We start from the raw sequence: 45,941 nt of genomic DNA, 5'->3' as shown, positions 1-45,941 counted from the left end.
GGCGTGCGAGCTTGCGAGCCCGCCGCGTATCGAGACCCTCGTCAGTGCTCGGTGGAGAACCCGACCCGGCGCCGATGGCTGTCCAGCGCGAGCGCGACGAGCTGATCGATGAGGTCGGGGTAGCTGATCCCGGTGGCCTCCCACAGCTTCGGATACATCGAGGCCGGCGTGAAGCCCGGGATGGTGTTGACCTCGTTGAGGAGCCAGCCGCGGCCCTCGGCCTCATAGAAGAAGTCGACACGTGCCATCCCCGCGCAGCGTAAGGCGGTGAACGCCTTGGCCGCCAGTTCTCGGACCTCGCGGGTGACGTCGTCGGGCAGGTCGGCGGGGATCACCAGCTGCGCGGCACCTGTGACGTACTTGTCCTCGTAGTCGTAGAACTCACTGCCCGGCACGATCTCTCCGGGCACCGACGCCTCCGGGGCGGCGTTGCCGAGAACCGCCACCTCCACCTCGCGGGCGGTGACCGCCTCCTCGATGATCACCACATCGTCGTAGCGCAGCGCGAGGTCGACGGCCTTGTCGAGTTCGGCCGCGTCGTGGGCCTTGGTGATGCCCACCGACGAGCCGAGGTTGGCGGGTTTGACGAACACCGGCAGCCCGAGCTCGGCCACCGCGCGGGTGACGATCTCGTTCGGGTCGTCGATACCGTCGCGGAATTCGACCCAGCGGCACTGTGGGATTCCGGCCTGCTCGGCGACGATTTTGGCCATCGCCTTGTCCATGCACAGCGCTGACGAGAGCACGCCGGCACCCACGTAGGGGACCTTGAACAGCTCCAACATGCCCTGGATGGTGCCGTCCTCGCCGTGCGGCCCGTGCAGCAGTGGGAGTACCACGGTGATCGCCTGATCGGTGCCCTCGCCGCGGATCGCAGCGAGGGGCTCCACCTCGGTACCGGCCGGTTCGAGTCGTTCGGGTAGGTCGCTGCCCTCGGCGAGTGCCGCTATCGCCTTGTCGTTGCGCAGCCACGTCCCCGACTTGGTGATGCCGATCGGCACCAGGTCGTACTTGCTGCGGTCGGCGGCGGCCAAGACGTGGGCGGCGGTCACACACGAGACGTCGTGTTCGGCGGACACGCCGCCATATAGGACGACCAGACGCAGCAGGGGTGAGGCCATGGCCCACACCATACGTCGACGATGTCGTACGAGTCGTCTGGGTTTGTCCTCCTCGGGTATGTGGCGGTCGGCGGCGAGCCTTGTAGCGTTGCGGTGTGCAATTCAGGGCGAGCGAGATCGCGGCTGCGGTCAATGGGCGGCTGGTCGGCGATGACGTGGAGATCTCCGGGGTCGGCATCGACTCCCGGAGCGTGCAGGCCGGGCAGCTGTTCGTGCCGATCGTGGCCGCCCGCGACGGGCACGAGTTCGTGTCGTCGGCGCAGTCGGCGGGTGCCGCGGCGTACCTGAGCTCCGAGGGCAGCCTGCCGCACGTCTCATTGCCGGCGATCACCGTCACCGACACCGCCGCGGCGTTGGCCGATCTCGGTGCTGCGGCCCGCGATCGCCTGCCCGACCGGGTCGTCGGGGTGACCGGGTCGGTCGGCAAGACCTCCACCAAGGATCTGCTGGCCGGGGCGCTGGCCACCACGTTCCGTGCCACCGCGAGCGAGAAATCGTTCAACAACGAGCTCGGGCTGCCGCTGACCCTGGCCAACGCCCCGGCCGACACCGAGGCTGTTGTGGTCGAGATGGGCGCCCGCGGCATCGGCCACATCGACCTGCTGTGTTCGATCGCGCGGCCCACCGTCGGGGTTGTCACCCGCGTCGAGGGTGTGCACCTGGAACTGTTCGGCGACATCGATGCGGTCGCGCGCGCCAAAGGTGAGCTCGTCGAGGCGTTGCCGGTCGATGGCCTCGCTGTCCTCAACGCCGACGACGAGCGGGTGGCCGCCATGGCCGAGCGCACCGACGCGGGCGTGCTGACCTTCGGACTCGGTTCGACAGCCGATGTCCGCGCCTCGGACGTGGTCCTTGACGACGAGCTGCGCGCGTCCTTCCGGCTGCAGACCCCGTGGGGTGATGCCGACATCGCACTCGGTGCTCGTGGCGAGCATCAGGTGCCCAATGCGCTGGCCGCGGTCGCCGCCGCCGGCTGGCTCGGTGTGCCGGTGGGTCGGATGGCCGACGGCCTGCGCGGTGCGAGTCTGTCCGGACTTCGCATGGACCTCGTCACCTCGGCCGCCGGGGTGCTGGTGCTCAACGATGCCTACAACGCCAACCCCACCTCGATGGCCGCGGCCCTGCGGTCGCTGGCGGTGCTCGATGCCGGGCGCCGGGTGGCCGTGCTCGGCACGATGGGGGAGCTCGGTGCCGGTTCGGCGGCAGCGCATTTGTCGGTCGCCGAGCAGGCGCGTGACCTCGGCGTCGAGGTGATCGCCGTCGACGCCCCCGATTACGGTGAGTCCGCCCGCCACGTCCCCGACATCGACAGTGCCGTCGCCGCCCTCGCCGACCTCGAGGCCGGGGACGCGGTGCTGGTGAAGGCCAGCCGTGCCGCGGCGCTCGAGCGGGTCGCGCAGGCGTTACTGGGCTGAGGAAGCCGCGGTCGGGTGATTTCGATACGGCCTCGCCCAGGGGCTCGGCCTACTCAATCACCAGCATGGGGCGGCTCGCGGAGGGGTGTGCCCTACTCGATCACCAGCATGGGGCGGCTCGCGGAGGGGTGTGCCCTACTCGATCACCAGCGTGAGGCGGCTCGCGGAGGGGTGTGCCCTACTCGATCACCAGCATGGGGCGGCTCGCGGAGGGGTGTGCCCTACTCGATCACCAGCATGGGGCGGCTCGCGGAGGGGTGTGCCCTACTCGATCACCAGCATGGGGCGGCTCGCGGAGGTCGCGCTCCCTCGCTCCGGGGAGCCAAACTGGTGATCGAGTAGCCTGCGAGCCGCCAGGCGAGCACGCGTATCGAGATCACTGCCCGTCGGCGTTGGCGACGATGACATCGTGCACGTACTGCGCCAAACCCTCGGCGCGCTCGTCGTAGTGCGCCGTGAACCGGGGGTCGGCGAGGTACATCTGCGCCAGGTTCACCTGCATCTCATGTCCGCAGTCGTAGAACCGGTTGATCGACGCCCGGTGGGCCTCGGCGAGTGCGTTGGCCTCCGGTGTCCCCGGCATCACGCCGGCACGCATCGCCTCGGCCAACCGCTCCTCGAGGGCGTCGGTCTGCGCCTTCACCGCCTGCCAGTCGCCTTTCGAGAACCCGGCGGTGCGCTCCTGGCTCTGCCGCCACGCGTCGGAGTCACCCCAGCGTTCTTCTGCTTCGGCGGCGTAGTCCTCGCCCGGCCAGTCGTCGCCGAAGATCTCGGCTTGTTCGGCAGCCGTCAATTGGATGCCGTCGCGCTTCGCATTCATCATGTCCTCCACAGCGGCGACCATCCGACGTAACCGATCGATCCGGTCGGTCAGCAATTCGTGCTGATCACGCAGATGCGCCAGCGCATCAACCGACGGATCGTCGAGCAGGGTCGCGATCTGCTCCAGCGAGAACCCGAGCTGACGGTAGGTCAGTACCCGGTGCAGTCGTTCGACATCGGCATCGTCGTAGACCCGGTATCCGGCACCGGTGCGTCCCGATGGCACCACCAGACCGATGTGGTCGTAGTGATGCAAAGTGCGCACGCTGATCCCGACGAGCCGTGCCACCGCGCCGACCGTGTACTCGTGTTCCGCATCGTTCACACCGGACACTGTCGCGCCTTACGGTGCGTCAGGGTCAAGGGCGTCAGGGTCAAGGGCGTCAGGTCATGAGCGCCACAATCCAGGGCGGCCGGCCCCGTTGGATCAGGGCGCGAAGTCGATCTCGTCGTCGTCATCGGTGGTGGCGTCGTTGTCGCGTTCACACTTCGCGAGGACTCCGGCGTCGTCCGACGGGCCGCATTCCCACCCGTCGACCATCTGGTCGCGTCCCGTCGCGATCATCGGTCCGTACTGCGCCGCCAGGGCCATGGCCTCCTCACAGGAGACGGTCCCGTCGGTGATCAGTACGCGCAGTGCGCCATCGGGGCCGGACGTGGTGCCGCATTCGCGATCGTCGGTCGGCTGCGCCTGCGTGGTGTCGCTGGTAGGCCGCGGACTCGGACCTGCCACCACCGGCGCCGACGGGTTCTCGCTGAGGGTGGCGGTGGTCGTCTCGACCGCCTGCTCCTCGGTTCCGCAAGCGGTGGCGAACGCACAGAGGGCCAGAGCGCAGAAACCGAGAGACAACCTTGTGACGATTCGCGACATGGATTCACCGTAACGAATCGCATGCCGCGTATCCGGCCGAGCGACGGCCCACGCGTCGGCGCAACCGGACCCAACACGTGTCCCCCGTCGAACGTCGGGTTTTGTGTGGTGGTGTCCAACTGCGAGAATTCGCCGGTGAGCTCCATGTCTCTGTCCCCCGACCACTCGTTCTCCGTCGGGACCTCTCTGCCCGGGACGATGGGCCGCACCGGCGTCATCGACACCCCCCACGGCCGCATCCGCACGCCGGCCTTCGTGCCGGTCGGCACCAAGGCCACCGTCAAGACGGTGCTGCCCGAGGCCGTCGGCGAACTCGGCGCGCAGGCGGTGCTCGCCAACGCCTATCACCTTTATCTACAGCCCGGGCCGGACATCATCGACGAGGCCGGCGGGCTCGGTGCATTCATGAACTGGCCCGGCCCCACCTACACCGACAGCGGTGGATTCCAGGTGATGTCGCTGGGCGCCGGATTCAAGAAGGTCATCTCGATGGATGTCACCGGGGAGCAGAACGACGAGATCACCGCCGAGGGTCGCGAACGTCTGTCGCTGGTCGACGACGACGGCGTCACCTTCAAATCGCACCTGGACGGGTCCGCGCACCGGTTCACCCCGGAGGTCTCGATGCAGATCCAGCATCAGCTGGGCGCCGACATCATCTTCGCCTTCGACGAACTGACCACTCTGATGAATACGCGCGTTTACCAGGAGAACTCGTTGGAGCGTACCCGGCTGTGGGCGATCCGATGCCTGGCCGAACACAACCGGCTGTCCCGGGAACGCACCCACCGTCCGGCGCAGTCGCTGTGGGGGGTCATTCAGGGTGCGCAGTACGAGGACCTGCGCCGCAAGGCCGCCCGCGACCTGGTCACCATGAGTGCGATGGATCAGGCCGACGGTGGACGCGGCTTCGGCGGCTACGGCATCGGCGGGGCGCTGGAGAAGGACAATCTGGGCACCATCGTCGGCTGGGTCAACCAGGAACTGCCGGAGGACACCGCGAAGCACCTGCTCGGCATCAGCGAACCCGACGACATCTTCACCGCCATCGAGAACGGTGCCGACACCTTCGACTGTGTCTCACCCACCCGGGTGGCGCGCAACGGCGCCATCTACTCCCTCGACGGGCGCTACAACATTACCAATGCCAAGTACCGCAGGGATTTCCGATCCCTCGATCCCGAGATCGACAACTACACCAGCCAGTACAGCCGGGCCTATCTGCATCACCTGTTCAAGGCGAAGGAGGGGTTGGCCGCGACGCTGGCCACGCTGCACAACGTCTCCTTCATCGTGACGATGGTCGACCGCGCGCGCCAGGCCATCGAGGACGGCACCTACCGGGAGTACCGAGACGAGTTCCTGGCGCGCTACTACGCGGGAACCGGCAGCTGACTGCAGCCGCGCGTTTGACCGTTCGCAGCTGCGGGTAGCCGCCAACCAAGCCCGGGCGGGCGCCGCGGAGTTCGCCGAGGGCCAGGTCCCCGGGGTTCGGAATCTGTAGCCCCGGGGACCGCTCTGATGGCGGGCGCCCGCCGCCGCCTGCGGCCTACTACGGTGGACACCGGGCCGCCGTCGACGATCGTGTCGCCCGGGGGCCCGGGGCGTCGTGGGACCGGAGGAGATGACAGATGAGTGTCCATCAGGCGATCGCCGACCTATCACGCACGATGCACGCAATCCCCGAGACCGACCGCGCGGCAAGTGACGAGGTGATCGAGGCCATCACCGCCGGTGCTGTCGAGCACGTGGCGGGCACCGATCACGCAGGCGTCCTGCTCGTCGACCCGAAGGCCCGCGAGTACGAGACCATCGCCCCGACCGACGAGATCATGGTCCACCTCGATCTTCTGCAGAAAGAGACCGGACAGGGCCCCTGTGTGGAAGCCGCATGGCAGCACCACATGGTCCGGGTCGACGACATCGCCGCCGATCCGCGCTGGCCCGAGTTGTCGGCGCGCACCGTGGCCGAGACGCCGGCCCGATCCAGCCTGTCGTTCCAGCTGTTCACCCATCACGCCACCATCGGTGCACTGAACCTGTTCTCCGACCGGGTCAACGCTTTCGACGACGACTCCGTCGAGGTGGGTCTGGTCTACGCCACCCATGCGTCGCTGGCGCTGTATCGGGCCCGTCAGCAGGGCGACTTCCGCAGCGCGTTGGCCAGCCGTGATCTGATCGGTCAGGCCAAGGGGATGTTGATGGAGCGCTTCACCATCGACGCGGTGGCTGCCTTCGAGTTGCTGCGGCGTCTGTCGCAGGATACGAACACACCGCTCGTCGAGGTCGCGCGACAGGTGACCGAAGCCACACCGGACTAGCGGGAACCCGACTGCCGTACCATTCGTTGCGCACTTGTGAGGACAGTGCGTACACCGCACCCTCCCCGCCCCGACCGCCAGTCAGAAAGACCCGATGAGACGCGCCAAGCGCCCCCGTCCGAAACGCAAGAAACCTCGAAGACCCGGCTCGCCGAAGCCTGAACCGACGGCGGTGGCCACATGTTGACCGTCCTCGGAATCATCGTCGGAATCCTGGTCGTCGTCCTCATCACCGCCCTGACCGGCTACTTCGTCGCGCAGGAGTTCGGCTTCATGGCCGTCGACCGGTCGCGGTTGCAGGCTCGCGCCGAGGCCGGCGACGCAGCCGCGGCCCGTGCATTGACCGTCACCCGGCGCACCTCGTTCATGCTCTCCGGAGCCCAACTCGGCATCACCGTCACCGGACTGCTCGTCGGCTACGTGGCCGAACCGCTCATCGGTAGCGGCGTCGGGGAACTACTCGGCGACGTCGGGGTCCCGGTTGCGGTCGGGGTCACCCTCGGCACGGTCATCGCGATCGGCTTCTCCACCGTGGTGCAGATGGTGTTCGGTGAGCTGTTCCCGAAGAACCTCGCGATCGCGCGGCCCGAGCCCGTCGCGCGGTGGTTGGCTCGGTCCACCACCATCTACCTGGCCGTTTTCGGCTGGCTGATCAGCCTATTCGACACCGCGTCGAACCTGCTGCTGCGGGCACTGCGGATCGAACCGGTGCACGACGTCGAGCATTCGGCCACCCCGCGCGACCTCGAACACATCGTCGCCGAATCCCGCGACGCGGGCGAGCTGCCCGCGGAACTGTCGGCGCTGCTCGATCGAGTGCTCGACTTTCCCACCCGAACCGCTGAGCACGCGATGATCCCGCGGACGCGCGTGGATGTGGTGCGCGCGACCGATCCGGCCGCCGAGGTGCTCGCCGCGATGAGCGCCGGGCACACGCGTTACCCCGTCGTCGACGATCGTGCCGACGTGACCGGGGTCGTCCACCTCCACGACCTGCTCGTCTGGTCGGATGGTGACGCGACCCCTGAGGTCGATGCTGCGGACTCCACCGCGGCCGATCTCGCTCGGCCCGCAGTGATCGTGCCGGTATCGCTGCCGCTGCCCGAGGTGCTAGCCCAAATCGACGCCGCTCACGACGAGTTGGCGGTGGTCATCGACGAGTACGGCGGATTCGCCGGTGTGGTGACCGTCGAGGACATCGCCGAGGAATTGGTCGGCGAGATCGACGACGAACACGACTCCGATGTAGCGCGACCGATCGCACGTGTCGACGAGGGCTGGCGGGTTCGCGGCGACGCGCACCTCGACGAGGTGTCCCGCGTGATCGGCCGTGACCTGCCCGAAGGTGACCATGAAACCGTCGCCGGACTGGTCATCGCCGAGTTCGGCGGCCTGCCCGCCATCGGCGACGTGGTCGAGGTGGACCTGGTCGGTGACCCGGTGCCGCTCGACGAGGACGATCTGCGGCCCGCCACCGCCACGATGACCGTGCTGTCGGTGGGACGGCATGTGCCGTCGTCGGTGCTGCTCACCATTCCCGACGCCACCGCCGAGGAGGGTGCACGATGAGCAATCCGTGGGTTGTTCTACTGGTCACCATCGCGTTGATCGCGGCGAGCGCCTTCTTCGTCGCCGTCGAGTTCGCGCTCATCGCCGCCCGCCGGCACCGGTTGGAAGACGCGGCCGCCGACAGCCGCTCGGCCCGCGCCGCGCTGCGCAGCGCCTCGGAACTGTCGGTGCTGCTGGCGGGTTCGCAATTGGGTATCACCGTGTGCACGCTAGCGCTCGGCGCCGTGACCAAGCCGGCCGTGCACCATTGGCTCACGCCGCTGTTCGAGACATGGGGTATGCCGACGTGGTCCGCCGACGTCGCCGGGTTCGTCCTCGCGTTGATCGCGGTCACGTTCCTGCACCTCGTCGTCGGTGAGATGGCGCCGAAGTCGTGGGCGATCGCGCATCCGGAACGGTCGGCGACGTTGCTGGCTCTGCCGATGCGGGCTTTCATGTGGGTCACCCGACCGCTCATCGTGCGGCTGAATGTGCTGGCCAACTGGTGTCTGCACCGGGTGGGTGTGGAGGCCGTCGACGAGGTCGCCGCCGGGCAGGACGCTGATGCCCTGCGTCATCTCGTCGAACACTCCGCCACCGTCGGCACCCTCGACGAGCGCTATCACGCGCACCTGTCCGGGGCGCTGGAACTGCAGCGGCTCACCGTCGCCGACGTGCTGGCCGGCGCCGTGGTGAGCTCAGTGGAGTCGACCGCATCGCCCGCGGCGATCCGCGCGACGTCGAGGTCGACGGGACATCGACGACTACTCGTGCAGGGCGACGCCACCGGCGCCGACCGGTATGTGGGCGTCGTCCACGTCCGGGACTGCCTGTCGGCAGCCCCCGAGGCCACCGCAGCGGATCTGATGCGTCCGGTCCAGACGTTCGCGGCGACCGAGCCCGTGCACCGGGCACTGGCCACGATGCGTGAAACGCGGCAGCATCTGGCCATCGTGGTGGCCGACGACGACGTGGCCGGTGTGCTCACGTTGCACGACGTGCTGGATCGGCTGCTCGCGACCGCCTGACCGGTGGGGAGTCGGCGGGGTCAGCGCCACTCGGCGTCGGTCAGGATCCACGGCTCTTTCGGCAGGGCGTCGGGCTGGAAACGCTCGGCCAGCGCGGCCAGGTCCACCGACTCGCCGTCCTCGGCGAGCCACAGTGACTGCGCGATGTGTGAGAGCACCTGCGCGGCGGACACGCCGTTTTCGGCCAGATCGGTCAGGGTCACCGCGCCGTCGCGTTTGCTGAGGCGAATGCGGTTGTCGTTGAGCACCATCGGAACGTGGGCGTAGGTGGGTTGCCGATGCCCCAGCAGCGCGGCCAGGTAAGCCTGACGCGGTGCCGACGACAGCAGGTCGCCACCGCGTACCACCTGGTCGACGCCCTGCGCAGCGTCGTCGACCACCACCGCGAGATTGTAGGCGGGGGTGCCGTCGTTACGTTGGATCACGAAGTCGTCGACCATCGCCGTGTAGGGCCCGTGCAGGATGTCGTCGACGGTGAAATGGTCGACGTCGGCGCGGATTCGGATGGCCGGCGGACGTGAACGGCGCCGATCGGCGCGTTCGGCCTCGGTGAGGTCGCGGCAGGTGCCCGGGTAGGCGCCTTGTGGGGCATGCGGCGCCGACGGTGCCTCCAGGATCTCGCGCCGCGTGCAGAAGCACTCGAAGGTGCGGCCCTGGTCGCGCAGCCCGTCGATGACCGAACGGTATGACGCCAGTCGATGCGACTGGTAGATCACCGGCGGGTCCCAATCCAGGCCCAGCGCTGCGAGGTCGGCCAGTTGCCCGCGATCGGAGCCCACCGCGGTGCGGTCGAGATCTTCCATCCGGATGAAGAACGCCCGGTCGGTGGTGCGGGCGAACAGCCAGGCCAGCACTGCGGTGCGCAGATTACCCACGTGCAGATCACCCGACGGGGACGGCGCATACCGCCCCGCCGGCATCGCGGTTCCTCCCAGGTCCATCGCCGATCACCCTACCGACCGGCCGGCGACGCCGGATTTCGATACGCCACTCACTCTGTTCGCGGCTACTCAATCCGCGAGTTGTCCAGCGAGCGTTTGTTGGCGTGAGTCCGTCCTCCGAACCGGCGCTGGCCGAGGTGGTGGTGTGTGTCGGTGGTTGAGTAGGTCGGAGGCGCTGGCCGAGACCGTATCGAAACCACGCAACCAACACCGTCTTCCCACACCTTCCCGGCCCGTACCATGTGACCCGTGGACCTCCCGGTTATGCCACCTATCGCGCCGATGCTCGCCAAGGCCGTCACCGCGGTGCCCGACCAGCCCGGCGACGACCCTGTGTGGTCGTATGAACCCAAGTGGGATGGCTTTCGGGCGTTGATCTTTCGCGACGGCGACGAAGTGTCGATCGGATCGCGTGGCGGTAAGGATCTGGCGCGCTACTTTCCCGAGCTCGTCAGTGCGGCCAAGGCCGAACTGCCCGAGAAAGCCGTGGTGGACGGAGAGATCGGCGTCCCGGCGCTGATCGGCGACACCCATCGCCTGGACTGGGACTCCCTGGCCCAACGTATTCATCCCGCCGAGTCGCGGGTCACCATGCTCGCCGAGAAAACGCCCGCGATCTTCATCGGCTTCGATGCGTTGGCGTTGGGGCCGGCGGACGTGATGGGTGAGCCCTTCGGAGTGCGGCGCGAAGCATTGTTGCGGGCCATCGCCCCATCTGGTGGCGCCGACCGTCGACTCCACGTCAGCCGGGTGACCGGCGATCCTGCCGTCGCGACCAACTGGTTCACCGCATTCGAGGGCGCCGGACTCGACGGTGTCGTCGCCAAACGACTCGCCGGCGCCTACGTCGAGAACAAGCGCGAGATGGTGAAGGTCAAGCACAAGCGCACCGCCGACTGTGTCGTGTTCGGCTACCGCGTGCACAAGAGCGGTACCGGTCTGGGGTCCATGTTGTTGGGGCTCTACGCCGGCGGCGAGCTGCGGATGGTCGGTGGGGCCGGCGCCTTCTCCGATGCCAAACGCATCGAGCTACAACAGATGTTCGAACCGATGCGTCTGGACCCCGACAAGCCGTCGGCCGGTGAACCGACCCGCTGGCGTTCGGAGAAATCAGGCGAGTGGATTCCCATCCGGCCCGAGCTGGTGGTCGAGGTGGCCTACGACCAGATGGAGAATCATCGGTTCCGGCACACCGTGAAATTCCTGCGCTGGCGGCCGGATAGAGATCCGGAGAGCTGCACCTACGACCAGCTCGACGTGCCGCTGACCTACGACCTGCACGACGTGCTGGAAGGAACGTCCTAGACATGCCTTCTCGTTCTCCTGCCGAGGAACTCGACGTCGACGGTGTGGCCGTCCGGATGAGCAACCCGGACAAGATCTATTTCCCTGAACTCGGCGAGAACGGCGGCCGCAAAAGGGATCTGGTGGGCTACTATCGCGACATCGCTCTGCAAGGTGCCATCATGACTGCCGTGCACGACCGTCCGACCTTCCTGCAGCGATTTCCCGACGGTGTCGACGGCGACGAGATCTACCAGAAGCACATCGCCAAGAAGAGGCCCGAACACGTCCAGTCGACCCGAATCGTGTTCCCCTCCGGCCGAACCGGTGACGCAATCAAGCCGACCATCCCGGCCGACATCGTGTGGGGCGCCAATCTCGGCACGGTCACCTTCCACACCTGGCCGACCGTCGACCCGGACAACGATCATCCCGACCAGCTCCGGATCGACCTCGACCCACAGCCGGGCACCGACTTCGACGACGTGCGCCGCGTCGCGATCGAAGGTCTGAAACCGCTCCTGGAAGATATGGGCTACACGGGATTTCCGAAGACCTCTGGCGGCCGCGGTATCCACGTGTTCGTTCCCATCGAACCCAAGTGGGATTTCATCGCCACCCGGCGCGCAGTGATCGCGCTGGCCCGCGAGCTCGAGCGGCGCGACCCCGACGCGGTGACCACGTCGTGGTGGAAAGAGGAACGCGGGGAACGCATCTTCATCGACTTCAACCAGAATGCCCGCGATCGCACGATGGCCTCACCCTATTCGGCGCGGCGCAGCCACAACGCCCGGGTGTCCACGCCAGTGACCTGGGACGAACTCGCCGATGTGAACCCGGACGACTGCACTATCGCCACCGTCCCGGATCTGGTTGCGCGCCGTGGAGACCCGATGTCCGACATCGCCGCGCACCGCCGGGGCATCGAGCCGCTGCTGGAGATGGTGCAGCGCGACGACGCCAACGGTCTCGGCGACATGCCTTATCCGCCAAGCTATCCGAAGATGCCGGGGGAACCGCCGCGGGTGCAGCCGAGCAAGAAGGTCGCCGCGCACTGGGACGAGAAAGGCAACCGGGTTGAGGACTGATCTTCCCGCTGCCCGAGTAGGTCGGCTGCCCGAGTGAGCCCTTTCCGCTGGTCGAGTAGGTCGGCTGCCCGAGTGAGCCCTTTCCGCTGCCCGAGTAGGTCGGCTGCCCGAGTGAGCCCTTTCCGCTGGTCGAGTAGGTGCGAGCCGCTAGGCGAGCACTGTATCGAGACCACCTACCGCATGCGGGGTCTCGATACGCGACTCACTTCGTTCGCTGCTACTCGACCAGCGGTGGCCGGGTGTTGATTGTTCCGCTGGCCGCCACATCGAGACCACCTACGGCACAAGGCGTCTCGATACGCGACTCACTCCGTTCGCTGCTACTCGACCAGCGGTGGCCGGGTGTTGATTGTTCCGCTGGACCGCCACATCGAGACCACCTACGGCATGCGGGGTCTCGATACGCGACTCACTTCGTTCGCTGCTACTCGACCAGCGGTGGCCGGGTGTTGATTGTTCCGCTGGCCGCCACATCGAGACCACCTACGGCACAAGGCGTCTCGATACGCGACTCACTCCGTTCGCTGCTACTCGACCAGCGGTGGCCGGGTGTTGATTGTTCCGCTGGACCGCCACGTCGAGACCTCCGTCAGGTGACGTGCACCCCGGTGCCCGCCAACCTCTCCGCCCGATCCCTGATCCCGTGCAGCATCTTGCGTTCCATGATCAACGAACCCGGTTCCATCGGCAGCATGCCGAGACGGTCGACCAGCCGAGGCAGCCGGAAGCGGTTGCGGCTGATCAGCCGGGTGGTGCCGTCGTGCCGATCGGCCAGGGTGAACGCCCACACCCAGTTGCCGTCGGCCGAGCGCGTCGCGAACGCGTGATCTGGCTCGGCGATCTCGATGCGCATCGTGTTGGGGCCCAGTCCGATCTCGTCGCCGATCTGCGGGTGCTGGAAGTCGTCGAGCACGTTGTCGGCGCTGTGCATGTGCAGGCCGAGAAGGTTCTCGATCCAGTCGTAGGTGTAGGCGCCACCTCGGGGGTCCGGGCCCATCTGCGCCAGCCACGGGTACACGTACTCGGGACGGGCCAGGATGGTGATGGCCCTGGTCGACACCCCGTCGGGGTCGGGCAGTAGCTCATCGCCGGGCAACGCGGCGTTGACCTCGTCGTCGGTGGCGCCCCAGTTCAGGATCGGCTGCCTCAGCACACGTTGATAGCCCACCGCGGCGGCAGCCAGCGCACCAGCGGCGAACATCCATGCGGTGTTCATATCTTCAGCGTGCGCCGACGACCAGGGCGGTGTCGTGGGCCAAAAGGCACCACTTCCGGAGTGTCGAATCGGCGTGTTCTGGGTAAGCCTGCTGTGGAGTCATACCCCAATGAGACGGCCGAACAAGACCGCCCAGTCGTGTCGGAGGAGCACATCATGCCCGAGAACGTCGCCCGTAAGCTCATCGCAGCACATCTGGAAGCCGGCGAGATGACTCCCGGCGAGGAGATCGCGCTGCGCATCGACCAGACGCTGACCCAGGACGCCACCGGCACGCTGGTGATGCAGGAACTCGAGGCGCTCGGGCTGGACCGGGCCCGGACCGAGGCAAGCGTCCAGTATGTCGATCACAACCTGTTGCAGACCGACGAGAAGAACGCCGAAGACCACGAGTATCTGCGGACGGCATGCGCCCGCTTCGGGCTCTGGTTCTCCAAACCCGGCAACGGTGTCTCCCACCCCACCCACATGCAGCGCTTCGGGATACCCGGGAAGACCATGGTCGGCTCCGACTCGCATACCCCCGCTGCCGGATCGCTGGGGATGCTCGCGATCGGCGTCGGTGGGTTGGAGGTTGCCCTCGCGATCGCCGGTCGCCCGCTTAACATCCGGATGCCGGAGATCTGGGGTATCCGCCTGGAAGGTGAACTACCCGAGTGGTGTTCGGCCAAGGACGTCATCCTGGAGATGCTGCGACGCCACGACGTCAAAGGTGGCGTGAACCGGATCATCGAGTACCACGGACCGGGCCTCGACGGGCTCACCGCGATGGATCGGCACGTCATCGCGAACATGGGCGCCGAATTAGGCGCCACCACAACGGTGTTCCCGAGTGACGCCGCAGTGCGGGAGTTCCTGGCGGCCGAGGGCCGCGAAGACGACTGGTCCGAACTCGTCGCCGATCCGGGCTCGACCTACGACATCGAGGAGACCATCGACCTCGGCGACATCGAACCGCTGATCGCCAAGCCGTCGTCGCCGGGCAACGTGGTGCAGGTCCGCGAGGTGGCCGGCGAGGAGATCTCTCAGGTCGTCATCGGGTCCAGCGCCAACCCCGGGCTGCGGGACTTTGCGATCGCCGCCGCGATGGTGGCCGGGCGGCAGACTGCGCCCGAGGTCAGTTTCGACGTCAACCCCACGTCGCGGGAGATCCTCACCGACCTCACACAGATGGGCGCCACCGCCGAACTCGTCATCGGTGGTGCCCGCATCCATCAGGCCGGCTGTATGGGCTGTATCGGGATGGGGCAGGCCCCCGCGACGGGACGGAGCTCGTTGCGCACCATGCCACGCAACTTCCCGGGGCGTTCAGGTACCAAGGAGGACGCGGTGTGGCTGTGTTCCCCCGAGACGGCGGCGGCCTCCGCGCTGACCGGGGCGATCACCGACCCACGGGACTGGGCGGCCGACGTGAAGATGGCCTATCCGAAGCTCGATCTGCCGAAGCAGCATTCGATCAACACGGCAATGCTGGTGGCGCCCCCGCCGCCCGACGAAGCGGAGAAGATCCAACCGGTCAAGGGCCCCAACATCTCCAGCCTGCCCGAACTGGACCCCCTGCCCGACGACGTCGAGGCACCGGTACTGCTCAAGGTGGGTGACAACATCTCCACCGACGAGATCTCCCCGGCTGGCGCGCGTGCATTGCCGTTGCGGTCCAACATCCCCAAGCTCGCCGAGTTCAGCTTCACCCAGGTCGATGAGACCTATCCCGAGCGTGCCCGTCAGGCCGATGGCGGTCACGTCATCATCGGTGGGGAGAACTACGGTCAGGGATCCTCGCGGGAACATGCGGCCATCGCGCCGCGACATCTCGGTCTGCGCGTGGTGATCGCCAAGTCGTTCGCACGCATCCACTGGCAGAACCTGGCGAACTTCGGGGTCTTGGCCTTGGAGTTCGACAACCCGGCCGACTACGACGACATCGACCGGGACGATGTGCTGCGTCTGGACGGCCTGCGCGAAGCGATCGATTCCGCCGACACGCTCACCGTACGCAACTCCACCAAGGATCAGACGTTCACCGTCCGGCATCGTCTCTCGCGTCGCCAGGTGTCCGATGTCCTTGCGGGTGGACTGATCCCGCGGCTGGCGGCCGAAGAGCATCCCGACGACCATCGGGCCGAAGAGACCGTCCTGCAGGACAGTGGCGAGATCAGCTGACCCGCCATGCTTCGTCAGGGAAGCAAAGCGATCTTGCCGCCGGGATGGCCACCCGCGACCACTTCGAGCGCGGTCGGGGCGTCGGCGAGTGGATAGGTTCGTGCCATCGGCACCACCAGTTCGCCGCGGGCCGCGAGGCGGATCAGCTCGGGCCGCACCGTGTTCCGAAACGCGAGGCTCTCCGGCTGCGTCCCACCCAGGGCGATGAATCCGTCGGCCCGGGCGCGTTGTGGTGCCGCGATGGTGATCACTCGCGATCGGTCGTCGACGAGCTCCAGTGAGGAATCGACGGCCTCGTCGGTACCCGCCGCGTCGAGGGCGGCGACCACGGGCTGTGGGGTGATGGCGCGTACCCGATCGGCCAACCCGGGGCCGTAGCGGACCGGTATCCCGCCGAACGCCCGTACGCGCTCGGCGCTCGCTGGGGAGACAGTGCCGATCACCGTGACTCCGCGGAGTCGGGCGAATTGGAGGACGGTGACGCCGACGGCGCCCGACGCCGCGTGCAGCAAGACGGTGTCGTCGCGCTCGATGCGTGCCGCGCGAAGCATGTCTGCGGCGGTGCACCCGGCGAGCAACAGGTTGGCGGCCTCCGGGAAGTCGAGGGTCTCCGGTTTCGCGAACACCGTCGACGCGGGCACGGTCAGTGCCGTCGCGTAGCCACCGCGCACCCGGAAGGCAAGCACTTCGTCGCCGACGGCGCCACCGCCGGAGGCGATCTCGGTGTCCGGGCCGATCGCGGCGATGGTGCCGGCGACCTCGTAACCGATCGGCAGCGGTAGATCCGCTGGATCTACGACCCGCTGCGCGTGCTTCAGGTCGGCCGGGTTCACCCCGGCCGCCCGCACCTCGATGGTGACCTCACCGACGCTCGGTGGCGCAAGTTCGTCGGCGATGAACTCGAAGTCGTCGAGCCCACCGAAGCCGTTCGCCACCCATCGATGTGTGCGCATGTCGTCAGGCTAGTGGCTGTTCCGGCCGCACCCGCGGGTTCCGGCTTGGAGGCGAAACTGCGGCCAGAACCTGCAGCTGCGGCCAGAACCGTCCGGCGCGGCCAGAACCGCCCGGCGCGCGTTTCAGACGGCGAGTTGGGCAGGTTGGACCCAGCCGTCAGCCATGAACTGCAGCAGGAGCTGCGCCTTGTTGCCGACCGGACGGCCGGCCTCGGTGTAGCGCTGCGAGACGCGGCGATAGTGCGCGCGTACCGTGCTCTCGGCGACATAGTGGGTATGCGACGTCTCGCGCAACGTCGCACCCAGGGCGTAGGTGGTGAGGATCTCCAGCTCGCGGTCGGTGACGTTGACGCGACTGCGCAGGCTCGGTGTGCGGCGCGCGGTCTGCTCGAGGAGGTTTTCGAGCTGACGGGCTGCCAACGGCGTGTTGGCGATGGTGATCCCGGGCGCATCTCGGATGTCGGTGCCGATCGCGGCGATCAGGCAGTTGCGCATTCCGCGTCGCGCGCGGAATCGGGCCAGCTTGTCGGCGGACCGGACAATGGCGATCGTCGGCGGCAGCAGATCGGCGGCGACGTCGACGTCGATGATGACCGCGTGGTAGCCGAGACCTTCCACGAGCGCGGCGAGCGCCGCATCGGTGAGGTCACGCTCGGCGACGATCGCGACGGTGGCCGGACTGGGCAACGGGTAGAGCGGCACGCGTAGGTCGCGGTCCATCTGTGCGGTCATGTGTTCCCCTGCGGTGGAGGTGGATCAGATGAATCCACTGTCACCGACCACACCGACAGAATCAGCTGTTGTTGTGACCAGTTCCGCGGAGTTCGGGTGCTCTTGTCACCCAAACGGTTGCTCTTGATGCCAGATCGCGCATGACTTGCTGATCGAAGGCTAAATTACGCACGTGGGTAGTCAAATGCGCATTCTCATCGCGTCGCCGCTGGGGCATGTCGTCGCCAAGCCGTTGGAATCGTCGTTCGATGATGTGGCGGTGACGGTGGCCGCCGACCAAGACGAGTTCGTGCACGGCGTCGCCGGGCGAGTCCGGTTCGACGTGGTGGCCGCCGACCTCATCTGGAATCGGCCGACGATGGAATGGATGTTCGACGGGCTCGACGCCATCGACGCGCTACGTCACGCCGATCGCCTGGCGCCGGTGCTGCTGGCCACCCAGGGGCACAGTATGGAACGCGATCACCTCGAAGAGGCGCGGCTGCGTCCGGAGGTGTCAGGGGTGATCGCCAAGTCCGACGGGCTGATGCCGTTGATGAACGCGATCCGCACCGTCGCCCTCGGGCAGCGGTTGCCCACGGCACAGCCGATGGGCCGTCGCATGCCGCCGCTGTACGAGTTGTTCGTCGGGCGCCGTGGGCACACCGCCGGCAGACTCGCGGGCGCCATCGCTTCCGGCAGCGCCACCGACACGGCGAGCCTCGCGGCCGCGGCCAAGGTGTCGCCCAACACGGCCAACAAGCTGACCAGTCACTATCTCGGCCCGATCATCACCCAGCGTGGCGAACACGACGAGCGCCTGCCGCTGTCGCAGGCGGCGGTGTATCGCTGGTGCGGACTACACGCCCGCTACATCGTGAGTTGGTGCCGCCGGCACGGGCATTCGGACGTTCTCGGCGAGCTCCGGCGCTGATCAGCTGCCGGCGTCGTCGCGGGCCACGGGTCCGTCGCCGATCGTCACCCGCTGCAGCGTCCACCAGAAGATCAGTGCGGTTGCGATCGATCCGGCCGCGGAACCGACGAGCGCGCCGAGGAAATACCGGTACTCAGCCGCGGCATCGATCGATCCGGCGAGCCAGGTGACCACCCAGAGCCCGGCGCCGGCGGCCGTGGCCACCACGAACAGCACCGACCAGAAGACAACGACCGCGCGCTGGCCGATCGGACGCCCAGGTGAGTCGGCGGGGGTGATCCGCAGATATCCCAGCCGCACACCGATCACACATACGAGGCAGGCGATCGCGAGGGCCACTGCGTCGGCGGCGAGGGTGTCGGAGAAGCGATGCCATTTCGCGGTGATCGTGTAGGCGCCGACGCCGATCGCCCACGGCATCACCACCAACGCCACGAGTGCCCGTAGCCGGAACGGCGTCACCAGCAGCACGCCGAAGAGGATGGTCATCGCCGCGGTGGTATGCCCACTGGGCAGGCTGTTCTGCAGGTATTGCGGGTAGGCGTCGATGAGTTCGGGCCGTGACAGGACATAGCTCTTGAGGATCTGCGTCACGACCTGCCCGGCGACGATGATGACCAGTGCGGCCAGACCGACCCAGGACCGGCGGCGGATCACGGCGAACACCAGCAGCGCGAGCATGGCGATCACCATCGAGGTGATGGTGATGGTGCCCAGTACCGAGTCGGCCTGCACCGTCATGGCCCGCCCGGCCTGATCCGCACCGCGCAGGGCGGCGTTCTCGATGGTCTGGCCGGTCACCGTCCGTACGGCGAGTACATACGTCGCGATGCCGGCCGCGATGGCGAGGACACCGACCGCGACCCAGCGAAGAACCGTGTGCGGAGGCCGTGTCGGGGCCACGTCGGTGGCGATGGCGATTTCGTCCGTTGAGTCCTCCGCCGAGTTATCCGCCGAGTCCTCAGTCGAGCCGTCCAGCAAGTCCGTGCCTCCCAGGGTGCGGTCTTCAGTTTCGCACGGGACGATGACGCAGAACGTCCCCGGCAGCAGTGTTCGACGGGATGTAGCCGTCGAACCCGCTGCCGGGGACGTCTCGGTCGGTGAACCGGGCGAGTGCCGGTCAGCCCTGGATGAACTCCTCGAGCTGTGCGCGCGCGACGTCGTCGGCGAGCTGCTGCGGCGGGGACTTCATCAGGTAGGACGAGGCGGGCAGGATCGGGCCGCCGATACCGCGGTCCTTGGCGATCTTGGCGGCCCGAACGGCGTCGATGATGATGCCGGCCGAGTTGGGGGAGTCCCACACCTCGAGCTTGTACTCCAGGTTCAGCGGCACGTCACCGAAGGCGCGGCCTTCGAGGCGGACATAGGCCCACTTGCGGTCGTCGAGCCACTCGACGTGGTCGGACGGGCCGATGTGGACGTTCTTGTCCTCGACCTTGCCGGCCAGCGCGCCGGTCAGGTTGGAGGTCACGGCCTGCGTCTTCGACACCTTCTTGGACTCCAGACGCTCGCGCTCGAGCATGTTCTTGAAGTCCATGTTGCCGCCGACATTGAGCTGATAGGTGCGGTCGAGCGTGACACCGCGATCCTCGAACAGCTTGGCCATCACGCGGTGGGTGATGGTGGCGCCGACCTGGCTCTTGATGTCGTCGCCGACGATCGGGACACCGGCGTCGGTGAACTTCTGCGCCCACTCGGGGTCCGACGCGATGAACACCGGCAGGGCGTTGACGAACGCGACGTTCGCGTCGATGGCGCACTGGGCGTAGAACTTGTCGGCCTGATCCGAGCCGACCGGTAGGTAGGACACCAGGACGTCGACCTCGGCGTCCTTCAGGGCCTGCACCACGTCGACACCGTCGCCGTCGGCCTCGGTGATGGTCTCGCGGTAGTACTTGCCCAGACCGTCGAGGGTCTGGCCGCGCTGCACGGTGACGCCGGTGGGCGGCACGTCGGCGATCTTGATGGTGTTGTTCTCGCTCGCGAAGATCGCGTCGGACAGGTCGAAGCCGACCTTCTTGGCGTCGACATCGAACGCGGCGACGAACTCGACGTCGCGCACGTGGTAGCCACCGAACTTCACGTGCATCAGGCCGGGGACGGTGGAGTTCTCGTCGGCGTCCTTGTAGTACTGCACGCCTTGAACCAAGGATGAAGCGCAGTTTCCTACGCCCACAATGGCCACGCGCACCTTATTGGGCTCACCCATGGTCGGGTTCTCCTTCTGATCGCGGCGTCGCAGCTCGCTGCGTCACCGGTGTTTTCTCTTCGTGGGTTTCTTTTCGCCCCCTGCCGCGGGACGGCTCTGAGCCCGCGACATGGAAGTCGGTGTCGGCGGTGTCGACCAGCGGATCCCGGCCGGGATCGGTCAGATCGTCGCCGTCGTGATCGCCGGAGGCCTCGGCGGCGATCAGTTCGTTGAGCCAGCGCACCTCGCGTTCGCTGGATTCGAGGCTGAGTTGATGCAGCTGACGGGTATAGCGGTCGACGGCGCGATTGGATCGCCCGACGATCTCGCGCAAACCTTCACGGCGTTCCTCCACCTGACGGCGACGGCCCTCCAGGATGCGCATTCTCGCGACCGCCGGTGTCCGGCTGAAGAACGCGAGGTGCACCCCGAACCCGTCGTCGGTGTAGTTCTGTGGACCGGTGTCGGCGACGAGTTCGCTGAAGCGTTCGCGGCCCTTGTCGGTGAGCTGGTACACCCGCCGACCGCGTCGCACCTTGACGGCCGTCGGCGCGGTGGCCTCGTCGATCAGCCCATCGGCCTGCATCCGACGCAGCGTCGGATACAGCGAACCGTAGGAGAACGCCCGAAAGGCGCCGAGCAGCCCGGTCAGTCGTTTGCGCAGCTCATAGCCATGCATCGGGGCTTCGAGCAGCAATCCGAGAACTGCGAGCTCCAACATCGGTGCCCACTCCCTCCTCGTTTGATCGTCTGCCCTGGCCGACCGTCTGATCACGGTGCACCGACCGGCGAGGCGATGTGTTCGACAACTCTGACGCCACAACACCTCGCCGCGATGTGATTGACAATGTATCGCACCGATATATTCGTCGTCTACAGCGGGTCCTTCGTGACGCCCGCTCGTTCCTCGCGGGCTCCTGAAGGATCGGGGCAGGCGTGCGGCGGGTTGTTGCTCTGTTTCCTGAGGAATCCCGGAGCTTGCGGAGGGATGTCACGAAGGGCGCCCAACCACCGCCGACACCACGACACGGTCGGATCGGGATGACGGTCACACCGACAGCCGTCGGAGCGACCACGTACCCTTGAACCCGTGCAACGCCAGATCGTCGACTACGCCCTGCAGCGCAGGTCGCGGCTGTCCGACGTCCATTCCGGACGGACCGCCGTGGCCGATGTCTGCGATGCGAGTCCGTATCTGCTCCGGGCCGCCAAATTCCACGGCCGCCCGTCGTCGACGCTGTGCCCGATCTGCCGAAAAGAGCAAGTCACCCTGGTGTCCTGGGTGTTCGGTGAGAAGTTGGGGCAGGTATCGGGGTCGGCGCGCACCAACGACGAGATCGCCCGACTCGACACCACCGCCGAGGAGTTCTCGGTGCATGTGGTCGAGGTGTGCCGCACCTGTAGCTGGAACCATTTGGTGCAGTCCTACGTTGCAGGCTTGCCGCCGCGTTCGTCGCGTTCGCGTCGGGTCGCCAAGTAGCTCGGGCGCAGCGCGCTGCAGGTGTGCGCAGCTGTCGGCGCCGGTCTCGCAGCCCAGCCGCGGGAGATGGAACTTTGCCCGAACGCCGATCGTAGGTCACAGTGGGACAACGAGCGGGGGCATCGGGCCGGTGGACATCGGGGCTGGGATGACGGACTGGGTGACCAGTTGAATGACGGAGACAGATAGTGAGTAGCGCTGACACGGTCGTGCGCGCGGATCGGATGGTTGGACAATGAGTACTCGCGGTACATCGCCCGCCGGCGGTGGACGTACGTCTCGTCCCTCAGCCGACGACACACGCCGCAAACGGCAGAAATGGCTGGCCATCGGCCTCGGGGCGTTCGGCGCACTCGTGCCGGCGGTCGCCCTGATCGGCATCGTGGCGTTCATGCTCACCTACGTCGGCGCGTCGGTGCCGGCACCTGGCGACATCAAGCAGAACCAGGTCGCCACCATCCTCACCTCCAACGGCAAGACCATTGCGCGCGTCGTCCCGGAGGAGGGCAACCGTACCGACGTCAAGATCGAGGACATCCCCAAATCGGTGCAGGACGCCGTGATCGCAGCCGAGGACCGCGAATTCGCGAGCAACTCCGGCTTCTCCATCCGGGGTCTGTCGCGAGCCGCGATCGGCCAGGTCACCGGGAACGGCGGACAGGCCGGCGGTGGGTCGACGATCACCCAGCAGTACGTCAAGAACGCGCTCGTCGGCGACGAGCACAGCTATGAGCGCAAGTTCAAGGAACTCGCGATCGCCACCAAGATGTCGAACGAGTGGTCCAAGGACGACATCATGGCCGCCTACCTCAACACCATCTATTTCGGCCGGGGCGCCTACGGTGTGGCCGCCGCTTCGCAGGCCTACTTCCACAAGGACCTGAGCAAGATCACGACCGAAGAGGCCGCGGTGCTCGCGGCCGCGATCCGGTCGCCCTCCTACTACGATCCGGAGATCAACCCGGAGGCCGCGCAAGCGCGGTGGAACTACGTGCTCGACGGCATGGTCAGCACCGGCGCACTCACGCCCACCGATCGCGCGGGAATGCAGTACCCGAAGGTGCCGGCGGCACGCGCCCAGAGCGACGACACCCCGGGCGCCAACGGGCTGATCAAGCGCCGGGTGCTTGCCGAACTCGGTGAACTCAACATCTCTGAGCAGCAGGTCCGCACCGAAGGCCTCAAGATCACCACCACCATCGACCCGCAGGTGCAGCGTTCGGTGGTGTCGGCGGCCAACGGCAAACTCGAGGGCGAGCCGAACAAGTTGCGTACCTCGGTGGTGTCGATCGATCCGCGCACCGGCGGCGTCAAGGGCTACTTCGGCGGCAACGACGCCACCGGCTGGGATTACGCACAGGCGGGACTGCAGACCGGGTCGTCGTTCAAGGTGTTCGCCCTGGTGGCGGCCCTCGAACAGGACATCCCGCTGTCCAAGACGTACAGTTCGGCGCCCTACTCTGCGCCGGGTGGGTTGACCGTGGAGAACTCCGACGGGGAGAGCTGCGGATCCTGCAACCTCGCGACCGCGATGAAAATGTCGCTGAACACGGTCTACTACCGACTGATGATGGATCTCGACGGTCAGGCCCGGGCGGTCGCCGACGCCGCGCACAAGGCAGGCGTCGCCGAGAGCTTCGGCACCATCGAACACACGCTGCAGGAAGCCAACGGTGGCGTCGAGGGTGGCGTGGTGTTGGGTCAGTACCCGTCGCGTGTGCTCGACATGGCCTCGGCGTACGCCACGCTCGCCGCGTCGGGTGTGTACCGCGAGCCGTACTTCGTTCAGAAGGTGGAGACCTCCGATGGGGAGGTGCTCTTCGATCGCCAGCCCAACAAGGGTGAGCGCGTCTTCGATGCGAAGGTGGCCGACAATGTGAGCGCGGCACTCGAGCCGATCGCCTCCTACTCCAACGGGCACGCGTTGTCGGACCCGAGCCTGGGGTCGCGGCCGTCGGCAGCCAAGACCGGTACCGCGCAGCTCGGCGACACCGGACAGAACAAGGACGCCTGGATGGTCGGCTACACGCCGCAGCTGTCCACCGCGGTGTGGGTCGGTACCGACGAGGGCACTGCGATCACCAACTACGCCGGCTCGTCGATCTACGGCAGCATGCTGCCCTCGGACATCTGGCAGGCCGCGATGAACGGCGCCCTGGAGGGCAAACCCATCCAGGATTTCCCGGAGCCCGAGGCGGTCGGCGGTCAGGCAGGTGTGCCCTACGAGCCGCCGCCGGTGACCTACGACCAGGATGCGCCGCAAACCCAGTCGCCCGGCGACCAGGGTCCGTCCCGCCGGTTCCCCGGCAACGGCGACGGCAACCTGACTCTGGCGCCCGGTGTCACGATCCCGTTGCCGGGCAACGCGGAACGCGGAGGGGGCAACTCGGGCAACTCGGGTGGCGGCAATTCGGGTGGCAACTCCGGCGGTGACTCAGGCGGCAACTCGGGCGGCGGTGACGACTACACCGGTGGTGGAAACGGTGGTGGGGGTACCACCGGAGGAGGCTACGAGGACGGCTTCGGCGGTGACATCCCGGAACCCCCGCCGCTGAACTGAGTCGACACTGACCGTGGCAGAGGAGAACTCGACCGAACCGGGCTCCCCCGGTGATCTGTCGGCGATGACCGACGACCGCGGGCCGGGCTCGGACTGGGAGTCCGCGGCGGCACTTGCCGCCGACACACGCGTCGATCGCACGCGGGTGCTGCCGAGTCGCACCGACGTCGTCGTGCATGAGGCGTCGAACGTGGTGGGCGGTCCGGTCGGTCGACACGCGGCGGTCGGTCGCAGTCGGGCGTGGACACCGATCCGGGTGCTGTTCCTGCTGGCGCTGTGCGCGTTGGCGGTGAGCTGGTTCGGCAAGGCCAGTTGCCTCCAGCAGGCACCGGCCGACGAGAACTCTCCGGCCGGCACCGAACTGCGACTCGACTGGGACGATCAGCGCCAGTACACCAACCTCTGCTACTCGGATGTGATCGGGCTGTTCGGAGCCGAACGCCTCAATGAAGGCGCCTTTCCGTACCGCACCTTCTGGTACGAGCAAGGCCCCGACGGCCAGCAGATCAAGCGGTACATGGAGTACCCGGTCATCACCGGCATGTACATGTACGGCATGGCGACGGTCGCGCGCGCCTGGCTGTCGGCGCACGAGAAATGGGGTGTGCCTGCCGCTCTCGACGTCGTGCTGTTCTTCGACCTCGCGGCACTCGGACTCGCCCTGTTCTGGCTGGTCACCATCTGGGCCACCGCGCTCACCGCACGCCGCCGTATCTGGGCGGCCTGGATCGCGGCACTCTCACCCCTGGTGGTGGTGCACGCATTCACCAACTTCGACGCCATCGCCACCGCCATGGTTGCGCTCGCAATTCTGTGTTGGGCTCGCCGAAAGCCTTGGCTGGCTGGTCTTTTCATAGGGTTGGGCACGGCCGCGAAACTGTATCCGGTGTTGTTGCTGGGTGTGCTGCTCGTATTGTGTCTGCGCTCGGGGCGGTTACGGGAGTTCGCGCAAGCTGCGGCCACCGCCGTGCTGGTGTGGGTGGGCGTCAATCTGCCGATCCTGATCCTCTACCCGCAGGGCTGGTGGGAGTTCTTCCGCTACAACTCCGATCGCGCTGCCGAGAGCGACAGTCTCTATCGCGTGATCAGCTCCGCAGTCGGATTCCAGTGGAACGTCACGGTGCTCAACGTGGTCTCGCTGGGCCTGCTCGTGCTCGTCGCGCTCGGCGTCGGGGCCGTGGCGCTCGGTGCGCCACAACGACCTCGGTTGGCGCAGTTGGCGTTCCTTTTGGTGGCCGGATTCCTGCTCGTGAACAAGGTGTGGAGTCCGCAGTACTCGCTGTGGCTGGTGCCGTTGGCGGTGCTCGCGATTCCGCACACTCGCTTGTTGTTCGCCTGGATGTTCGTGGACGCACTGGTGTGGGTGCCGCGGATGTCGTTGTATCTCGACGCCGACCGCCGCTGGCTACCCGACGAGTGGTTCACCGCGGTGATCGTGTTGCGCGCGCTGATGGTGATCGGGCTGTGCGCGGTGGTTTTGTGGCAGATCTGGCACCCGGCCGACGATCTTGTGCGCAATCCGCGTCGCGACGACCGCGACCCCGGGCCCGAGCATCTGCTGGATGACCCCGCCGGCGGTGTCCTCGACGGTGCCCCGGATCGATTCAGTGTGCGCGGCGGACGTCGCCGCGCCGCCGTCGAGCCAACGCACAGCCCCGGTCCCCCGGCCCCGCCGGGCCCGGCGCCCGACCTCACGCCGACGGCACCCTAGAACTCTGCCGACGGAACCCGCAATCCCGCCGACGGAACCCGGTGTCGCGTCGACAGCATCCCCGCGTGCCTGCGTCGTCGTCGGTCCGGCCGACATTAGGCTCGGCGCTATGGCACGTGGCGGCTCCCGGCGAGCGCGAGCGGGACGTAAACGGCAGCGCCGAATGCGCCTCGCCGACAACGACCTGAGCCCGTCGCAGTGGCAGGAGATCAAGACCGCCTGGGGCGGATGCGCCTACTGTGGCCGCACCGACACCGTCCTCCAGCGTGACTGCATCCAGCCGCTGTCGGTGGGCGGCCGTTACACCGAACTCAATGTGGTGCCTGCCTGCCGCTCCTGCAATGCCAGCAAGTGCAACACCGAGGTGACGTCCTGGATGCGTCGCAAAGGGCTCGACGAAGAGCTCTTCCTGCGGCGGCTGGTGAGCATCCGCGCCTCCCGGGTCGTCGTGCCGGACCCACCGGCCGATGCGCTTCAGTAGGGTGCGATACATGGGTGACGTACAAGCGCTGGTGGCACATCAGGACGACGACGGCAACATCGACCTCGTTCATGAAACCGTCGAGGAGAGCTTCCTGCCCGACGGCGACGTCGAGATCGCCGTCGAGTACTCGGGCGTGAACTTCAAGGATGCGCTCGCGGTGTCCCCGAAAGGCGGTGTGGCCCGGTCATACCCGTTGATTCCCGGCATCGACCTCGCCGGCACCGTCCGCTCGAGCAGCTCGCCGCAGTTCTCCCAGGGTGATGTGGTGGTGGCCCACGGCTACGACATCGGTACCGGCCGCCACGGCGGCTACGCCGACACCGCACGACTGCCCGCTGACATGGTGGTCAAACTGTCCGGGTTGTCGGCGAAGGATGCTGCGGCCATCGGCACCGCGGGCTTCACCGCCGCGATGAGCGTGGAGGCGTTGACCGCGCACGGCATCACCCCGTCCGACGGTCCGGTCCTGGTCACCGGGGCGACCGGCGGGGTCGGCAGTGTCAGTGTCGACCTGTTGGCCGCGGCCGGGTTCGAGGTGATCGCCTCCACCGGCAAGGCCGATGCCGCCGACCTGCTGCACACCCTCGGTGCCACCGAGATCATCGGCCGACTTCCCGAGGAGGGCGAGAAGGTCCGTGCGCTGGGCAAGACGCGGTGGGCGGCCGTCGTCGACTGTGTTGGCGGCGCCACCCTCGCCTACGCCCTGAGCACGCTGAAGTACGGCGGTGTGGTGGCCGCCTCCGGTCTGGCGGGCAGCGCCGACCTCCCGACGACGGTCCACCCGTTCATCCTGCGTGGCGTCACCCTCGCCGGCATCGACTCGGTACAGCTGCCGATCGTCAACCGCCGCGCGTTGTGGGCCAAACTCGAGGGCGAACTGCGGCCGCGTCACCTCGACGACGTGACCACCGACGTCGCGGTCACCGACCTACCCAAGTCGATCAAGACCATCCTCGCCGGTGGTGTCACGGGCCGTACCCGGGTCCTCGTCGCCGGCGAATTCTGATCACGGGTTGGCGATGAACCCGCTCGGGTATCACTGAAGGCATGCCAGATCGTGCCGAACAAGTCTCCGATACCACCGCCGAAGCGGCCGGGAAGGTCTCCGAAGCCCTGGAGTACGTCGAACGGGCCCGTGGTCACCTGTACAGCTTCCATCAGCTGATCGGACACGCCGATCTGGTGCTGGGCGAGGCGGTGGATGCCCTGCGTGCCGACGGCCACACCGACCTCGCGGACGCGCTCGAGACCGAGATGGTCGGGCGCAACGTGCTCAACGGACGGTGGACCTTTCAGGTCGTCGAAGAGTTCGACGACACCTACTGGTTGCCGTTCCGAGCGGCCGACCAGCGCGTGCGCGATGAGTTGATGGACGGTGTGCGGCACCTGCACGAAGCGCGGATGAAAGAACAACGCCGCACTCACGGCCACCCCGATCACACCGAGAATCCGTAGGGATTCGTCTACCCGGAAATCCGCTCCATCAGGCCTGCCCTCGCCGTCGGCCAATCGTCGTCGGTCATCGCGTACTGCGCGGTCGTGCGCCACCCGTCCCCGAAGCGTCGGTGTTTGCGGAGCAGCCCTTCGAAGGTCGCACCCAGCTTGGCGATCGCGGCCCGCGACTGGGCGTTGTGCTCATGTGTGTGCCACACCAGCCGCACCGCGCCGCAGTCCTCGAAGGCGTGCCGCATCAGCAGGAACTTGGCCGTCGGGTTGATCGTCGTGCCCTGTACATCTTCGGCATAGAAGGTGTAGCCGATCGTGGCCGCCAGGTTGTACGGGTCGATCTCGTAGTAGCTCGTCGAACCGACCAGACGCCCGTCGGTGTTGTCGATGACGGCGTAGGCCACCCGATACGACGGGTCGGCGCGTGCGGTGTCGAGCCATCGCCTACTCGACTCGAGATCCGACGGCACGCCCGCCCAGCGGAACCGGCCCGGGTCGCCGACAACCCGGGCCAGTGCGTCAGCATCGTCGGACACCAACGGGCGCAGCGTGACCCGACCCAGCGACAGCGGTTCCGTGCCCAGCCAGGCGCTCACGATGTCGTGACCAGGTCGGGTTCGGTCGGCCGGACCCGGCGACCGAAGGACGCCAGCGGTTCACGTAGCGGCGCCCGGACAAACGCGACGATCAGGTAGGCCAGCACCACCGCGTGCACCCACACTCCCACGTTGACGCCGGTGATCACCCACCACTTCATCGGCGAACCGGACGTGTAGATCCCGAACAGCCGGAAGATGGTGGTGTCGAGGATGAAGTCGGCGATCAGATACGCGGCGATCACCGGCCACCGCACCTGAAGCAACACGAAGAACGGCAGAATCCACAACGTGTACTGGGGCGAGTGCACCTTGTGGAACAGCATGAATCCGGCCAGCATCGATGCCGACACCCCGATCCAGGGGTAGACGCCGTCGCGCTGATACACCCGCCAGCCCAGGAACACCGCCAGCGCGAAGGCGGCGACGATCAGCATCGGCGACAAGAGTCCGACCAGTGTGTTGTAGGTGTCGTTCTGGCCGCCGGTGAAGTGACGCAGACCCCAGTACCAGATGGAGTTGGTGTCGACGTCGGCCTTGCGTTGGCCCTGGAACGACAGGGCCGCCCGCCAGCCCTCGAAACCGAGGACCATGAACGGCAACTGGATCGCGATCACGGTCAGGGTCGCGGCCACCGCCACCCAGGCCGCTCCCGCCCAATCGAGTGTCCGGCGCAGCGGGGCCGCGCCGTCGGGTCCGGCCGCGGTGCCGTAGGTGAGGACATAGATGGCCAGCGGCAGCACGAAGAAGCCGGGATAGAGCTTCAGACAGAAGCCGATGCCCAGCAGGATCGCCGCCAGGATCGCCGCGGTTCGCACCGACAGGCGACGTTCCCCGGTCCGCGGACTGATCGTCGATCCCCACGCCATCACCGCCACCGCGCCGACCGCGGTCGCGACCACCGGCAGCTCCCAGTTGTGGAAGGCGTAGAGCACCAGGGGCGGGGTGGCCGCCCACAGCAGCACCCACCAGCGGGTCATCAACGCCAACATCACGGTGATCGCCAGCCCGAACGGCACCAGTAGCCACACCGAATGCTGGAAGAACTCGGTGTCGGTGTGCGCGCCGATCGCGCCCAGCCACATCAGCATCCCCGACAGCACCGGGTATTCGACGACGCCGCCGAACAGCTTGCCGTCCGGGGTGATGCCACCGTGGATGAACGGGAACACATGATTGTTGATGTCTCGGCCGATCCACAGGTACATCAGGTCGGAGTAGCAGGGGATCACCGCATCCGGGTCACCGACCGGCCAGTGCGAGCTGCGGCCCTCGTCGAGGAACGGGGCGCCGCCGCATTTGATCTTGACCTGATAGCTCCACCACATCGTCAGACAGGTGGCCAACAGGGAGACGACGAGGATGAGCGCCATCCGGCCGCGCCCGGCCAGCAACGCGTGACCGAAGCGCGCCGGCGCGGCGGGGGATGCGGACATGGCCTACAGGCTAAGTGGCACCCGGCGCCCGACACCGGTCGGGCCTGGACACACGTGGCGCTCGTCGCCATCCGGCGGCCGGCGGTGCCGCATGACGCTGACTGAAATCAGCTCCCTGAGACTCGTCCGAGGGGATATCCCCTCGGACGACGCTCACGGAGCTGATTTCAGGAGGCCTTGGCGTCCGTTGGGGTTTCCCGTGCTCATGACGACCCGGTGAGCACCACGGAACCCAGGATTTCGGCGACGTGCAGCGCCAGCTCGGTGTCCAGGCGGTGTTCGGACAGCGGCCGGCCCAATTCGTCGGTGGCACGCCCGAGGCGATACTTCACCGTGTTGCGGTGCATATTCAGTTTCTCGGCGGTGGTCACGTAGCTGTTGCCAGAAGCCAGGAACGTGCGCACGGTCTCCCGCAGACGCGCGGCCGCGTCGGTATCGAGCGACAGCGGGCCGAGGACGTCGTGCACCCACCGTCGGGTGGCGTCGAGGTCTCGGGCCAGAACCGCCACCACCGCCATCCCTTCCACGTTGTGCCCGACGACGCTCATCGCCGGGTTGGTGGACACGATGGCCACATGTTTGATGGCCTCGGCCTGATCGTGGCTGCTACGGAACCCGTCGGTGCCCGACGCGGGGGCGCCGAAAGCCACCCGCAGACCGGGCACTGCGGCGGTGACGGAGCGCAGCACCGCGTCATTCGTCGGGTCCACATCTGCGGGGGAACCGAACCAGACCCACGCCGTGCTGCGGTCCACGACGGTGAACAACGGCGGTCGCACACACCCCAGACGGCCGGCCATCTCTCGTGCCGTCGTCTCCAGCAATCCGGTGTCGTCGCTACCCGGGTTGGCGCGATCGATCCACAATGTCGCCGCAAGATGAAGTGGTTGCAGCGAGTAACCCGTTCGCAGTGCGAACTCGCCGGCCGTCAGGTCCTCGCCGCGCAGCACCTTGCCCACCATCGCCGACACCACGGTGGCGTTCTGCTCGACCGAGAACCGTCGGCCCTCTTCGTGGATCTCCAGCACCACCCCGGTGATCCAGTCCACGTACTTGTGCATCCACCCCGACAGGTGATGCAACACATGCAGTTGCATCTCCGGCGGACAGTCGAGTCCGCGGACCTCCTCGAACATGAACGCGAGCAGATCGTCGGACCCGAAGTGGTAGGCGCGCCGCAACGACGACGCCGGGATGCCGCGCTGCCCCAGCCGGTCGGCGTACTCGGTGGCCGCGGTGATGGGCTGCACGTGGTCGAGCGGGATGTCGTTGCGGATCATCTGCAGGATCGTGGTGATGTTGCCTTCTACGCTGGCGTGCAGCATGTCGAGCAGATCCGGTTCGGTGAGTTCGTCCATGCCGGCCTCGATGGCCGCATTCATCGACGCGTTGATCTCGGCGAAGCGCGCCTGCAAACGGTCGCCCACCACGGCGACCAGACGATGCACTTCGGCCGCCTCCGGTGCATTCGGCGAGACAAGACGACGCTGAAGCGACCCGCTGCTCATCGCGGCCGCTTCAGGTCGGCGGCCATCGGCTCGCTCGGCCGGTCCAGTGCGTCGAGCAAACCTCGATGTCGCAGCGCGGATCGGGCCGCATGCCATCCGCACATCCCATGGGCGCCCGCACCGGGCGGGGTGGCGGCCGAGCACAGATATACGCCTTCCACGCCCGTCGCGTACGGGTTCGCCGCGACCCGCGGCCGGAAGATCAGCTGTGTGGGGGTGTTCGCGCCGGTGATGATGTCGCCGGCGACGTAGTTCGCGTTGTCGGCGGTGATGTCGGCGGTCGCGCGGATATGGGTGGCCACGATCCGCTCGCGAAAGCCAGGTGCGAACCGTTCGATCTGGTCGATGATCTGATGCCGCGCATCACCGCGGAACCCGGCGGGTACATGGGCGTATACGTCGACCGGATGGATGTCGCCCACCGACCGGTCGCGATCGGCGAGATACTGCTGGCCGACGAGGAGGAACGGCTCGTCCGGCATGCGCCCATGCCACACCTCGCGTTCGGCGGTCACCACGGCGGCGGCGTCGCCGACCGCATGTACGGTGCCGGCCTGCCGCGCCGGCGCGAACGACCACGGCACGCCGTCGCGCACCGCGAATGCCACCTGGAAGGCCGCCGGGCCATGCCGATACCGGCGGTAGGCCCGGGCGATGCGCGGTGGTTGCCGCGCCCCGAGGATCGCCGCGGCGGCACGGGGAGCGGTGTCGAGCAGGACGATGTCGGGATCGCCGAGGTCGTCGAGGCTCGAGACCGTCACCCCGGTCTCGACCCGCCCGCCCAGCGATGTCAACAGCGACATCATCGAAGCCCCGATGGCCTGTGACCCACCCACCGCGACGGGCCAGCCGAAGCGATGCGCGGCGGTGCCCAACGCGGCCCCGATCGCCGACGACAGCGGCGTCGACAAGGGATGAAACGCGTGCGCTGCCACCCCCGCCCACAATGCGGCCGCTTCATCGGTGGAGAACAGGCGGCCCACCCAGGTCGCTGGGGGAGCGGCGAGGACACCGAACCGACCCAGCGCGATGGGATGGCGCGGCAGATGCAGCATCGGCTGCAGGAATTCGGTGGCGATCGCGTCGAACCGATCGGTGAGCGGGCCGAACACGCGCGCGTATCGGTCGCCGTCGACGCCGAGGCCCTGCGCCGTCGTCGTCACCGATCGGTGGACGGCAGCCCCGCGCCCGCCATCGAGCGGATGCGCGTACTGCACCGGCGGTAGTGCCCAACGTAATCCGTGAGCAGCGAGATCGAATCGCCGGGTGAACGGGTTGTCGGTGGCCAGCGGATGAAAGCCCGAACACTCGTCGTGCAGCAGTCCAGGCACCGTGACCTGACCGGATCGGGTGCCACCGCCGGGCGTCTGCGCCGCCTCGAGGACGGTGACCGAGACGCCGGCGGCGGCCAGCGTGATGGCGGCAGCGAGCCCGTTCGGCCCGCTACCGACCACGACGCCCTGTGTCATGCACCCACCTTAGGCTCGGCGGAGACCTCGATGTCGGCGGTCGTGGCAGCCCCGGCGGTCACATATGCGGAGCCGTCCGACGGTGCCACATAGCCGGGCCGGGTCCAGGTGATCGTGTGCTTGATCGGACCGTTCGGCAGCCACGGCAGTTCCTCGGTGGCGTCCTTGACCACATACGTGCCGCGTTCCACCACGCCGAGCGCTGCGTCGATGACCTTGTATGCCACGTAGTTCTTGTGGATCGGCTGCGATTCGGTCCAGGTGACGATCAGCTCGCCGGGAGCGAAGTTGCAGCGGCGCTGGACCGCGGCGATGGTGCGCTCATTGTGCAGATGGGCGTCGCCGAACTGCCAGCCGATCAGCGTGGTGCACACGAACTCACCCTCGCGGACGACGTAATTGTCGAGGTCGTCGGTGTGGCGCATCAGCAGCGAGATCAATGCACGACCCATCGAGTGCATCGTCCGCCACGCGACGGCCTTCTGCATGAAGATCTCGCCGACCTCCGAGCCGTAGGCCGCGGTGAGTTGATCGATCTGGTTGGCGTTGGACTTGGTCAGATAGGTGTTCAGCTTCTCCTCTGCGTGGCGGCCGCGGAACGCCCAGACCGCCGAGGCCCAGTTGCCGGCGTACTGCCGCATCGACGGCAGGAACGACACCAGGTCGGGTCGGAGGTTGCCCAGGACCGGGAACGTCGCCGCCGCGACGATGGCGAAGATCAACCAGCCGGTGCTCATGTCGGTCACCGCCCAGCCCTCACCGGCCGGGTGCAGCCAGAACAGGAACCAGGCCGAGAACATGAAGAACACATTCCATTCCAGCGGCACCGCGAGCGGGAACGTCGAGATGATGAAGAAGTGGAAACCGAGCATGCCGATCAGCGCGGCCAGGGTCAGCCACTTGTTCGTCGAGAACAGCAGGATCAACGGTAACGCCAGTTCGACGACGGTGCCCAAGCCGTGCCCGATCGAGCCACTCAGGTGTGAGGGCCGCAGATCGCGCGGGAAGTCGCGGTAGAGCTTGCGCTTGAGGCGGGTCGAGGTGATCCACGGCGTGTTGGACACCATCGCGGCGATGACGGGGCTGAAGTGGCGGCCCAGTTTCGAGATGCCGGCGCCGAACCAGCTGGCGAACATGAAGATCTTGGCTGCGACGATCATGTCGACCACCGAGCCGGCCGCGGCGAAGACGAACAGTGCCGCCAGATACTGCTCGGAACGGGCGGCGAGGAAGACCGTCTTGTCGCGCAAGCCCATCGCGACGATGAGGCCGATGTAACTGAACATCGCCCACTGCGGTGGCAGGCCGGCCTCACTGCCCGGGACCCGCGCGGTTTCGGTGCCGGGGAAGACCACCAGGAACACCAGATTCGCCAGGATCAGCGCGTAGATCGCGATATCCCAGTACTGCCGGGTGTCGCCGCGTGTGAAAGGCACCTTGCCCGGCCAGGCCGGCACCCGGATCGTGCCCGGTTTGAGCCAGTACAGGCAACCGCCGATGAACGGCGAGAACTTGAACGCCAGCGGACCCGACGAAGAGGCCAGACCGAGTACCTCGAACAGCACCGTCCAGGCCATCAGCTTGATGTAGACGATCGGCTCGGTCCACCAGGACGTGAACTCGGCGAACCCGCCCAACCCGGGTGTCGTCAGCCCCACCAGCGCGACGCCGACGATGGCGTAGAAGGCCATCTTGTAGATATAGAGCATGTTGAGCTGTTTCGGGCCGCCGAAGCCGTGTTCGGCCCAGTGCACGGCTAACAGCTTCATCCGCGCCATGAACGGCATCGAGCCGAACTCGGCCGGGTCCACCGGCGGCATCTCGGCTGTCTTGAATCCCATGGGGAGTCCTTTCCTGTCAGGTGTTTTCGGGTAGGGGGTATCGCCGCACGACGAGGTGTTCGTGTGTGCGGTCTTCGGTGGTTGAGGCCGGCGGCCGTGGGTGACGACCGTCGACCGGGCTCAGACGGCCATGAGTCGTGCTCGCAGCGTGGGTTTGTCGATCTTGCCCACCGGGTTCTTGGGCAAGGCCGGCAGCACGGTGATCTCGGCGGGCACTTTCACGCGCGTCAGATGATCGGCGCAGTGCGCGCGCAGCTCGTCGGCCGAGACGTCGGCGTCCGGATAGCCCACCACGTAGGCGACCGGAACCTCGCCGAGCAGGGTGTCGGGTCGGCCGACGACGGCCACCTCGAGTACGCCTGGTGCGCTGGCGAGGGCCGACTCGATCTCTTTGGGATAGAGGTTCTCCCCGCCCCGGATGATCATGTCCTTGATGCGGTCCACGACCTGTAGGTAGCCGTCGGCGTCGAGGATGCCGACGTCGCCGGTGTGCAGCCATCCGTCGACGATCGCGGCGGCGGTGGCCTCCGGGTTATTGAGGTAGCCGGCCATCACCGTAGGCCCGCCGATCAGCACCTCACCGCGTTCACCCGCTGGTACGTCGTTGCCGTCGGGGTCGACGATGCGGATCTGCTGACCGGCGATGGCCGGGCCGACGGTGCCGAGTTTGCGGATCCCGTCGACCGGGTTGCACGCCGACGCGCAGGTGCCCTCGGTGAGGCCGTACCCCTCGACCATGGTGAAGCCGAACCGATCCGACACCGCAGCCAGCAGCTCCTCGGACACCGGCGCGGCACCGCAGACCGCGAAACGTACCGACGACGTGTCCGGCTCGACGTCGGCCGGTGTTGCGGCGAGCAACGCGAAGATGGTTGGTACCGCGGAAAAGTAGGTGGGCCGCACCCGGGACAGGTCGTCGAAGAACCGGCTTGCCGAGAACGAGCCGACGATGGTGACGTGCCCGCCGGCGCGCAGTGGCGCGAACGTGGAGACCATCAGCGCGTTCACGTGGAACAGCGGTAGGATCAGCATGCAGTGGTCGGCCGGGGTGAGGCCGAAATGGTCGACCATCATCGACGTCATCGCGTCTACGTTGGCGTGGGTGAGCATCGCACCCTTCGGCCGGCCGGTCGACCCGCTGGTGTAGATCACCAGCGCCAGGTCGTCGGGTCCGGGTTCGCGCGGCGGGACGTCGACGGTGATCTCGGTGGCGAGGTCGTCGACGCCTATCGCGGTCGCATCGGGGTGCGGAGAGTGCCCGTCGACGGTGACGACGACGCGGGCACGTGAATCGTCCAATTGCCGCGACGCCTCCGCGGCGGTGAACGCCGGGTTGATCGGGGTGGCCGCAGCGCCGATCCGCCAAGCCGCGGCGACCACGATCACCAGTTCGGCGCGGTTGGGCAACATGACCGCAACGACGTCGCCCACCCCGACCCCGGTATCTCGCAGCTGCTGTGCGACCGCCGCGGCGCGGTCGTCAAACTCGCTGTGCGTCAGGCTTATCCGGTCGTCGGACACCGCCGGTGCCGAACCCGATCGACCGGCGAGCCGCCACGGCAGATAGTCGAAAGCTGTCATCACTCACCTTCACGCGGTCTGGAATATGTGATGAATGACGCTAATCGGCGCACTGTGATCCAAACCACGTCCTGCCGGAACGAAGTCTGAGTCAGCCGTTGTCACAAACGCACAAAGCGCCCGAGGGCTCTCGCGAAGTTCGTGATCGCGCATCGATTTCGCTGGTCAGGGGTGCGTCGTGTATCTTGGAGCGGTTGCCGACGCAGGCGACCCTCCTGCCACGGACAGTCCGTGGCCGACCAAGCCCATAGGAGGTGATGTGGTCTTATGCGTCACTACGAATTGATGGTCATTCTCGATCCGAATCTGGACGAGCGCACCGTCGCACCCTCACTGGATACTTTCCTCAACGTTGTCCGCACGGATGGCGGCAAGGTGGATGGTGTCGACATCTGGGGCAAGCGCCGTCTCGCCTACGAGATCGCCAAGCACAACGAGGGCATCTACGCGGTCATCGACCTCAACGCGGAGCCCAAGACGGTCACCGAGCTCGACCGCCAGCTCAAGCTGAACGAGTCGGTGCTGCGCACCAAGGTCCTGCGGAAGTAATCCACAGTTCCTCGATCGACACCAATGCAGTCGGTGCCGGGCTCTAGGGTTGAACCCAACATCCCGGTACGCGTCGATCAACGAGTGCCCAACCACGACCCAAGGGGAGACACATGGCAGGCGACACCGTCATCACCGTCGTAGGTAACCTGACCGCCGATCCGGAACTGCGGTTCACGCCGTCGGGCGCCGCGGTGGCCAATTTCACGGTGGCCTCCACGCCGCGGACCTTCGATCGTCAGACCAATGAGTGGAAGGACGGCGAAGCGCTGTTCCTCCGCTGCAACATCTGGCGTGACGCCGCGGAGAACGTGACGGAAAGCCTGTCCAAGGGAACCCGGGTCGTTGTGCAGGGCCGCCTCAAGCAGCGGTCGTTCGAAACCCGTGAGGGTGAGAAGCGCACTGTGGTGGAACTCGAGGTCGACGAGATCGGTCCCTCGCTGAAATACGCCACCGCGAAGGTCAACAAGGCCTCGCGTGGCGGCGGAGGCGGCGGATTCTCCTCCGGCGGCGGCGGTAGCCGCGGCGGCGGAGGAGGTCAGCAGGTTGCCGACGATCCTTGGGGCAGCGCCCCCGCGAGCAGCGGATCGTTCGGTGGCGGGGACGACGAACCACCTTTCTAGAAACACACTGGAGTACCAATGGCAAAGGCAAAGAGCAGCCGGAAGCCTCGCGTCGAGAAGGTCACCAAGACCAAGGCGTGCAGCTTCTGCAAAGACAAGAAGGCCGTCATCGACTACAAGGACACTGCGCTGCTGCGCCGTTTCCTGTCCGATCGCGGCAAGATCCGGTCGCGTCGCGTGACCGGCAACTGCGTGCAGCACCAGCGCGATGTCGCTGTGGCCGTGAAGAACTCGCGTGAGGTGGCGCTGCTGCCGTTCACCTCGACCGGACGCTGAGCGGGAAAGGGACTGATATGAAACTCATCCTGACCGCCGCCGTGGAGAACCTCGGCGAGGCCGGCGACTCCGTCGAGGTCAAAGACGGCTACGGCCGCAACTACCTGCTGCCCCGCGGCCTGGCCATCAAGGCCACCCGTGGTGCGGAGAAGCAGGTCGAGGACATCCGTCGCGTGCAGGCTGCCCGCGAGGTCCGTGGACTCGAGCACGCCAACGAGCTGAAGCAGGCCATCGAGGCCCTCGCCGACGTCTCGCTGGGTGTCAGGACCCACGACTCGGGCAAGCTTTTCGGCTCGGTGACCGCCGCCGACGTCGCCGGTGCGATCCGCTCGGCCGGTGGGCCGGCCGTCGACAAGCGCAACGTGGAGCTGCCGAAGGGCCATATCAAGGCCACCGGCAACTACCCGGTCGTGGTGAACCTGCACCCGGACGTGCGGGCGACCGTCGAGCTCGCGGTCGTCGCAGGCTGACCCGACCTCTGGTCGTTCAACGATGCCGGCCGGTCCCTCTGGGGGCCGGCCGGCATCGTTGCGTCGGGGCGCTGCACGGGCGCGGCGTCACACGCCGGCGTCGCCCGCTTCGGCCACCGGGGCATCGACATCCACGAGTTGGCGCGCCACATCGCGCAGTGGCCGATTCGACTCCTGTGACAGCTTTTTGAGCAGCCCGAAGGCGTGGTCGGCGCTGCAGCGATAACGCTCCATGATGATGCCCTTCGCCTGGCCGATGATGTCGCGGGTCGCCAAGGCAATGGCGAATTGTTCTTTGCGGCGCAGCGCATCCCACGCCAGCGACGCATGCGTGGCGTAGGCGTGGCCGACGTCGAAGGCGTCCTCGTCGAAGGCGTGTGGGTTGTCGGCGCACACCGTCAGCGCGCCAAGCGTGTGCGTCGAACCGGCGAGCGGGAACTTCAGCAGCGAACGGATCGGGGTGCGCTCGAGGGCCAGCCGGCAGTAGGTGGGCCAGCGCGTCTCCTGCGCCAGATCGTCTATCCGGATCGGCTCCTTGTCCGCGACGAGCTGCAGGTAGGGGCCTTCGTGCACGCTGTGCTGGATGTCGTCGAGGATCGCCGGATTGCAGTGGGTGGATGCAGGCGTGTCCACGATGTTCTTCTCGGTGGTCACGGTGACCGCCGCGTACTGTGCGCCCGGGATCAACCCGGCCGCACCGACGGCAAGGTCGTCGAGGGCCAGCGATACGTCGGTCTCGGCATGGCGTTGCACCCGTTCCATCAGATCGGCGATCTGACGCTGGAGTCGAGCGCTGTCGACTCTGTCGAATTTCAAGGCGGAGGACCTCTCACCGGCTCAAGACCCGGCCAGCAACGATCACACGGCGGTGCCGGGTCGCTGCTTGTTCAACGTGAGAAGAACTTTACCCACCCCGAAAAATTGCCGCTCTCGGTGTCGCCCATATTCTTCCGTGCCCGGTTATCGGACCTGGTCGATCTCGATACGCCACTCACTCTGTTCGCGGCTACTCGATCCAAGGATCTCGATACGCCACTCACTCCGTTCGCGGCTACTCGATCCAAGGATCTCGAAGCGCCACTCACTCCGTTCGCAGCTACTCGATCCAGGGAGTAGTCCGAGCGTCGAGTCCCAACTGCTGGTCGATCTCGATACGCCACTCACTCCGTTCGCGGCTACTCGATCCAAGGAGTAGTCCGAGCCGCTAGGCGAGGACGTATCGAGACCAGCGCCACCACCACGACGAAGATCCCACCTGCGTAGTCGGCAGACCGATGACGCCCCCACCCGTCAAACTCGCGTAGCGCAGTACGCGTGGCACACCCGCAACCCCGCCGTAGCGTCATTCCCACGAGTTCGCCATATCCGGGGGGACCGGATGGGCGCAACGAGGCGAACGTCCACAGGGCTCGTGCGACAACACATCACAGCCATGCAGGAGACGTTCGCCATGCTCATCACCATCATCATTGTCGGCGCCATCGTCGCCGTGCTCGTCTACTTCTTTCAGCCGTCGATCGATTTCGCACGCCACGAGCAACGCCAGGTCATCGCGGCCCGAGAACGGACCCAACGCAGGGTCGAACGCCGCGAGCGGAGGGTTGCTGCCGCTGCCGCTCGCGCGAGCGCACCTCCGTCACGCAGTCAGGCGCATCGACGCTCGCATGCTTGGGTGTTCGATTTCGCCACACAACTCCGGTCCTTCATCTGACCGTGGACCCCGGGAACCGTCAGCGCGGCGGGACCGGGGACGCCGGCAACTGATTCCAGTACTGCAGTCGCGGCGGCAGATAGCGCGGCGCCGGATTCGGGCTGTGCGCGGTGTCGCCACTGGGGAAGAAGAATTTGTGCCAGCCCGGGGTGAAGATCAGCGCCCGCGAGCCGGTTCGGCAGGCCACGACATCGGCTCGAGGCGCGGTGCAGGTGACGCCGTAGAGGGTGACTCTTCTGCCCACCGACAACGTCGGCGGCACGAAACCCGACGGTGCACCGAAGCGATACGTGGTGGCCGGCGGCACCCACCACGGACCCTGCTGATCACCGGAGATCGCCGCGCCTCGGATCCCCGCCGGCGCCGTCGCCGGATGCCCCTGACAACCCGCGTAGCGGTAGCCAGGACCGATCTGACACATCCAGCGTCCGACCCGCAAGAATCCGCGACCGTTGTCGACGTAGGCCAGGGAGCGGTACTGCTCGGGATTGACCGGCTGATATCGCGCCAGATCGAACTCGACCGGCAGTGTCGGGCCGGGAGGGACGGCCGACGAACTCGGCGCGGGACCCGTCAGCGCGGTCACCACGGCGACGCCGAACGCGGCGATGATCGTGGCCACGGTGCGCCGCGGTCGGTGTGTGCGCAATTGGCGCAGAAGTCGTTGCCTCCCCACGCCGACCATTCCAGCACACGTGCGAGGTGCGCGGGCCCGGTCGTAGCGATTCTGTGGACAGTCGACCCACTCGGGCCTGATACCTGGCGAACGCATTGACCAGGTGTTACCCGGGTCACACCCGATGTTTACCGAGTTGTTGGCAACGCGTGGTTGATCCTTGAACGCAACACGCCGATTCCGTCGCTCCGCGTGACACGCCGAGGGAATTTTCCACGCTCACTGTGGATGAAGCATTGTGCCCGTGACCTGCGACGATATTTGTCCACAGGAAGTGTTTCCCCATGTTGTGCACAGGGGGTTAACAACACTTCCGATCGCGTCCACAGTCCGTCCACAGTTTGCTGACAGTGTTGTGCACAAGTGCGTTTGAGCGGGCGCGGATCGGGGATCTAATGTGCTCCGTCAGTGCTTCTGCGTGAGCGCTCGGGGTCCGTCGGGGAAACCTGTCGGTGCCACCGGGTATCACGGAGGCAAGCACGACCGACGTCGGCGGCACACGCCGCAGACGCCACAGAGTCGGACCCACTCGAGGTCGAGTGGTGCAAGTACTGCGAGAGGTTTGACACGGGTGGCAGTAGTCGATGACCGCGGGCATGAACCGGGCCATTTGGAGCCGGTGTCCGGTGGGCGAGCTGGCCGTCGGAACGACGACGTTCCCGCGGAGGACTTCGGGCGGCAACCGCCCCAAGACATGGCGGCCGAGCAGTCGGTGCTCGGCGGCATGCTGCTATCCAAGGACGCCATCGCCGACGTGGTCGAGAAACTTCGGTCCGCGGACTTCTACCGACCCGCGCATCAGGCGGTCTACGACGCGATCCTCGAGCTGTACGGCAAGGGGGAGCCGGCCGACGCGGTCACGGTGTCGGCCGAATTGGAGCGCGCCGGTGAACTGCGCCGGGTCGGCGGCGCGCCCTATCTGCACACGTTGATCTCCACCGTGCCGACCGCAGCCAACGCCGGCTATTACGCCGAGATCGTCTCGGAAAAGGCCATTCTGCGTCGTCTGGTGACGGCCGGAACCCGCATCGTGCAGTTCGGCTATGCCGGTGCCGACGGACAGGACGTCGCGGAGGTCGTCGACCGTGCGCAGGCCGAGGTGTACGAGGTGACCGAACGTCGCACCGCCGAGGACTATGTGCCGCTCGAGGAACTGCTGCAACCGACGATGGACGAGATCGACTCCATCGCCTCGCGCGGCGGGATCTCACTCGGCGTGCCGACCGGCTTCGTGGATCTGGACAAGATCACCAACGGTCTGCACCCCGGGCAGATGATCATCGTCGCCGCACGACCTGGTGTGGGCAAGGCGCTCGCACTCGACACGCCGCTGCCCACCCCCACCGGCTGGACAACCATGGGTACCGTCGGCGTCGGCGATCAACTGCTCGACGCCCGGGGCCGACCGACGCGGGTGGTTGCCGCGACCGACGTGATGACCGAACGACCCTGTTACGAGGTCGAATTCAACGACGGCACCATGCTCGTCGCCGACGAAGAGCACCAGTGGGTGGCCGACATCGACGGCAAACGCCAGACCGTCACCACCGGCACCCTGCGGGCCCACGTCGGGTGCGCGGTGGTCCGCAACACCGAGCCATTGGATCTGCCGCGTAAGCGCTTCGCCTACGGGCCCTATACCGTCGCCGCGCTGGCGGGGATGGCCTTCGACGATCCCGAGATCAGCATGCGGATCGACGCCGAGGGCCCCGTCGACGTGATGACATTGATGGCCGATCTCGGCGGGCGCATCCCGTTTGAGTATCTGCGGGGGTCGATCGCGCAGCGTCGGGCACTGCTCGCGGGGTTGCTCGACGCGCGTGCCACGGTCGACGACGACGGTTGGATCACGGTGCCGGCCGCCACGCGGCACATGACTGCCGTCGTCGCCGACCTGGTGGCGGGTTTGGGGTACAGCTACAAGCGCTCGGCCACCGGCTGGCTGCGTGTGGACGCCGACGACGATGTGTTCACCGTGCACCACAAGGCAATTCGGCACAAGGAGCTCCGCCGACGCGCCGGGGTGCGCAGGCTGGTCGACGTGCGGCCCATCGACTCGGTGCCGGTGCGCTGCGTCGAGGTGGACAACGACGACCACATGTACCTCGCCGGCGAGGCGATGGTGCCCACCCACAACTCGACCCTGGCGATGGACTTCCTGCGGTCGTGCTCAATCCATCACGGGCTGACCAGCGCCATGTTCTCGCTGGAGATGAGCAAGACCGAGATCGTGATGCGTCTGCTGTCGGCGGAGGCGAAGGTCAAACTCGGTGACATGCGTGGCGGTTCGATGACCGACGACGACTGGACCCGCCTCGCCCGCCGCATGGGCGAGATATCCGAGGCGCCGCTGTTCATCGACGACTCGCCCAACCTGACGATGATGGAGATCCGCGCCAAGGCGCGACGCTTGAAACAGCGCCAAGACCTTCGCCTCGTCGTCGTCGACTACATGCAGCTGATGACCTCGGGTAAGAAGGTCGAGTCCCGCCAGCAAGAGGTCTCCGAGTTCTCCCGCCAATTGAAGCTGCTCGCAAAGGAACTCGAGGTTCCCGTGGTCGCGATCAGTCAGCTCAACCGCGGTCCCGAACAGCGGACCGACAAGAAGCCGCAGGTCTCTGACCTGCGCGAATCGGGCTCACTCGAGCAGGATGCGGATATGGTGATCCTGCTGCACCGCCCCGACGCCTTCGAGCGCGACGACCCACGCGCCGGTGAGGCCGACATCATCCTGGGTAAGCATCGCAATGGTCCGACGGCGACGATTACCGTTGCGCACCAACTGCATTTGAGCAAGTTCGTGGATATGGCGCGCGGGTAGGGCTTGCTTGCTAGCTGCTGGCCCGACCGGTTGCAGGCACATGTCGTCGTCGACTACCGGCAGCTCAGAAGAGTGAAGGACCACGACAAGACACCTAAGGTCGAGGCGACCGGCTGGTCGGATGAGTTTCGCGAGCGGGCAGCTCGCCGAGCATCGGCCCCTCAGCCCAAGTGGTCTGCATGCAGTCGGCTTGACCCGGCGGTGGCGCGGAGTCTGCAGAAGTTCCAGGTGGGCGAGAGTGGCGACGGACGGCACCTGATCGAGAATGCCCGAGCCACTGGTGACCCGGATTGTGCGATCGCGGTCGAACTCTTTGTCGCAGAGGAACAGAATCACGCGCGAATGCTGGCGCACTTGCTGAACGCGGGTGGTGTCGGGACGAAGCGCTCACACTGGTCGGACACCGTCTTCGTACACCTGCGTAGATTGATGGGCCTACGACTCGAGCTGATGGTGCTCACCATCGCCGAAGTCGTTGCGCTTCGCTACTACCGCGCTCTGGCCGACGGCGGTCGCGATTCAGTCCTGATCGACGTCGCCGAACGGATACTCGACGACGAACGCCATCACGTCCCCTTCCAGGGTCGCCGTCTCCGCATCGGCTTCCACGCCACACCGGCGCCGGCCCGAAAAGTCATGCGGGAGTTGTGGCGTCTCATGGCGGTGGCAGTCATCGTCGTAGTCGCTGTCGATCACGGTCCGGCGCTGCGGGCATGCGGTGTATCGCGGCGCGAGTTCATGGCCGACACCGTGCTGATTTTCTGCGGCGTCCTGGACACGGTCTTTGTGCCCGATCGTCGGACAAGCTGAACCTCGGGCGGCCCCCAGGATCGACGGCTCGGCGAGGCCTACGCGGCGTTCGGTGTTCCGCGGAACGCGTGTCAAGGCTGACCGGTCCATCATGACTGTGCGGCGTCGCCGCCCGTTACCGTGAGGATGGTCCGGGCGACCAGGTCCGGGTCGTCGATCATCGGGATGTGGCCGACATCGGGTAGCGGCAGCCATGTCGCGCCAGGAAGCCGTTCACGCGCTGTAGAACCATAGGTGGCCGCCGGGATGAGGCGAGCGAACTGTGCCCATGCCAGGGTCACCGGGCAGGGCAGCGGGTCCAGAGGATGTGCCCACTCGTCCGGTCTGTACTCGCCCATGAATGGACAGTCGAGAGAATCGTCGATCATGTCGAGGACCTGCGCGGCGGTCAGCCGGTCTCCGTGAAGTGCAACCGGCCGCAGGCTCCGCCGCCGGACCGAAGCGGATCTCGCCGCGAAACGCGCGGCCGGACGCAAGAGGTGCGTGAGAGCACGAGATACGCGAATGGCGTTCGCTGGTCGTCGGTGGGAGGCGCGGTCCCACCAGAAGCCGGCGGGCGAGAACGCGCACACGCTCGCGGCGCGACCCCTACGAGCCAATTCGATCGCGATCCATCCGCCGAGTGAGTTCCCGGCCAGATGAGGTCGGTCGATGCCGAGGTCATCGAGATCGCGTTCGGCAGCGTCCACCACGTCAGACACTTGCGGTGGATGGCGCTGTATCGCCGGCCCGCCGTGATGGCCAAGGAGAGTCAGGGCATGGACATCGTGATGTGCGGACACGAGTGGGACCACGTCCTGCCAGATGCGGTCCGAGCAGGCCACACCGTGCAGCAACACCAGGTGCGACGACGGTGACACAGAACGAGGATGGCACCGAAGGTCAGCAACCCCCAGTGGTATCTGTCCATCACGAGCATCTCGTGCACGCAGAAGCAGGCGCTGACCAGGCGATTTGCGTTTAACGGCGTATGTGCGTAACTTTTCTCCAGTCAGCGCGCCACGGCGCCGCCCGGGAGGCCGAAAGGTCGAACGGGAGTGGAGACCGGGTTCGAGCTGGCCGCCCCTGAGAGTAGTATCTAGGTCGCTGTGTTGCGGCCTGAATAGCGCCGGGGTCGAACATGAAGCTTGCTGGAGTTCGCCTCACTGTGAGGTGGTGCTGGTGGGTGTGTGTTCTTTGAGAACTCGATAGTGTGTTGATGGATTGTCTGATGCCATTTTTTTGTGGCATTGGTTTTGTGGATGTCCTGCACTCCTCGTGTGTGGGATGTCTGTGGAGTTTTTTGCCAG

41 protein-coding genes are annotated in these 45,941 nt (G+C 66.7%); 22 read left to right on the top strand and 19 right to left on the bottom strand.

The features are described from left to right. Positions 1–41: 41 nt before the first annotated feature. A complete protein-coding gene (locus OSB52_RS23275) occupies positions 42–1,121 on the bottom strand; it encodes a D-alanine--D-alanine ligase family protein (protein WP_266063709.1) in 1,080 nt (359 codons plus the stop codon). 95 nt (positions 1,122–1,216) lie between these two features. Here OSB52_RS23275 and OSB52_RS23270 point away from each other — a divergent pair, with 95 nt between their 5' ends. After that, complete coding sequence (locus OSB52_RS23270) at positions 1,217–2,536, top strand: UDP-N-acetylmuramoyl-tripeptide--D-alanyl-D-alanine ligase (protein ID WP_266063707.1); 1,320 nt, start codon at positions 1,217–1,219, stop codon at positions 2,534–2,536. Between the two features lie 376 nt (positions 2,537–2,912). Here OSB52_RS23270 and OSB52_RS23265 read toward each other — a convergent pair whose 3' ends face one another. Together OSB52_RS23265 and OSB52_RS23260 are read right to left on the bottom strand one after the other, a co-directional pair. After that, the gene (locus OSB52_RS23265) at positions 2,913–3,692 is read right to left on the bottom strand and encodes a MerR family transcriptional regulator (RefSeq protein ID WP_235723389.1); all 780 of its coding nucleotides are present in this window, start codon (positions 3,690–3,692) and stop codon (positions 2,913–2,915) included. A 93-nt stretch (positions 3,693–3,785) separates the two neighbouring features. Continuing rightward, complete coding sequence (locus OSB52_RS23260) at positions 3,786–4,229, bottom strand: hypothetical protein (RefSeq protein ID WP_266063706.1); 444 nt, start codon at positions 4,227–4,229, stop codon at positions 3,786–3,788. 144 nt (positions 4,230–4,373) lie between these two features. Between OSB52_RS23260 and tgt the strand changes: the two genes are divergently transcribed. From tgt to OSB52_RS23240, 4 genes are all read left to right on the top strand, one after another. Then, a complete protein-coding gene (gene tgt / locus OSB52_RS23255) occupies positions 4,374–5,624 on the top strand; it encodes a tRNA guanosine(34) transglycosylase Tgt (RefSeq protein WP_266063713.1) in 1,251 nt (416 codons plus the stop codon). Between the two features lie 236 nt (positions 5,625–5,860). Then, the gene (locus tag OSB52_RS23250) at positions 5,861–6,550 is read left to right on the top strand and encodes a GAF and ANTAR domain-containing protein (protein WP_235723391.1); all 690 of its coding nucleotides are present in this window, start codon (positions 5,861–5,863) and stop codon (positions 6,548–6,550) included. A 180-nt stretch (positions 6,551–6,730) separates the two neighbouring features. Next, on the top strand, positions 6,731–8,119 hold the full coding sequence (locus OSB52_RS23245; protein ID WP_266063705.1) for a hemolysin family protein: 1,389 nt from the start codon (positions 6,731–6,733) through the stop codon (positions 8,117–8,119). After that, positions 8,116–9,126, top strand: coding sequence for a hemolysin family protein (locus OSB52_RS23240; protein WP_266063703.1), 1,011 nt, complete (start codon positions 8,116–8,118; stop codon positions 9,124–9,126). Before OSB52_RS23245 ends, OSB52_RS23240 begins: the two co-directional genes overlap by 4 nt. A 20-nt stretch (positions 9,127–9,146) precedes the next feature. On the opposite strand, the gene gluQRS is transcribed toward OSB52_RS23240, so the two are convergent. Beyond that, positions 9,147–10,067, bottom strand: coding sequence for a tRNA glutamyl-Q(34) synthetase GluQRS (gene gluQRS / locus OSB52_RS23235; protein ID WP_266063702.1), 921 nt, complete (start codon positions 10,065–10,067; stop codon positions 9,147–9,149). A gap of 249 nt (positions 10,068–10,316) precedes the next feature. Between gluQRS and OSB52_RS23230 the strand changes: the two genes are divergently transcribed. Both OSB52_RS23230 and OSB52_RS23225 read left to right on the top strand, forming a co-directional pair. Further along, on the top strand, positions 10,317–11,372 hold the full coding sequence (locus tag OSB52_RS23230) for an ATP-dependent DNA ligase (protein WP_266063701.1): 1,056 nt from the start codon (positions 10,317–10,319) through the stop codon (positions 11,370–11,372). Between the two features lie 2 nt (positions 11,373–11,374). Beyond that, positions 11,375–12,439: a DNA polymerase domain-containing protein gene (locus tag OSB52_RS23225; protein WP_266063700.1), complete on the top strand. Its 1,065-nt coding sequence runs from the start codon at positions 11,375–11,377 to the stop codon at positions 12,437–12,439. A 589-nt stretch (positions 12,440–13,028) separates the two neighbouring features. Here OSB52_RS23225 and OSB52_RS23220 read toward each other — a convergent pair. Beyond that, the gene (locus OSB52_RS23220) at positions 13,029–13,655 is read right to left on the bottom strand and encodes an SRPBCC family protein (RefSeq protein ID WP_266063699.1); all 627 of its coding nucleotides are present in this window, start codon (positions 13,653–13,655) and stop codon (positions 13,029–13,031) included. 156 nt (positions 13,656–13,811) lie between these two features. Between OSB52_RS23220 and OSB52_RS23215 the strand changes: the two genes are divergently transcribed. Further along, positions 13,812–15,818 carry an aconitate hydratase gene (locus OSB52_RS23215; RefSeq protein WP_266063698.1) on the top strand — a complete coding sequence of 669 codons (2,007 nt, stop codon included), beginning with the start codon at positions 13,812–13,814 and terminating at the stop codon, positions 15,816–15,818. Between the two features lie 14 nt (positions 15,819–15,832). On the opposite strand, the gene OSB52_RS23210 is transcribed toward OSB52_RS23215, so the two are convergent. Further along, a complete protein-coding gene (locus OSB52_RS23210; protein WP_266063697.1) occupies positions 15,833–16,771 on the bottom strand; it encodes an NADP-dependent oxidoreductase in 939 nt (312 codons plus the stop codon). 123 nt (positions 16,772–16,894) lie between these two features. After that, complete coding sequence (locus OSB52_RS23205; protein WP_266063696.1) at positions 16,895–17,503, bottom strand: helix-turn-helix transcriptional regulator; 609 nt, start codon at positions 17,501–17,503, stop codon at positions 16,895–16,897. 184 nt (positions 17,504–17,687) lie between these two features. On the opposite strand from OSB52_RS23205, the gene OSB52_RS23200 reads away from it, so the two are divergent. Beyond that, positions 17,688–18,416: an MSMEG_1198 family transcriptional regulator gene (locus OSB52_RS23200; protein WP_266063712.1), complete on the top strand. Its 729-nt coding sequence runs from the start codon at positions 17,688–17,690 to the stop codon at positions 18,414–18,416. Here the strand turns inward: OSB52_RS23200 and OSB52_RS23195 are convergent, their stop codons facing one another. From OSB52_RS23195 to OSB52_RS23185, 3 genes are all read right to left on the bottom strand, one after another. After that, the gene (locus OSB52_RS23195; RefSeq protein WP_266063695.1) at positions 18,417–19,397 is read right to left on the bottom strand and encodes a phosphatase PAP2 family protein; all 981 of its coding nucleotides are present in this window, start codon (positions 19,395–19,397) and stop codon (positions 18,417–18,419) included. A 139-nt stretch (positions 19,398–19,536) separates the two neighbouring features. Next, positions 19,537–20,625 carry an inositol-3-phosphate synthase gene (locus OSB52_RS23190; RefSeq protein WP_235723403.1) on the bottom strand — a complete coding sequence of 363 codons (1,089 nt, stop codon included), beginning with the start codon at positions 20,623–20,625 and terminating at the stop codon, positions 19,537–19,539. Next, positions 20,618–21,325 carry a PadR family transcriptional regulator gene (locus tag OSB52_RS23185; protein ID WP_266063694.1) on the bottom strand — a complete coding sequence of 236 codons (708 nt, stop codon included), beginning with the start codon at positions 21,323–21,325 and terminating at the stop codon, positions 20,618–20,620. The genes OSB52_RS23190 and OSB52_RS23185 overlap by 8 nt, the downstream gene beginning before the upstream one ends. Before the next feature lie 369 nt (positions 21,326–21,694). Here OSB52_RS23185 and OSB52_RS23180 point away from each other — a divergent pair, with 369 nt between their 5' ends. From OSB52_RS23180 to OSB52_RS23155, 6 genes are all read left to right on the top strand, one after another. Continuing rightward, the gene (locus OSB52_RS23180) at positions 21,695–22,084 is read left to right on the top strand and encodes a DUF5318 family protein (RefSeq protein ID WP_235723405.1); all 390 of its coding nucleotides are present in this window, start codon (positions 21,695–21,697) and stop codon (positions 22,082–22,084) included. A gap of 235 nt (positions 22,085–22,319) precedes the next feature. Continuing rightward, entirely contained in the window at positions 22,320–24,644 is a 2,325-nt protein-coding gene (locus tag OSB52_RS23175; protein ID WP_266063693.1) for a transglycosylase domain-containing protein, read from the top strand. A 64-nt stretch (positions 24,645–24,708) separates the two neighbouring features. Beyond that, the gene (locus OSB52_RS23170; protein WP_266063711.1) at positions 24,709–26,355 is read left to right on the top strand and encodes a glycosyltransferase family 87 protein; all 1,647 of its coding nucleotides are present in this window, start codon (positions 24,709–24,711) and stop codon (positions 26,353–26,355) included. 109 nt (positions 26,356–26,464) lie between these two features. After that, entirely contained in the window at positions 26,465–26,836 is a 372-nt protein-coding gene (locus OSB52_RS23165) for an HNH endonuclease (protein ID WP_266063692.1), read from the top strand. 10 nt (positions 26,837–26,846) lie between these two features. After that, positions 26,847–27,845 carry an acrylyl-CoA reductase family protein gene (locus tag OSB52_RS23160; protein WP_266063691.1) on the top strand — a complete coding sequence of 333 codons (999 nt, stop codon included), beginning with the start codon at positions 26,847–26,849 and terminating at the stop codon, positions 27,843–27,845. A gap of 41 nt (positions 27,846–27,886) precedes the next feature. Continuing rightward, the gene (locus OSB52_RS23155; protein ID WP_235723409.1) at positions 27,887–28,294 is read left to right on the top strand and encodes a hypothetical protein; all 408 of its coding nucleotides are present in this window, start codon (positions 27,887–27,889) and stop codon (positions 28,292–28,294) included. An 8-nt stretch (positions 28,295–28,302) separates the two neighbouring features. On the opposite strand, the gene OSB52_RS23150 is transcribed toward OSB52_RS23155, so the two are convergent. From OSB52_RS23150 to OSB52_RS23125, 6 genes are all read right to left on the bottom strand, one after another. After that, positions 28,303–28,881, bottom strand: a complete 579-nt coding sequence (locus OSB52_RS23150) for a GNAT family N-acetyltransferase (RefSeq protein ID WP_266063690.1) — start codon at positions 28,879–28,881, stop codon at positions 28,303–28,305. Further along, positions 28,878–30,317 carry a glycosyltransferase family protein gene (locus OSB52_RS23145; protein ID WP_266063689.1) on the bottom strand — a complete coding sequence of 480 codons (1,440 nt, stop codon included), beginning with the start codon at positions 30,315–30,317 and terminating at the stop codon, positions 28,878–28,880. Before OSB52_RS23145 ends, OSB52_RS23150 begins: the two co-directional genes overlap by 4 nt. 203 nt (positions 30,318–30,520) lie before the next feature. Beyond that, on the bottom strand, positions 30,521–31,825 hold the full coding sequence (locus OSB52_RS23140) for a PucR family transcriptional regulator (RefSeq protein ID WP_266063688.1): 1,305 nt from the start codon (positions 31,823–31,825) through the stop codon (positions 30,521–30,523). Further along, positions 31,822–33,294, bottom strand: a complete 1,473-nt coding sequence (locus OSB52_RS23135; RefSeq protein ID WP_266063687.1) for a phytoene desaturase family protein — start codon at positions 33,292–33,294, stop codon at positions 31,822–31,824. Before OSB52_RS23135 ends, OSB52_RS23140 begins: the two co-directional genes overlap by 4 nt. Continuing rightward, entirely contained in the window at positions 33,291–35,135 is a 1,845-nt protein-coding gene (locus tag OSB52_RS23130; protein ID WP_266063686.1) for a DUF3556 domain-containing protein, read from the bottom strand. Before OSB52_RS23130 ends, OSB52_RS23135 begins: the two co-directional genes overlap by 4 nt. A gap of 120 nt (positions 35,136–35,255) precedes the next feature. After that, positions 35,256–36,716, bottom strand: coding sequence for a class I adenylate-forming enzyme family protein (locus tag OSB52_RS23125; RefSeq protein WP_266063685.1), 1,461 nt, complete (start codon positions 36,714–36,716; stop codon positions 35,256–35,258). A 267-nt stretch (positions 36,717–36,983) separates the two neighbouring features. Here OSB52_RS23125 and rpsF point away from each other — a divergent pair, with 267 nt between their 5' ends. From rpsF to rplI, 4 genes are all read left to right on the top strand, one after another. Further along, positions 36,984–37,265: a 30S ribosomal protein S6 gene (gene rpsF / locus OSB52_RS23120; protein ID WP_235723416.1), complete on the top strand. Its 282-nt coding sequence runs from the start codon at positions 36,984–36,986 to the stop codon at positions 37,263–37,265. Positions 37,266–37,378: 113 nt separating this feature from the next. Then, complete coding sequence (locus OSB52_RS23115) at positions 37,379–37,888, top strand: single-stranded DNA-binding protein (RefSeq protein WP_266063684.1); 510 nt, start codon at positions 37,379–37,381, stop codon at positions 37,886–37,888. An 18-nt stretch (positions 37,889–37,906) separates the two neighbouring features. Beyond that, a complete protein-coding gene (gene rpsR / locus OSB52_RS23110) occupies positions 37,907–38,164 on the top strand; it encodes a 30S ribosomal protein S18 (protein WP_160901853.1) in 258 nt (85 codons plus the stop codon). Positions 38,165–38,181: 17 nt separating this feature from the next. Continuing rightward, positions 38,182–38,634 carry a 50S ribosomal protein L9 gene (gene rplI, locus OSB52_RS23105; protein ID WP_266063683.1) on the top strand — a complete coding sequence of 151 codons (453 nt, stop codon included), beginning with the start codon at positions 38,182–38,184 and terminating at the stop codon, positions 38,632–38,634. 87 nt (positions 38,635–38,721) lie between these two features. Here rplI and OSB52_RS23100 read toward each other — a convergent pair whose 3' ends face one another. Continuing rightward, the gene (locus OSB52_RS23100) at positions 38,722–39,450 is read right to left on the bottom strand and encodes a GAF and ANTAR domain-containing protein (protein ID WP_266063682.1); all 729 of its coding nucleotides are present in this window, start codon (positions 39,448–39,450) and stop codon (positions 38,722–38,724) included. 616 nt (positions 39,451–40,066) lie between these two features. Between OSB52_RS23100 and OSB52_RS23095 the strand changes: the two genes are divergently transcribed. Next, entirely contained in the window at positions 40,067–40,345 is a 279-nt protein-coding gene (locus OSB52_RS23095; protein ID WP_266063681.1) for a hypothetical protein, read from the top strand. A 19-nt stretch (positions 40,346–40,364) separates the two neighbouring features. Here OSB52_RS23095 and OSB52_RS23090 read toward each other — a convergent pair whose 3' ends face one another. After that, a complete protein-coding gene (locus OSB52_RS23090; protein WP_266063680.1) occupies positions 40,365–41,030 on the bottom strand; it encodes a hypothetical protein in 666 nt (221 codons plus the stop codon). 562 nt (positions 41,031–41,592) lie between these two features. On the opposite strand from OSB52_RS23090, the gene dnaB reads away from it, so the two are divergent. Both dnaB and OSB52_RS23080 read left to right on the top strand, forming a co-directional pair. Continuing rightward, a complete protein-coding gene (dnaB, locus tag OSB52_RS23085) occupies positions 41,593–43,842 on the top strand; it encodes a replicative DNA helicase (RefSeq protein ID WP_266063679.1) in 2,250 nt (749 codons plus the stop codon). Between the two features lie 201 nt (positions 43,843–44,043). Continuing rightward, positions 44,044–44,652 carry a ferritin-like domain-containing protein gene (locus OSB52_RS23080; RefSeq protein ID WP_266063678.1) on the top strand — a complete coding sequence of 203 codons (609 nt, stop codon included), beginning with the start codon at positions 44,044–44,046 and terminating at the stop codon, positions 44,650–44,652. Positions 44,653–44,741: 89 nt separating this feature from the next. On the opposite strand, the gene OSB52_RS23075 is transcribed toward OSB52_RS23080, so the two are convergent. Then, positions 44,742–45,446: an alpha/beta fold hydrolase gene (locus tag OSB52_RS23075; protein WP_372512470.1), complete on the bottom strand. Its 705-nt coding sequence runs from the start codon at positions 45,444–45,446 to the stop codon at positions 44,742–44,744. Positions 45,447–45,941 lie beyond the last annotated feature (495 nt).

This window comes from Gordonia aquimaris (genome assembly GCF_026262595.1).
GTDB classification, from domain to species: domain Bacteria; phylum Actinomycetota; class Actinomycetes; order Mycobacteriales; family Mycobacteriaceae; genus Gordonia; species Gordonia tangerina.
Note: the sequence above shows the minus strand (reverse complement) of the source record. Positions and strands in the feature narration are given on the sequence as shown.

What these genes read in the sequence shown, in the direction of transcription:
- rplI (WP_266063683.1), top strand. Translation starts at nt 38,182, where the DNA reads ATGAAACTCATCCTGACCGCCGCCGTGGAGAACCTCGGCGAGGCCGGC.
- OSB52_RS23185 (WP_266063694.1), bottom strand. Translation starts at nt 21,325, where the DNA reads ATGTTGGAGCTCGCAGTTCTCGGATTGCTGCTCGAAGCCCCGATGCAT.
- OSB52_RS23125 (WP_266063685.1), bottom strand. Translation starts at nt 36,716, where the DNA reads ATGACAGCTTTCGACTATCTGCCGTGGCGGCTCGCCGGTCGATCGGGT.
- OSB52_RS23095 (WP_266063681.1), top strand. Translation starts at nt 40,067, where the DNA reads ATGCAGGAGACGTTCGCCATGCTCATCACCATCATCATTGTCGGCGCC.
- rpsR (WP_160901853.1), top strand. Translation starts at nt 37,907, where the DNA reads ATGGCAAAGGCAAAGAGCAGCCGGAAGCCTCGCGTCGAGAAGGTCACC.
- OSB52_RS23275 (WP_266063709.1), bottom strand. Translation starts at nt 1,121, where the DNA reads ATGGCCTCACCCCTGCTGCGTCTGGTCGTCCTATATGGCGGCGTGTCC.
- OSB52_RS23130 (WP_266063686.1), bottom strand. Translation starts at nt 35,135, where the DNA reads ATGGGATTCAAGACAGCCGAGATGCCGCCGGTGGACCCGGCCGAGTTC.
- OSB52_RS23145 (WP_266063689.1), bottom strand. Translation starts at nt 30,317, where the DNA reads ATGTCCGCATCCCCCGCCGCGCCGGCGCGCTTCGGTCACGCGTTGCTG.
- OSB52_RS23200 (WP_266063712.1), top strand. Translation starts at nt 17,688, where the DNA reads ATGCGCATTCTCATCGCGTCGCCGCTGGGGCATGTCGTCGCCAAGCCG.
- OSB52_RS23135 (WP_266063687.1), bottom strand. Translation starts at nt 33,294, where the DNA reads ATGACACAGGGCGTCGTGGTCGGTAGCGGGCCGAACGGGCTCGCTGCC.
- OSB52_RS23260 (WP_266063706.1), bottom strand. Translation starts at nt 4,229, where the DNA reads ATGTCGCGAATCGTCACAAGGTTGTCTCTCGGTTTCTGCGCTCTGGCC.
- OSB52_RS23090 (WP_266063680.1), bottom strand. Translation starts at nt 41,030, where the DNA reads ATGGTCGGCGTGGGGAGGCAACGACTTCTGCGCCAATTGCGCACACAC.
- OSB52_RS23155 (WP_235723409.1), top strand. Translation starts at nt 27,887, where the DNA reads ATGCCAGATCGTGCCGAACAAGTCTCCGATACCACCGCCGAAGCGGCC.
- gluQRS (WP_266063702.1), bottom strand. Translation starts at nt 10,067, where the DNA reads ATGGACCTGGGAGGAACCGCGATGCCGGCGGGGCGGTATGCGCCGTCC.
- OSB52_RS23210 (WP_266063697.1), bottom strand. Translation starts at nt 16,771, where the DNA reads ATGCGCACACATCGATGGGTGGCGAACGGCTTCGGTGGGCTCGACGAC.
- OSB52_RS23205 (WP_266063696.1), bottom strand. Translation starts at nt 17,503, where the DNA reads ATGACCGCACAGATGGACCGCGACCTACGCGTGCCGCTCTACCCGTTG.
- OSB52_RS23240 (WP_266063703.1), top strand. Translation starts at nt 8,116, where the DNA reads ATGAGCAATCCGTGGGTTGTTCTACTGGTCACCATCGCGTTGATCGCG.
- OSB52_RS23250 (WP_235723391.1), top strand. Translation starts at nt 5,861, where the DNA reads ATGAGTGTCCATCAGGCGATCGCCGACCTATCACGCACGATGCACGCA.
- OSB52_RS23165 (WP_266063692.1), top strand. Translation starts at nt 26,465, where the DNA reads ATGGCACGTGGCGGCTCCCGGCGAGCGCGAGCGGGACGTAAACGGCAG.
- OSB52_RS23140 (WP_266063688.1), bottom strand. Translation starts at nt 31,825, where the DNA reads ATGAGCAGCGGGTCGCTTCAGCGTCGTCTTGTCTCGCCGAATGCACCG.
- OSB52_RS23245 (WP_266063705.1), top strand. Translation starts at nt 6,731, where the DNA reads ATGTTGACCGTCCTCGGAATCATCGTCGGAATCCTGGTCGTCGTCCTC.
- OSB52_RS23215 (WP_266063698.1), top strand. Translation starts at nt 13,812, where the DNA reads ATGCCCGAGAACGTCGCCCGTAAGCTCATCGCAGCACATCTGGAAGCC.
- OSB52_RS23160 (WP_266063691.1), top strand. Translation starts at nt 26,847, where the DNA reads ATGGGTGACGTACAAGCGCTGGTGGCACATCAGGACGACGACGGCAAC.
- rpsF (WP_235723416.1), top strand. Translation starts at nt 36,984, where the DNA reads ATGCGTCACTACGAATTGATGGTCATTCTCGATCCGAATCTGGACGAG.
- OSB52_RS23190 (WP_235723403.1), bottom strand. Translation starts at nt 20,625, where the DNA reads ATGGGTGAGCCCAATAAGGTGCGCGTGGCCATTGTGGGCGTAGGAAAC.
- tgt (WP_266063713.1), top strand. Translation starts at nt 4,374, where the DNA reads ATGTCTCTGTCCCCCGACCACTCGTTCTCCGTCGGGACCTCTCTGCCC.
- OSB52_RS23170 (WP_266063711.1), top strand. Translation starts at nt 24,709, where the DNA reads ATGACCGACGACCGCGGGCCGGGCTCGGACTGGGAGTCCGCGGCGGCA.
- OSB52_RS23225 (WP_266063700.1), top strand. Translation starts at nt 11,375, where the DNA reads ATGCCTTCTCGTTCTCCTGCCGAGGAACTCGACGTCGACGGTGTGGCC.
- OSB52_RS23220 (WP_266063699.1), bottom strand. Translation starts at nt 13,655, where the DNA reads ATGAACACCGCATGGATGTTCGCCGCTGGTGCGCTGGCTGCCGCCGCG.
- OSB52_RS23115 (WP_266063684.1), top strand. Translation starts at nt 37,379, where the DNA reads ATGGCAGGCGACACCGTCATCACCGTCGTAGGTAACCTGACCGCCGAT.
- OSB52_RS23175 (WP_266063693.1), top strand. Translation starts at nt 22,320, where the DNA reads ATGAGTACTCGCGGTACATCGCCCGCCGGCGGTGGACGTACGTCTCGT.